The 55,108-nt window shown below is 72.4% G+C and carries 59 protein-coding genes and 1 pseudogene (1 of these 60 cut by a window edge); 16 read left to right on the forward strand and 44 right to left on the reverse strand.

What is annotated here, in order from left to right:
- Positions 1-66: 66 nt before the first annotated feature.
- Entirely contained in the window at positions 67-537 is a 471-nt protein-coding gene (locus AC507J_RS23095) for an SRPBCC family protein (RefSeq protein ID WP_496291269.1), read from the reverse strand.
- 273 nt (positions 538-810) lie between these two features.
- Here AC507J_RS23095 and AC507J_RS23100 point away from each other — a divergent pair, with 273 nt between their 5' ends.
- Positions 811-3,600 carry a M36 family metallopeptidase gene (locus AC507J_RS23100; RefSeq protein WP_496291270.1) on the forward strand — a complete coding sequence of 930 codons (2,790 nt, stop codon included), beginning with the start codon at positions 811-813 and terminating at the stop codon, positions 3,598-3,600.
- A 61-nt stretch (positions 3,601-3,661) separates the two neighbouring features.
- On the opposite strand, the gene AC507J_RS23105 is transcribed toward AC507J_RS23100, so the two are convergent.
- Genes AC507J_RS23105 through AC507J_RS23150 form a run of 10 tightly spaced genes read right to left on the reverse strand, consistent with a single transcriptional unit; the run spans position 3,662 to position 13,856 of the window.
- Entirely contained in the window at positions 3,662-4,648 is a 987-nt protein-coding gene (locus tag AC507J_RS23105) for an LLM class flavin-dependent oxidoreductase (RefSeq protein ID WP_496291271.1), read from the reverse strand.
- Positions 4,645-4,989: a TIGR04076 family protein gene (locus tag AC507J_RS23110; RefSeq protein ID WP_496291272.1), complete on the reverse strand. Its 345-nt coding sequence runs from the start codon at positions 4,987-4,989 to the stop codon at positions 4,645-4,647. The genes AC507J_RS23105 and AC507J_RS23110 overlap by 4 nt, the downstream gene beginning before the upstream one ends.
- Positions 4,986-5,360: a nuclear transport factor 2 family protein gene (locus AC507J_RS23115; protein ID WP_496291273.1), complete on the reverse strand. Its 375-nt coding sequence runs from the start codon at positions 5,358-5,360 to the stop codon at positions 4,986-4,988. The genes AC507J_RS23110 and AC507J_RS23115 overlap by 4 nt, the downstream gene beginning before the upstream one ends.
- Positions 5,361-5,367: 7 nt before the next feature.
- On the reverse strand, positions 5,368-7,041 hold the full coding sequence (locus tag AC507J_RS23120) for a DUF885 domain-containing protein (protein ID WP_496291274.1): 1,674 nt from the start codon (positions 7,039-7,041) through the stop codon (positions 5,368-5,370).
- Positions 7,038-8,276 carry an amidohydrolase family protein gene (locus AC507J_RS23125; RefSeq protein WP_496291275.1) on the reverse strand — a complete coding sequence of 413 codons (1,239 nt, stop codon included), beginning with the start codon at positions 8,274-8,276 and terminating at the stop codon, positions 7,038-7,040. Before AC507J_RS23125 ends, AC507J_RS23120 begins: the two co-directional genes overlap by 4 nt.
- Positions 8,277-8,286: 10 nt before the next feature.
- Positions 8,287-9,252, reverse strand: a complete 966-nt coding sequence (locus AC507J_RS23130) for an ABC transporter ATP-binding protein (protein WP_496291276.1) — start codon at positions 9,250-9,252, stop codon at positions 8,287-8,289.
- Entirely contained in the window at positions 9,249-10,229 is a 981-nt protein-coding gene (locus AC507J_RS23135) for an ABC transporter ATP-binding protein (protein ID WP_496291277.1), read from the reverse strand. The genes AC507J_RS23130 and AC507J_RS23135 overlap by 4 nt, the downstream gene beginning before the upstream one ends.
- Positions 10,229-11,146, reverse strand: coding sequence for an ABC transporter permease (locus tag AC507J_RS23140; RefSeq protein ID WP_496291278.1), 918 nt, complete (start codon positions 11,144-11,146; stop codon positions 10,229-10,231). The genes AC507J_RS23135 and AC507J_RS23140 overlap by 1 nt, the downstream gene beginning before the upstream one ends.
- The gene (locus AC507J_RS23145; RefSeq protein WP_496291279.1) at positions 11,143-12,234 is read right to left on the reverse strand and encodes an ABC transporter permease; all 1,092 of its coding nucleotides are present in this window, start codon (positions 12,232-12,234) and stop codon (positions 11,143-11,145) included. Before AC507J_RS23145 ends, AC507J_RS23140 begins: the two co-directional genes overlap by 4 nt.
- Before the next feature lie 11 nt (positions 12,235-12,245).
- The gene (locus tag AC507J_RS23150) at positions 12,246-13,856 is read right to left on the reverse strand and encodes an ABC transporter substrate-binding protein (RefSeq protein ID WP_496291280.1); all 1,611 of its coding nucleotides are present in this window, start codon (positions 13,854-13,856) and stop codon (positions 12,246-12,248) included.
- Between the two features lie 289 nt (positions 13,857-14,145).
- Here AC507J_RS23150 and AC507J_RS23155 point away from each other — a divergent pair, with 289 nt between their 5' ends.
- From AC507J_RS23155 to AC507J_RS23170, 4 genes are all read left to right on the forward strand, one after another.
- On the forward strand, positions 14,146-14,682 hold the full coding sequence (locus tag AC507J_RS23155) for a helix-turn-helix domain-containing protein (RefSeq protein WP_496291281.1): 537 nt from the start codon (positions 14,146-14,148) through the stop codon (positions 14,680-14,682).
- Between the two features lie 216 nt (positions 14,683-14,898).
- Entirely contained in the window at positions 14,899-15,456 is a 558-nt protein-coding gene (locus AC507J_RS23160; protein ID WP_496291282.1) for a hypothetical protein, read from the forward strand.
- Between the two features lie 111 nt (positions 15,457-15,567).
- Positions 15,568-16,488 (forward strand): NAD(+) diphosphatase, encoded by a 921-nt coding sequence (nudC, locus tag AC507J_RS23165; protein WP_496291283.1) that lies wholly within the window; start codon positions 15,568-15,570, stop codon positions 16,486-16,488.
- Positions 16,489-16,607: 119 nt separating this feature from the next.
- Positions 16,608-17,435 carry a hypothetical protein gene (locus AC507J_RS23170; RefSeq protein WP_496291284.1) on the forward strand — a complete coding sequence of 276 codons (828 nt, stop codon included), beginning with the start codon at positions 16,608-16,610 and terminating at the stop codon, positions 17,433-17,435.
- Between the two features lie 13 nt (positions 17,436-17,448).
- On the opposite strand, the gene AC507J_RS23175 is transcribed toward AC507J_RS23170, so the two are convergent.
- The 3 genes and pseudogenes from AC507J_RS23175 to AC507J_RS23185 all read right to left on the reverse strand — a co-directional run.
- A complete protein-coding gene (locus AC507J_RS23175; protein WP_496291285.1) occupies positions 17,449-18,072 on the reverse strand; it encodes a DUF998 domain-containing protein in 624 nt (207 codons plus the stop codon).
- 13 nt (positions 18,073-18,085) lie between these two features.
- The gene (locus tag AC507J_RS23180; protein WP_496291286.1) at positions 18,086-18,277 is read right to left on the reverse strand and encodes a DUF397 domain-containing protein; all 192 of its coding nucleotides are present in this window, start codon (positions 18,275-18,277) and stop codon (positions 18,086-18,088) included.
- Positions 18,268-18,513: pseudogene (locus AC507J_RS23185) on the reverse strand (Scr1 family TA system antitoxin-like transcriptional regulator); the annotation flags it as partial. The gene AC507J_RS23180 and the pseudogene AC507J_RS23185, both read right to left, overlap by 10 nt.
- 333 nt (positions 18,514-18,846) lie before the next feature.
- Here AC507J_RS23185 and AC507J_RS23190 point away from each other — a divergent pair.
- Positions 18,847-19,053 (forward strand): DUF6767 domain-containing protein, encoded by a 207-nt coding sequence (locus AC507J_RS23190; protein ID WP_496291287.1) that lies wholly within the window; start codon positions 18,847-18,849, stop codon positions 19,051-19,053.
- Here AC507J_RS23190 and AC507J_RS23195 read toward each other — a convergent pair.
- Positions 19,043-19,972 (reverse strand): alpha/beta hydrolase, encoded by a 930-nt coding sequence (locus AC507J_RS23195; RefSeq protein ID WP_496291288.1) that lies wholly within the window; start codon positions 19,970-19,972, stop codon positions 19,043-19,045. The two genes, AC507J_RS23190 and AC507J_RS23195, sit on opposite strands and share 11 nt — an antisense overlap.
- Before the next feature lie 82 nt (positions 19,973-20,054).
- Between AC507J_RS23195 and AC507J_RS23200 the strand changes: the two genes are divergently transcribed.
- Positions 20,055-20,690 (forward strand): TetR/AcrR family transcriptional regulator, encoded by a 636-nt coding sequence (locus tag AC507J_RS23200; protein WP_496291289.1) that lies wholly within the window; start codon positions 20,055-20,057, stop codon positions 20,688-20,690.
- Positions 20,691-20,703: 13 nt separating this feature from the next.
- Here AC507J_RS23200 and AC507J_RS23205 read toward each other — a convergent pair whose 3' ends face one another.
- Genes AC507J_RS23205 through AC507J_RS23235 form a run of 7 tightly spaced genes read right to left on the reverse strand, consistent with a single transcriptional unit; the run spans position 20,704 to position 26,835 of the window.
- Positions 20,704-21,663, reverse strand: a complete 960-nt coding sequence (locus tag AC507J_RS23205) for an amidohydrolase family protein (RefSeq protein WP_496291290.1) — start codon at positions 21,661-21,663, stop codon at positions 20,704-20,706.
- A complete protein-coding gene (locus tag AC507J_RS23210; RefSeq protein WP_496291291.1) occupies positions 21,663-22,598 on the reverse strand; it encodes an MBL fold metallo-hydrolase in 936 nt (311 codons plus the stop codon). The genes AC507J_RS23205 and AC507J_RS23210 overlap by 1 nt, the downstream gene beginning before the upstream one ends.
- A complete protein-coding gene (locus tag AC507J_RS23215) occupies positions 22,595-23,416 on the reverse strand; it encodes an ABC transporter ATP-binding protein (RefSeq protein ID WP_496291292.1) in 822 nt (273 codons plus the stop codon). Before AC507J_RS23215 ends, AC507J_RS23210 begins: the two co-directional genes overlap by 4 nt.
- A complete protein-coding gene (locus tag AC507J_RS23220; RefSeq protein WP_496291293.1) occupies positions 23,413-24,210 on the reverse strand; it encodes an ABC transporter permease in 798 nt (265 codons plus the stop codon). Before AC507J_RS23220 ends, AC507J_RS23215 begins: the two co-directional genes overlap by 4 nt.
- Positions 24,207-25,028: an ABC transporter permease gene (locus AC507J_RS23225; RefSeq protein ID WP_496291294.1), complete on the reverse strand. Its 822-nt coding sequence runs from the start codon at positions 25,026-25,028 to the stop codon at positions 24,207-24,209. Before AC507J_RS23225 ends, AC507J_RS23220 begins: the two co-directional genes overlap by 4 nt.
- Positions 25,025-26,044 carry an ABC transporter substrate-binding protein gene (locus AC507J_RS23230; protein ID WP_496291295.1) on the reverse strand — a complete coding sequence of 340 codons (1,020 nt, stop codon included), beginning with the start codon at positions 26,042-26,044 and terminating at the stop codon, positions 25,025-25,027. The genes AC507J_RS23225 and AC507J_RS23230 overlap by 4 nt, the downstream gene beginning before the upstream one ends.
- Positions 26,045-26,088: 44 nt before the next feature.
- Complete coding sequence (locus tag AC507J_RS23235) at positions 26,089-26,835, reverse strand: class II aldolase/adducin family protein (protein ID WP_496291296.1); 747 nt, start codon at positions 26,833-26,835, stop codon at positions 26,089-26,091.
- A 399-nt stretch (positions 26,836-27,234) separates the two neighbouring features.
- Between AC507J_RS23235 and AC507J_RS23240 the strand changes: the two genes are divergently transcribed.
- Entirely contained in the window at positions 27,235-28,026 is a 792-nt protein-coding gene (locus AC507J_RS23240; RefSeq protein ID WP_496291297.1) for a hypothetical protein, read from the forward strand.
- On the opposite strand, the gene AC507J_RS23245 is transcribed toward AC507J_RS23240, so the two are convergent.
- On the reverse strand, positions 28,017-28,496 hold the full coding sequence (locus tag AC507J_RS23245; RefSeq protein WP_496291298.1) for an SRPBCC family protein: 480 nt from the start codon (positions 28,494-28,496) through the stop codon (positions 28,017-28,019). The two genes, AC507J_RS23240 and AC507J_RS23245, sit on opposite strands and share 10 nt — an antisense overlap.
- Before the next feature lie 43 nt (positions 28,497-28,539).
- Here AC507J_RS23245 and AC507J_RS23250 point away from each other — a divergent pair, with 43 nt between their 5' ends.
- From AC507J_RS23250 to AC507J_RS23265, 4 genes are all read left to right on the forward strand, one after another.
- Positions 28,540-28,899 carry an ArsR/SmtB family transcription factor gene (locus tag AC507J_RS23250; RefSeq protein ID WP_496291299.1) on the forward strand — a complete coding sequence of 120 codons (360 nt, stop codon included), beginning with the start codon at positions 28,540-28,542 and terminating at the stop codon, positions 28,897-28,899.
- Positions 28,900-28,994: 95 nt separating this feature from the next.
- On the forward strand, positions 28,995-31,031 hold the full coding sequence (locus AC507J_RS23255) for a serine hydrolase domain-containing protein (protein ID WP_496291300.1): 2,037 nt from the start codon (positions 28,995-28,997) through the stop codon (positions 31,029-31,031).
- A 51-nt stretch (positions 31,032-31,082) separates the two neighbouring features.
- Positions 31,083-32,435: a sensor histidine kinase gene (locus AC507J_RS23260; RefSeq protein ID WP_496291301.1), complete on the forward strand. Its 1,353-nt coding sequence runs from the start codon at positions 31,083-31,085 to the stop codon at positions 32,433-32,435.
- Between the two features lie 8 nt (positions 32,436-32,443).
- Positions 32,444-33,091 (forward strand): response regulator, encoded by a 648-nt coding sequence (locus AC507J_RS23265; RefSeq protein ID WP_496291302.1) that lies wholly within the window; start codon positions 32,444-32,446, stop codon positions 33,089-33,091.
- 30 nt (positions 33,092-33,121) lie between these two features.
- Here AC507J_RS23265 and AC507J_RS23270 read toward each other — a convergent pair whose 3' ends face one another.
- The 20 genes from AC507J_RS23270 to AC507J_RS23365 all read right to left on the reverse strand — a co-directional run bounded on the left by AC507J_RS23270 (position 33,122) and on the right by AC507J_RS23365 (position 49,898).
- Positions 33,122-33,754, reverse strand: coding sequence for a hypothetical protein (locus AC507J_RS23270; RefSeq protein WP_496291303.1), 633 nt, complete (start codon positions 33,752-33,754; stop codon positions 33,122-33,124).
- Between the two features lie 245 nt (positions 33,755-33,999).
- A complete protein-coding gene (locus tag AC507J_RS23275; RefSeq protein WP_496291304.1) occupies positions 34,000-35,226 on the reverse strand; it encodes a cytochrome P450 in 1,227 nt (408 codons plus the stop codon).
- Entirely contained in the window at positions 35,223-36,776 is a 1,554-nt protein-coding gene (locus AC507J_RS23280) for an AMP-binding protein (protein ID WP_496291305.1), read from the reverse strand. Before AC507J_RS23280 ends, AC507J_RS23275 begins: the two co-directional genes overlap by 4 nt.
- A gap of 13 nt (positions 36,777-36,789) precedes the next feature.
- Positions 36,790-37,548 carry a class II aldolase/adducin family protein gene (locus tag AC507J_RS23285; protein ID WP_496291306.1) on the reverse strand — a complete coding sequence of 253 codons (759 nt, stop codon included), beginning with the start codon at positions 37,546-37,548 and terminating at the stop codon, positions 36,790-36,792.
- Positions 37,548-37,682 carry a hypothetical protein gene (locus AC507J_RS23290; protein ID WP_496291307.1) on the reverse strand — a complete coding sequence of 45 codons (135 nt, stop codon included), beginning with the start codon at positions 37,680-37,682 and terminating at the stop codon, positions 37,548-37,550. Before AC507J_RS23290 ends, AC507J_RS23285 begins: the two co-directional genes overlap by 1 nt.
- Entirely contained in the window at positions 37,679-38,332 is a 654-nt protein-coding gene (locus AC507J_RS23295; protein WP_496291308.1) for a 2-hydroxychromene-2-carboxylate isomerase, read from the reverse strand. Before AC507J_RS23295 ends, AC507J_RS23290 begins: the two co-directional genes overlap by 4 nt.
- Complete coding sequence (locus AC507J_RS23300) at positions 38,329-39,213, reverse strand: thioesterase family protein (protein ID WP_496291309.1); 885 nt, start codon at positions 39,211-39,213, stop codon at positions 38,329-38,331. Before AC507J_RS23300 ends, AC507J_RS23295 begins: the two co-directional genes overlap by 4 nt.
- A complete protein-coding gene (locus AC507J_RS23305) occupies positions 39,210-40,022 on the reverse strand; it encodes an alpha/beta fold hydrolase (RefSeq protein WP_496291310.1) in 813 nt (270 codons plus the stop codon). Before AC507J_RS23305 ends, AC507J_RS23300 begins: the two co-directional genes overlap by 4 nt.
- Positions 40,015-41,013: a beta-ketoacyl synthase N-terminal-like domain-containing protein gene (locus AC507J_RS23310; RefSeq protein WP_496291311.1), complete on the reverse strand. Its 999-nt coding sequence runs from the start codon at positions 41,011-41,013 to the stop codon at positions 40,015-40,017. The genes AC507J_RS23305 and AC507J_RS23310 overlap by 8 nt, the downstream gene beginning before the upstream one ends.
- On the reverse strand, positions 41,010-42,263 hold the full coding sequence (locus AC507J_RS23315) for a beta-ketoacyl synthase N-terminal-like domain-containing protein (RefSeq protein WP_496291312.1): 1,254 nt from the start codon (positions 42,261-42,263) through the stop codon (positions 41,010-41,012). The genes AC507J_RS23310 and AC507J_RS23315 overlap by 4 nt, the downstream gene beginning before the upstream one ends.
- A complete protein-coding gene (locus tag AC507J_RS23320) occupies positions 42,256-43,323 on the reverse strand; it encodes a beta-ketoacyl synthase N-terminal-like domain-containing protein (RefSeq protein ID WP_496291313.1) in 1,068 nt (355 codons plus the stop codon). Before AC507J_RS23320 ends, AC507J_RS23315 begins: the two co-directional genes overlap by 8 nt.
- On the reverse strand, positions 43,320-44,525 hold the full coding sequence (locus AC507J_RS23325; protein ID WP_496291346.1) for a beta-ketoacyl-[acyl-carrier-protein] synthase family protein: 1,206 nt from the start codon (positions 44,523-44,525) through the stop codon (positions 43,320-43,322). Before AC507J_RS23325 ends, AC507J_RS23320 begins: the two co-directional genes overlap by 4 nt.
- 2 nt (positions 44,526-44,527) lie before the next feature.
- Positions 44,528-44,758, reverse strand: a complete 231-nt coding sequence (locus AC507J_RS23330) for an acyl carrier protein (protein WP_496291347.1) — start codon at positions 44,756-44,758, stop codon at positions 44,528-44,530.
- A gap of 52 nt (positions 44,759-44,810) precedes the next feature.
- Positions 44,811-45,290, reverse strand: a complete 480-nt coding sequence (locus AC507J_RS23335; RefSeq protein ID WP_496291314.1) for a 3-hydroxyacyl-ACP dehydratase FabZ family protein — start codon at positions 45,288-45,290, stop codon at positions 44,811-44,813.
- Between the two features lies 1 nt (position 45,291).
- A complete protein-coding gene (locus AC507J_RS23340) occupies positions 45,292-45,729 on the reverse strand; it encodes a 3-hydroxyacyl-ACP dehydratase FabZ family protein (RefSeq protein WP_496291315.1) in 438 nt (145 codons plus the stop codon).
- An 11-nt stretch (positions 45,730-45,740) separates the two neighbouring features.
- Positions 45,741-46,481 carry a 3-oxoacyl-ACP reductase FabG gene (gene fabG / locus AC507J_RS23345; RefSeq protein WP_496291316.1) on the reverse strand — a complete coding sequence of 247 codons (741 nt, stop codon included), beginning with the start codon at positions 46,479-46,481 and terminating at the stop codon, positions 45,741-45,743.
- Between the two features lie 95 nt (positions 46,482-46,576).
- Positions 46,577-46,768, reverse strand: coding sequence for a ferredoxin (locus tag AC507J_RS23350; protein ID WP_496291317.1), 192 nt, complete (start codon positions 46,766-46,768; stop codon positions 46,577-46,579).
- Positions 46,769-46,824: 56 nt separating this feature from the next.
- The gene (locus tag AC507J_RS23355) at positions 46,825-48,045 is read right to left on the reverse strand and encodes a CaiB/BaiF CoA transferase family protein (protein WP_496291348.1); all 1,221 of its coding nucleotides are present in this window, start codon (positions 48,043-48,045) and stop codon (positions 46,825-46,827) included.
- A complete protein-coding gene (locus AC507J_RS23360) occupies positions 48,045-49,205 on the reverse strand; it encodes a steroid 3-ketoacyl-CoA thiolase (protein ID WP_496291318.1) in 1,161 nt (386 codons plus the stop codon). The genes AC507J_RS23355 and AC507J_RS23360 overlap by 1 nt, the downstream gene beginning before the upstream one ends.
- Positions 49,206-49,898: a PIG-L deacetylase family protein gene (locus AC507J_RS23365; protein ID WP_496291319.1), complete on the reverse strand. Its 693-nt coding sequence runs from the start codon at positions 49,896-49,898 to the stop codon at positions 49,206-49,208.
- A 100-nt stretch (positions 49,899-49,998) separates the two neighbouring features.
- Here AC507J_RS23365 and AC507J_RS23370 point away from each other — a divergent pair, with 100 nt between their 5' ends.
- Together AC507J_RS23370 and AC507J_RS23375 are read left to right on the forward strand one after the other, a co-directional pair.
- Positions 49,999-51,210, forward strand: coding sequence for a cytochrome P450 (locus AC507J_RS23370; RefSeq protein ID WP_496291320.1), 1,212 nt, complete (start codon positions 49,999-50,001; stop codon positions 51,208-51,210).
- Positions 51,210-52,490, forward strand: a complete 1,281-nt coding sequence (locus AC507J_RS23375; protein WP_496291321.1) for a cytochrome P450 — start codon at positions 51,210-51,212, stop codon at positions 52,488-52,490. Before AC507J_RS23370 ends, AC507J_RS23375 begins: the two co-directional genes overlap by 1 nt.
- On the opposite strand, the gene AC507J_RS23380 is transcribed toward AC507J_RS23375, so the two are convergent.
- Positions 52,426-53,724: a nucleotide disphospho-sugar-binding domain-containing protein gene (locus tag AC507J_RS23380; RefSeq protein ID WP_496291322.1), complete on the reverse strand. Its 1,299-nt coding sequence runs from the start codon at positions 53,722-53,724 to the stop codon at positions 52,426-52,428. The two genes, AC507J_RS23375 and AC507J_RS23380, sit on opposite strands and share 65 nt — an antisense overlap.
- Positions 53,725-53,795: 71 nt before the next feature.
- Here AC507J_RS23380 and AC507J_RS23385 point away from each other — a divergent pair, with 71 nt between their 5' ends.
- Entirely contained in the window at positions 53,796-54,995 is a 1,200-nt protein-coding gene (locus AC507J_RS23385) for a cytochrome P450 (protein ID WP_496291323.1), read from the forward strand.
- 109 nt (positions 54,996-55,104) lie between these two features.
- Positions 55,105-55,108 carry the start of a carbamoyltransferase family protein gene (locus AC507J_RS23390; RefSeq protein ID WP_496291324.1) on the forward strand. The gene runs 1,697 nt beyond the window's last position, so the window shows 4 of its 1,701 coding nt (coding positions 1-4); it begins with the start codon at positions 55,105-55,107; its stop codon lies beyond the right edge, outside the window.

A 55,108-nucleotide genomic window follows, 5' to 3' on the forward strand; every position in this document is an offset into this window, starting at 1 on the left:
TCGACTAGTGCCGCCAACCTCATGATCAACGGAGGGGTCGGGGGGTGGGGTGGGTGGGGTGGGGGGTCAGGGGGTGGTCATTCGGCGGGTGAGTTCGGTGGCTCGGTAGGCCGCGACCTGGCGGGCCTGGGCGGCGACGAAGCGCCGCAGTGGGGCGGGCGCGAACGCGGTGATCTGCTCCCGCACCTGCGTGCCGTCCGGCCCGGCGGTCAGGTCCACCACCGCCCGCAGCCGCACCCAGCCCGGGCTGCGTACGTCGCTGACCAGTCGGTCGGGCGGCTGCGGGGTCAGGCGTACCCGGATCGGGTTGTCCCAGCGCAACGGGCCGAACAACCGGAACCGTTCGACGGCGAGGTAGTCGACGATCTCCCGCCCCTGCGCGTCGTGACCGGGCCGCACGTCGCGTACCGCGACGATCAGCGGTGAGAGTCCGATGTAGCTGTACGGGTCGCTCAGGTGGCGGTGTACCACCTCCGGCGACGCCGCGACGACGCAGGTGGTCTCGAAGGCGATCGGCGCCTGGCGCTGCTCGGGCACGCCTCATCCTGCCACGGCGCGGACCAGGGCAAGTACGACCATCCGCAACGAAACATCGAAATGATTGACCGTTCAGCCAGCCGCGCCGTAGCTTCTACGTGATCCACATCGCCCGATGATCACAGATCGTGACGTTCGGGCGGTCGTCACGGACGCACCGTGACGGGCCGGCGCGGCGGTCGTGGGTCGGCGCTCCATGCTGTCCTTTCAACCCCCAAAGGAGCAGAAGTGCCCCGACAAGTCCATCGCTCCAGGCTCCATCGCAATGCCGCGGTGCTGCTGTCCACGACGCTCGTCGCGTCCCTCACCACGCTCACCGCCCAGCCCGCCGCCGCCACCGAGGAGCCCGCCCAGTCGAACCCCCTCTTCCTCACCGGCCCGAACACCGGCTCCCCGGAGGAGATCGCCACCAGCTATCTGCGGGCCAACCCGGACCGGTACGACGTGACCGCGCCCGACCTCGCCGACCTCGCCGTGCTCTCCAGCTACACCAGTCGGCACACCGGGGTCACCCACGTCAACCTGGCCCAGCGCCACAAGGATCTGGAGGTCTTCGGCGCCGTCGCCACCGTCAACGTCGCCCGGGACGGCAGCGTCGTCTTCGTCGGTGACACCCTGGTCGCCGGCCTCTCCGGCGCGACCTCCGGCAGCGCCGACCTCGACGCGATCGACGCGGTCGAGGCGGCGGCCGACGCGCTCGACCTGGCCGACGTGCGCAGCCCGCGGGTGATGAGCCGTGCCGCCGGAGCCGCCCAGTCCACGGTGGTCAGCGGCAGCGGCATCTCCGACCAGCCGATCCCGGCCAAGCTGGGCTGGCACTCCACCGACGAGGGGCTGCGCCTGGCCTGGCAGTTGGTAATCGACGACTCCTCCGACGTGCACCTGTGGAACGCCACGGTCGACGCGGAGACCGGCGCCCTGCTCGACGCCGACGACTGGACCACCCAGGAGAACGTGGACGAGCTCTCCACGACCCTGGGGCAGGTCTCCGGCCGGAGCCTGGCGCACCGCCACGACCACGGTCACGGCACGGAACTGGGCTCGCCCAACCCGGTCGCCGACGGCTCCAGCTACCAGGTCTACGGCTACCCGACGGAGAGCCCGAACGACGGCCCGCGCAGCCTGGTCACCAACCCGGCGGACGGGCTCGCCTCGCCGTACGGCTGGCATGACACCGACGGCGTCGCCGGCCCCGAGTTCACCACCACTCAGGGCAACAACGTGCACGCCTACCAGGACCAGGACAACAACAACGCGCCGGACTTCGGCAGCAGCCCGGACGGCGGCCCGTCGCTTACCTTCAACTTCCCGCTCGACCTGCGGGAGAACCCGCAGAACTACCGGGACGCCGCGACCGCCAACCTGTTCTACTGGAACAACATCATCCACGACGTCTCCTACCGGTACGGATTCGACGAGGCGTCGGGCAACTTCCAGGCCAACAACTACGGTCGGGGCGGCGTCGGCGGTGACTACGTCCGGGCCGAGGCGGCCGACGGCGGCGGCAACAACAACGCCAACTTCTCCACCCCCGCCGTCGACGGGGTGGGTACGCCCCGGATGCAGATGTACCTCTGGCCCGGTAATCAGTTCGGCGCCCAGAACCAGGTCGTGCTGGCGGGGATCGGCTCCTTCGACGCCAGCTGGGCGCGGTTCAGCCCGGCGGTCACCAGGGCCGGCCTCTCCGACCACCGGTTCGTGTACGGCGGCACCGGCTGCAACGCGGCCGCCTACCCGGGCACGCTGCCGACCGGCGGCTGGATCGCCGTGGTCGACGGTGGCACCGCGGCCTGCACGTACCTGCTGCGTACCCAGGTCGCCGAGTCGCTCGGCGCCGACGCCGTGGTGGTCGCGCACAACGCCGCCGGTGCCGCGCCGGTGCTGACCGGGGCCATGACCACCGCGCCGGTCACCATTCCGGCGGTGGCGGTCACCCAGGCCGACGGGGACGCCATCAAGGCCGCGATCGCGGCCGGCACCGTCACCGGCTCGCTGCGCAAGCACCCGGACCACCCGGGCATGCGCGACGGCGACCTCGACGCCGGAATCGTCATCCACGAGTACGGCCACGGCATCTCCAACCGGCTCACCGGTGGGCCGGGCATCAACTGCCTCAGCGGAAACGAGCAGATGGGTGAGGGCTGGAGCGACTTCTTCGCGATCACCACGCTGCTCGACCCGAAGCTGGACAGCGCCGAGGGTGCGCGCGGCCTGGTGCCGTACATCCTCTACCAGGACGACCGCAGCGGTGCCGGCCTGCGGCCGCGCCCGTACTCGCGGAACATGGAGATCCAGCCGTTCACCTACGACAGCATCAAGACCGGCGGCTGGCTGAACGGCACCTCCCTGGCCGCACCGCACGGCATCGGCCACGGCTGGGCCGCGGTGCTCTGGGACATGACCTGGGACCTGATCGACCGGCACGGCCTCAACCCGAACGTGTACGACGGCTGGAGCAGCGGCGGCAACAACCTCGCCATGCAGCTGGTGATGGACGGGTTGAAGTTGCAGGGTTGCGGCCCCGGTTTCGTGGTCGGCCGGGACGCCATCATCGCCGCCGACGCCGCGCTGACCGGTGGGGAGAACTCCTGCACGCTGTGGGGCTCGTTCGCCCGCCGTGGGCTCGGCTACAGCGCGGTGCAGGGCACCACCAACCGCGACGACAACACCGAGGCGTACGACACCCACCCGTCCTGCCGGGCCGACTTCGTCGGGCGTACCGCGCAGCCGGGTCTGAACACGGCGACGGCCGGTAGCGCCGTACCGATGAAGTTCCAGCTGCCGAAGTACCGAGGGCTGGACATCCTGGCCAGCGGTTCGCCCTACTCGCGGCTGGTGGACTGCGACACGCTGCTGACCGTCAACCCGGACGGCTCGGTCACGCCGCGACCGATCCCGGTCCCGGCGGAGAACCCCGGCAGGTCGCGGCTCTCCGGCGACAAGAAGGGCCAGTACAACTTCGTCTGGAAGACCGACGAGAGCTGGGCCGGTACCTGCCGGGAGTTCGTGCTGACCCTCGACAACGGATTCCAGCACCGCGCCTACTTCAAGTTCACCGGCTGATCCACCACACCGGTCTGCGGTAGTGCCTCGGGGGGAGCGTTGCGAAAAGCTCCCCCCGAGGTCATCCGCGCAGCAGCGGCAGCACCCGCCGGCCGATCAGGTCGATGCCCTGGTGCGGGGTGAGACCGTGCGGGGTGCCGAACTCCACCCGGCTGGCCCCCGCGTCGAAGACGGCGGCGGCCTGCGCGGCGACCTGCTCCGGCGTGCCGGAGAAGGCGAACAGGTCGAGCAGGTCGTCGCCGATCAGCGCGCCGGCCGCGTCGTCCTCCCGGCGGGCGACGTGTTCCTGGATCCGGGCGAGCAGTTCCGGGTCCAGCTCGACTGTGGGGTCGAGGGCGGCGACCACCGCGAGGTACATGGCCACCTCGGTGCGGGCCACCCGGCGGGCCAGCGCGCCGTCGGTGTCCACGACGGTGACCGCGCCGAGCACCACCCCCGTGTCGTGTCCGGCCGCCTCGTCCAGCCAGGCGCGCATCGTCTTGGCCATCGCGGGGTTCGCCGATCCGCCGACCTTCACCTCGTCGGCGTACGCGGCGGCGGAGCGTGCCGTCTGCTGCCCCCAGGTGCCCACCAGCACCGGCACGTCCGGGCGGACCGGGGTGTACCGCAGCGTGGTGCCGGGCTCGACGGTGAACTCGCGGCCCTGGAAGCCGCCGCCGTCACCGGCGAGCAGCCGCCGGACCACCTGCACCGTCTCGGCGATCCGCCGCAACGGCCGGGCCTGCGGCACGCCTACCTGTTGCAGCCAGGTGCCCCGGGCCAGCCCGAGGTACGCCCGGCCGTGCGAGGCCAGATCGAGGGCGGCCACCTGGCCGGCGACCTCGACCGGGTGCAGGGTGAACGGGTTGAGGCAGGCCGCGCCGAGGCGGATGCGGCGGGTGTGCCGGGCGGCCACCAGCAGCGGGAAGATCGGCGGCTGGTACATCAGGTCGCCGAAGACCGAGAGCACGTCGAAGCCGTGCCGCTCGGCCAGCTCGGCCAGCTCGGCGTACTCGTCGGCGGACTTGTCCGATTGCAGGCCGATGCCGACCAGCCGGTCGCCACTCACGTCAGCTCCTCGGTGGGAATCTGCCGGCGGCCGGTGCGTTCGATCCGCATGATCACCCGCTCGTCCGGGTCGGGGCAGGCCACGTGGCTGTCCCGGGCCATCCAGTCCCCCTCGGCCAGCGCCCGCTGCTTGGCCGGCAGCAGGGGCAGGCACGCGGCCAGCGCGTACACGCAGAAGTGCTGGCCGGCCGGGATGCTGAGCCGGCAGGACTCGGTCAGGTCGAGGTGGTCGCCCACCTTCATGCCGCACACCGAGCGGCCCTCGATGCGCTCCACCACCACCCGCAGGTCGTAGACGTCGGTGGTGGGCTGCTCGGCATTGAGTTCGCTGTGCTCGCTCATCGGACGGCCTCCGCGTGGTGGTGCACGATCCGCCAGCCGCGCTCGGTGCGGCGCAGCACGTCGGTGACCCGGAAGCAGACGTCCGGGCGGTCGTCGGCGTGCCGGGCGCGCAGCACGTACCGGACCAGGCCGGTGTCGCCCCAGGCGTCGGCGTGGAACTGTTCCGGGGCCACCTGCGCCGGGGCCGGGCCGCTCGTCCCCGCAGCCCGCCGGTCGCGCAGCTCGTCAAGCGCGGCCAGTCCGGTGAGCAGCTGGTCGGCGTCGGACTCCCAGATGGTCAGGTCGGGGTGCAAATGGGCGTCGAAGGCGGGCCGGTCGCCAAGCGATCGGTACATGCCGCTGATGGTGGCGGTGAGTTCGTCGATGCTCATCGGGAGGTCACTTCCGGTCGAGGGCACGGGTGGCGGGTCGGAACGTCTCGGCGAGGCGGGCGCGCAACGGGTCCAGGCCCATCGGCCCGAGCGCCAGCGCGGTGTGGTGGAACCGTTTGCGGTCGAAGGCGGCACCGGCGCGCCGTTCGGCGTCGCGGCGGGTCTGCTGCCACAGCCGCGCCCCGACCTTGAAGGCCAACGCCTGGGCCGGCCAGCCCAGGTACCGGTCGACCTCGAAGCGGGCGGTCGCCGCGTCCAGGCCGGCGACCCGGGTGAGCAGCTCCACGGCGACCTCGGGGGTCCAGCGGGCAGCGTCGGTGAACCCGTTGCCGGCCGGGATCGGCAGGTCGAGGTGCAGGCCGAGGTCGATGACGACACGGGCAGCCCGCCACATCTGGCCGTCGAGCATGCCGAGTCGTTCGGCGGGGCCGGCGTAGAGACCGAGTTCGTCGGCGAGCCGCTCGGCGTAGTGCGCCCAGCCCTCGGCGTACCCGTGCACCTGGCAGAGGGTGCGCTGCCAGGGATGCAGCTCGGCGAGGGTGAGGGTGATGGCGTGTTGCAGGTGGTGGCCGGGCAGTCCCTCGTGGCACAGCGTGCCGACGTGCCGCCAGACCGGCACGGTCGACTCGCCCGGCGGCACCGACCACCAGATCCCGCCGGGTCGGGTAAGCGCGGCGTCCGGCGGGGTGTAGTACATGACGCCGGAGGAAGCCGGGCTGATCCGACACTCGACGTGCCGGGTGGCCGCCGGGATGTCGAAGTGGGTGCCGTCGAGGGCGTCGGTGAGCAGCGCGGTGCGCCGACTCAGCCACTCCTGAAGCGCCGGGCCGACCGGCACCCGCCCGGCCGGATCCGCGTCCAGCGCCGTGCGCGCCGCCGACACGTCCGGGTGGCCGCACTCGGCCGCCACCGTACGCAGCTCGGCGGCGGTGCGGGCCAGCTCCGCCCAGCCGTACCCGTAAAGCTCGTCGAGGTCGACTGTGGCGCCGAGGAACGCGCGGGCGGTGACCTGGTACAGCTCCCGACCGACGCCGTCCACCTCGGACGCGACGGGCGCCAGTTCGGTACGCAGGAAGGCGGCGAAGCCGGCGGTGGCGGCGGTGGCCAGCCGGGCCCCCTCGGCCAGCCGGTCGGCGAGCGGCCCGCCCGGGTAGCCGGCGACGAGCCGGCCGTAGAAGTCGGTGTCGGCCCAGCTGGCGCACTGCTCGGCGACGACAAGCACCTGCCGGCGGGCGACCAGTTGCCCGCGCTGCGCGGAGCGGCGCAGGGTGACCGCGTACTGGTCGAGGGTGGTGGGCAGCCGGTGCAGGTGGGCGGCGACGTTCGCCCAGTCGTCGGCGCTGCGCCGGGGCAGGTTGTCGAAGACCTGTCGGGCCAGGTGGACCGGGGTGGCCAGCGGTGCCAGCAGGCGGGTGGTGAAACCGGCGTCGTAGAGCGCGACGTCGCTGGCCAGCCGGTCGGCCAGGGCACCGGCGAGCGCGCGTTCGACAGGCGTGTGCGCGGTGGCCGTGGCGACGGCGGTCGCGGTGCTGCGGGCCAGCTCGGCGCGGGCGTCGAAGCCCTCCGGTGACAGCTCCGTCAGCTGCGATTGCGGGGTACGCCCGGCCGCCTCGGCGGCCTGCGGGTCGAGTTCGGCGAGCGCGGCGAGGTAGTCGTCGGCGACCTGGGTGATCCCGGTCATCGGGATGCCCGGGCGCGACCGTGGTCGTCGCGGTAGACGACGCCGCCCTTCATCACCAGGTGCAGGGTGCGCAGCGCGGAGACCGACCGGGTCGGGTCGTCGCGCAGCACCAGCAGGTCGGCGTGCTTGCCGACCTCGACGCTGCCCAGCCGGTCGGACTGGTCGAGCCATTCGGCGGGCCGGATGGTGGCGGCCTTCAGCGCGTCCGCGACCGGCATTCCGGCGTCCACCATGAACTCCAGCTCGCGCACGGTGGCGGTGGTCTCGTCGTAGCCGGCGTGCGGCGGCATGTCGCTGCCCAACGCGATCGGTACGCCGTTGCGGATGGCGTGCTGGAGGCTCTCCCAGTGCCGGGGCCCGGCCGCCAGGGCGCGGTCCATCAGCCAGCCCGGTACGCCGGAGTCGCGGAAGAACTGCTCGCAGCGGCTGACCACGATGGTCGGCACGTACCAGACGCCCCGGGCGGCCATCAGCCGGGTGACCTCGTCGGTCAGCTCGTAGCCGTGCTCGACGCAGTCCAGGCCGAGTTCCACCGCCCGGCGTACGGTGTCGGCCGGGCCGGCGTGCGCGGTGACCTTGCGTCCCCAGTCGTGGGCGACCCGGATGACGGCGGCCATCTCGTCGTCGAGCAGCTGCGGGGTGTCGATCGCCTCGTACTGGCCGGCGATGCCGCCGGAGATGCAGACCTTGATCAGGTCGGCGCCGGCCCGGATCTGTGTCCGGGTGAGCCGGCGGAACCCGTCCGCGCCGTCGGCCTCCAGCGCGTCGGCCTCCCAGCCGTGGCCGCCGGTGCAGCAGAGCGCGTGCCCGGCGGTGAAGATCCGGGGTCCGTCCACCGCGCCGGCCTCGATGCCCTTGCGCAGCGCGAAGTCGGCGTAGCGGCCCTCGCCGACCAGCCGGGCGGTGGTGACGCCGGCGTGCAGGGTGCGCCGCGCGGAGTCGGCCATCAGCAGCACCAGTTCGGCCAGGTTGGAGCTGTGCACGGTGTCGGCGAGGTGGCCGGGCAGGCCGAGGGAGAGGTGCACGTGCATGTTGGTCAGGCCCGGCATGACCACGTCACCACCGAGGTCGACCACCCGGGCGTCGCCGGCCTCGGCGAGTACGTCGTCGACTGGGCCGACGGCGCGGATCAGCCCGTCGGCACCGACCCAGACGCCCCGGTCGGGCTGGAGGTGGTCGGCGACGCCGTCGTAGAGGGCGAGGTTGACCAGGACCTGTTCGGTGGCGTTGTGCATGGCGGCGTCCTCAGTGGGCGGGTACGGCGGCCGGGGCCACCGTGGGGTCGTTGAGCCAGCAGGCGGCGGTGCGTCCGCCGAGGTCGAGGGTGGGCGGCTGGTCGCCGCAGGGGGCGAAGGCGTGCGGGCAGCGCGGCCGGAACCGGCAGCCGGTGGGGGCGTTGGCCGGGTCGGGCACCTCCCCGGCGAGGGTGGCGGGCAGTTGCGGGGTGGGGCCGATCTGCGGCACCGCGTCGATAAGCGCCCGGGTGTACGGGTGGCGCGGGTCGCGCCACAGCTCGCGGGTGGGCGCGGTCTCGACGATGCGGCCCAGGTACATCACGGCGGTGTGGTCGGCGATCTCGTGCACCAGGGCGAGGTCGTGGGAGATGAACAGCATGCCCATGTCGAGGTCCCGGACCAGCCCGACCAGCAGGTTTACCACCTGGGCCTGGGAGGAGGCGTCCAGCGCGGTGACCGGCTCGTCCGCGATGATCATGCGGGGTTCCGGGGCGAGCGCCCGGGCGATGGCGAGCCGCTGCCGCTGGCCGCCGGAGAACTGGTGCGGGTACCGGTCGGCGGCGGCGGCCGGCATGCCGACCCGGTCGAGCAGTTCGCGTACCCGCGCCGAGCGGGCCGCCCCGGTCACCGTCGCCGGTACGCCGTCGAGCAGTTGCGCGCCGATGGTGCGCCGGGGATTGAGCGAGGCGTACGGGTTCTGGAAGACCATCTGGAGGCCGATCTCCGGGTCCGGCCGGCGACGCCAGCCCAGCGGGGTGACCGGTCGGCCGGCGTAGCGGACCTCACCGGCGCTCGGCGCGGTCAGCCCCACCGCGACCCGGGCCAGCGAGGACTTACCGCAGCCCGACTCGCCGACCAGGCCGACGATCTGGCCGGGCCCGACCGCCAGGCTGACCCCGGCGACCGCGCGCACCCGGCCGCGTCCCCGGGAGCGGTACTCGACCTCCACGTCCGAGATCCGCAGCAGCTCCGTCATCGGGTCGCCACCTCCAGGTGCGGGCGGACCACGCAGGCCACCGAACGGTCGGCACCGGCCGGGGCCAGCGGTGGCGGGGCGGTGCCGCAGGACTGTTCGGCGTACCCGCAGCGGGGTTGGAACGGGCAGCCCGGCGGCGCCTCCCCGGGCGCCGGTGGCCCGCCGGGGATGGGCCGCAGCGTGCCGATCGCCTGGGTGCCGTGCGGGCGGGCGCCGAGCAGCGCGGCCGTGTACGGGTGGGTGGGTGCGGTGAGCAGCGCCCCGGTCGGGCCGGTCTCCACCACCCGCCCGGCGTAGAAGACATAACCACGGGTGGTCAACGCGCTGAGCACGCCGAGGTCGTGGGTGATGAACGCGACGGCCAGCCCGGTCTCGGCGCGCAACCGGTCGAGCAGGGTGAGGATGCCGGCCTGCACGGTGACGTCGAGGGCGGTGGTGGGTTCGTCGGCGATCAGCAGCCGGGGCCGGGCGGCCAGCGCGATGGCGATGGCCGCCCGCTGGCGCATGCCGCCGGAGAACTGGTGCGGATAGGAACGCAGGGCCCGCTCCGGGTCGGGGATGCGGACCTGGTCGAGCAGTTCCACCGCCCGGCGGTTCGCGGCCCGGCGGTCCATCCGCAGGTGCACCCGCATGTGCTCGGTGAGCTGGCGGCCGACGGTGAGCATCGGGTGCAGGGCGGCGGTCGGGTCCTGGAAGACCATGGCGATGCCGGCACCCCGGATCCGCTGCCAGCCCCGGTTGTCCAGGCCGAGCAGGTCGGTGCCGGCGAACCGGGCCGATCCGGTGACCTCGGCGCCGGGCGGGAGCAGGCCGAGCAGGGTCTGCGCGGTGAGGCTCTTGCCGCAGCCGCTCTCCCCCGCGATGCCGACCAGTTCGCCCTCGTCCACGGTGAGCGAGACGTCGTGCAGGATCGGCAGCGGCCCGCGCGGGCCGGGCAGGGTGACGGCGAGGGAGTCGACATCGAGCAGCGGCGCCATCAGCGTCCCTTCGCGTAGCGGGGGTCGAGCCGGTCGCGCAGCGCGTCACCGAGCACGTTGAACGCCATCACGACGGTGAGGATGGCCAGGCCGGGGAAGACGCTCACCCACCACATCGACAGGTCCTGGGAGCCGAGGGCGACCATCGAACCCCATTCGGCGGCCGGTGGGCGGGGGCCCAGGCCGAGGAAGGAGAGCGCGGCGAGCAGCAGCACCGCGTTGCCGAGTTCCAGGGTGGCCAGCACGATCGCGGGGCCGATGCTGTTGGGCAGTACGTCGCGGCGCAGCGCGCGTACCGGCCCGACGCCGAGCAGCCGGGCGGCGCTTAGGTAGTCGTCGCCGCGCATGCTGAGCACCGCGCTGCGGATGACCCGCGCGTACACCGGCCAGGAGACGATTACCAGGGCGAGCACGGCGTTACGGGTGTTCGGGCCGAACGCGGCGGTCACCGCCATCGCCAGAATGATCTGCGGGAAGGCGAAGACCAGGTCGGTCAGGCGCATCAGCGCCTCGTCGACGAACCGGCCGAGGTAGCCGGCGATCAGCCCGAGCAGGCCGCCGACGAGCAGGGCCAGCGAGACGATGGCCAGGGCCAGCGGAATGGAGAGCCGGGCACCGTGGATCACCCGGCTGAGGATGTCCCGGCCGAGCGAGTCGGTGCCGAACCAGTGCGTCGCCGACGGCGGGGCGTACGCCTGCGGGCTCTGGGCGAGCGGGTCGTACGGGGCGATCAGCGGCGCGAAGAGCGCCACCAGCAGCCAGCCGCCGAGGATCACCAGCGCCGCCGCGGCGATCGGCTGACGCCAGATCGGTCGCCCGGTGGAGCCGCCGCGCAGCCGGCCGAGCCAGCGACGCCTGTTCAACGCCCGGTCCACCTTCGGATCCGGGGCCACCGGATCGGGTGCGGTCATCGTCATGACAGCCGGATCCTCGGGTCGATGAGCCCGTACAGCAGGTCGACGGTGAGGTTGACAAGCGTGTAGACCAGGGCCACGAAGAGGCTGACGCCGAGGATCGACGGCAGGTCCAGGGCGGTGGCGCTGCGGTAGGCGTACTGGCCGAGGCCGGGCCAGCCGAAGATGCTCTCCACCAGCACCGTGCCGGAGAGCAGCGAGGCGAAGGCCAGGCCGGAGACGGTGACCACCGGGACCAGGCCGGCGCGCAGCAGGTGCCGGCGCAGCACCACCCGGGTCGGCAGGCCCTTGGCGTACGCGGCGCGGATGTAGTCCTGCTGGAGCACCTCGAGCATGGCGGAGCGGACGAAGCGGACCAGCAGCGCCACGGTCAGCGAGGTCAGCACCAGCACCGGCAGGATCAGATGCTGGGCGGCGTCCCAGGCGACGTCCCACTGCCCGGCCAGCGCCGCGTCGACTGTGTACATGCCGGTGACGGTGGGCGGCGGGCTGAACGCCGTGGAGAGCCGCCCGCCGCTGGGGGCCAGCCCGAGCTGGTAGAAGAAGACGTAGAGCACGACGAGCGAGAGCCAGAACGGCGGCGTGGAGAGGCCGAGCAGGGAACCCACCCGGACCAGCTGGTCGGTGAACCGGCCGTTGCGGACCGCCGCGAGCATGCCGATGCCGGTGCCGATCAGCAGCGCCAGCAGCATGGTGGGAATGGCCAGCTCCATGGTCGCCGGGACGTACCGCACCAGGTCGTCCAGGACCGAACGGCCGGTCTGCTGGGAGATGCCCAGATCGCCGCGGACCAGGTTGCCGAGGTAGTGCAGGTACTGCTGCCAGAGCGGCTGGTCCAGGCCCCACTTCTCGCGGAAGGCGGCCACCGTGGCCGGGTCGTTGAGCGCCTGGTCGGAGAGGTTGGCCGTGACCGGGTCGCCGGGCACCACGTTTACCAGCCCGAACGTCACCACGGTGACGCCCAGCAGCAGCCCGGCGGTGATCGCCAGCCGCTTGGTCAGAAAGACCAGCAGCGGGGGCACGCGGCGCGGCCGGGGCCGGGGCGCGGTCGTGGCGACCGCCCCCGGCTCGCCGTTGTGCAGCGTCGTCATGTGCTGGCCGACTACTTCCGGCCGACCGCGGCGACGTCCACCTGCCAGCCCGCGGCGGTGTAGTCCGCGCCGGTCAGGTCGGCGGTCGCCACCACCGTGGAGGAGTTGCTGGCAAGCACCACGTACGGGGAGGACTGGTTCATCAGTCGCTGCCACTCCTGCATCGCGGTGGCCCGGGCGGCCAGGTCGAGGGTCTCGACGACCTTCTCACCGGCGGCCACGACCGCCGGCTCGGCCCGCTCGACGGTCCAACCCGAGCGCAGCGCGGTGGCCTGACCGGGCGCCATGTTGTTGATCAGCGAGTCGGCGACCGGGTAGTTCAGGCTCTGCGGGGTGAAGCCCAGCGGCATCTTTCCGCCGCGCATCTCGTCCAGGAAGGTGGTCAGCGGCTGCGGGTTCAGCTCCAGCGTGATGCCGGCCTCGGCGACGTCGCCCTGCACCTTGGTGGCCACGGTGCCCAGGTCCACGCCCTTGTACGTGATGGCCGGGTAGCTGAACTTCACCGTCGGGTTGCTCAGGTTCGCCTCGGCGAGCAGCGCCTTGGCCTTGGCCACGTCGCGGGTGGACGCCTCGTTCTCCGGCAGCGTGCCGGGGAAGGCCGGCGCGACCAGCCCGGCACCGGGCGCGGCGCCCTGGCCGTAGAGGCCGGCGATGCCCTGGTAGTCGATGGCGGCGCGCAGCGCCTGGTTGAACTTCGGGTTCGAGGTCACCGGCGACACGGCCGGGTCGGCGTTGAGGAAGAGGAAGTAGACGGTGTCCTGCACGCCGGAGGTCTGGAGGGTCTCCGGCAGGCCGTCGAGCAGCTTGCCGGAGATGTCCAGGGAAATCTCGGCGCTCTCGGCGCGCTGCATGGTCAGCTTCTGGGTCTGCACGTCCATGTTGCGCAGCACCACCCGCTCGAATTGCGGCTTGTCACCCCAGTAGTTCGGGTTGGCCTCCAGCACCACCTGGGACTCCGGCTCGTACGACTTCAGCACGTACGGGCCGCTGCCGATGGAGTTGGTGTCGAGGTACTGCTGGGCGTTGTCGCCCTGGGCGGCGTCCTCGCCCTCCTTGGCGCCGTTCTCCTGGGCCACCTTGGCGTTGAGTACGCCGGTGGAGGGCATCGAGAGCACCACCGGGACGTTCGGGTTGGGCGTTTCGGAGGTGACCACAACCGTGCTGTCGTCGGTTTTGCTGACGCTCAACTCGCTTACCGTGACCGCCGGGCTGCCCTTGATGTTCTTCAGCCGGTTCAGCGAGAAGACCACGTCATCGGCGGTGAGCGGGCTGCCGTCGGAGAAGGTGACACCCGAGCGCAGCTTGAAGGTGAAGGTCTTCGCGTCCGGGGACGCCTCGTACGACTCGGCGAGCGCGGGGACCGGGGTGCCGACGTCGGATCCCTCGAAGGTGAGCAGCGTGTCGTAGAGGGCGTGCACGGCGGTCAGGCCGGTCGCCTCGTAGACCCGGCCGGGGTCGAGGGTCTTGAGCACGAACGAGGTGTTGACGGTGAGGGTGGTGGCGCCGCCACCACCGTTCGCGTTCCCACCGCTGCCGCCCGCGGTGCAGGCGGTGGTGGAGATGATGGCCAGCGTCGCCAGAGCGAACGCTCCGGCGCGGAGCCGGCGGGGGGACACCGACATGCTGTTCCTACCTTCGTATGGCGCGGTTCCGCCAGGGGGATCCGCGAGGCATCGACGGCCCGGGACACTTGCCACCGGTCGGGCCCAGGTGACCGGTGACGGTCTTTCGGGTTTTCAGGGGAAGTCGTCTCAGGGTTGGATGTAGCCGGACTCGTTCGTCCGGTTCGTGCCTCGACGCGGCGTGTCTAGCAATACCAAACACTGCCGGCCTCTTGTTTGACCACCCTAAACAGGGCCGTGTAGCTTGGTCAAACATTTTTAGTCACACTGTTATCGGATCGAGGTCCACATGCTCGGTGACCGGCTCCGCGAACTGCGTCAGCAGCACTCCCTCACGCTGCGACAGCTCGCCACAGCCGCCGACGTGTCACCCGCCCTGCTCAGCCAGATCGAGAACGGCGCCACCGACCCGAGCCTGGCCACCCTGCGAAAGCTCGCCCAGGTCTTCGACACCTCGATCGCCGCGCTCTTCTCCGAACCGGAGGCCCCGGCGGTGCACATCAGCCGGGCCGGCGCCCGCAGCCTGCTCACCGCTCCCCCGGGCCAGATCACCTACGAGCGGCTCACCCCGGGCCGCGGCGACCTGGAGGTGCTCCAGGCCCACCTCGCCCCCGGCGACGCCAGCTCGGCCGAACCCTGGGCCCACCCGTCGACTGAGTGCGCCATCGTCTGTAGCGGCGAGGTCGTCGCCGAGATCGGCGGCGAGTCGTACCTGCTGGCGGCCGGCGAGGCGGTCACCTTCGACTCCCGCCTGGCCCACCTCTACCGCAACGCCAGCGACCAGCCGGCCCACCTGATCATCGCGGTCACCCCGCCCACCCCCTGAGCCACCGACCGGCAACCACTTCACCGCACAAAAGGTGAAAATGGTGAAAGCTGCTCAACGTTCCTGATTGGTCGGTTTTGATTTAGCGTGGCTGATGGGCGAAGTGTTGCCGCACCAGTGTTGACCTGCGACAACGTTGATTTCCCTCAGCAAGCGAGGGCGGCGGCTCTGTCCAGCCGCCGCCCTCCCACCTCACCGACCTGTTAGGAGGACAGCGTGAGGATCTTCCGTAGAATAGCCCTGGTAGTGGGCTTGTCGTCTCTCGTCCTGTTGACCGGGGCGGCCGGCGTCCAGGCCGCCCCCACACCGGAGTTCGCCAAGCAGGCAAGCGCCGCCGGCCTGAACACCGCCGAGGCCAAGGCGCTCCAGAAGCGCGTCGACGCGGCCCTGGCCGAAGTGGGCGGCACCCAGGTCGCCGCAAACAAGATCGACCTGAAGGGCGGCACGCTCACCCTGGCGCTCCCCGGCGAGAAGTACGCCCGGGATCTCAACGCTTCAAGCCGGTCGGGCACCGCCGCGATCCCCTGTCCCTTCCAGTACTTCTGCGCCTACAGCGACCCGAATCGGCAGGGTGACATCCTGTCCCTCTGGTACTGCAACCGCATCTACAGCGTGCCGGCGTACTTCACGACGACCGGCTCGTGGTCCAACAACCAGACCGCTGGCACCCAGGCGAGGTTGTCCACCAAGAACAGCACCTACACCACGCCGGGCGCTCCCTCCTCCAACAACAGCTGGAACTGGGGCCCCTACGTCAACATCCGCGCCTGCTAGCAAGGAAGGGCCCCCTATTAACGCCTGGTGTATAGGAAGGGCCCCCTCCTAACATCGCGCTCGCGGGGCACCGCCGCCGCCCGTGATTCGCACGTGCTGCACGATCAGGGCATGACGTTCGACGGGTTGGCGTACACCGGCACACCGCACGACCGGGCAGCGAGCCTGCGCACCGATCCGGACTGGGTCGGTGCGCAGCTCTGCCACGACGACACCCGCGTAGTGCCGATGTGGCGCGACCGCACCCTGCTGACGGCGGCCGGGCAACCGGTCGTACTCACCGCCGGTGCGGTTGGTGCCGTGCTGGCCGCCGCCGGCCAGACCGCCCTGCTCGGCCTCGACGGCGCCACCGCGACCTTCGCCGCCGACCTGAGCGAGGTCGAGGAGGCCGAGGCACTGCGGCTCGCCGCCGCCGACACCAGCACCGATCTGCGCGCCCTCGCCGCGACCCTGCCCGCACCGCTGGCCGCGACATTGGCGTACGCACGGGGAGTGCTCTACTGGAACCGACACGCCCGATACTGCGGCTCGTGCGGTACGCCCACCAGCAGCGCCCACGCTGGCCACCTGCGCATCTGCGGTGGCCAGGACTGCGGTCGGCAGCACTTTCCCCGCCTGGAGCCCGCCGTCATCGTGCTGGTGGAGAGCCCCGACCCGGAGCCACGCTGCCTGCTGGCCCGCCACCACGGCGCCGGGCCGGACCGTTTCTCGTTGCTGGCCGGCTTCGTCGAGATCGGCGAGAGCCTGGAGGGCACGGTCCGGCGCGAGGTCGCCGAGGAGGCCGGTGTCACCGTGGACCGGGTGACCTACCGAGGCTCACAGGGGTGGCCGTTCCCCGCCGGCCTGATGGTCGGCTTCCATGCCCGTGCCGTGGACGCGACGATCGCGGTGGACGGCGCGGAGTTGCAGGAGGCCCGCTGGTTCACCCGCGCCGAGGTCATCGACCACATCGTCGACGGCCCCGGATCCGGCCCGGTCGATTCCATCGGTGGACGGCTGCTGCGCTCCTGGGCCGGCCTGGACCGTGGCTGACGCCCGAAAACGGGTCAGTTTTGTCGGCCGCTGATTGCTACGCTCCTGGACCGCACCTGACCGCCGCCGGGACGTCCCGGCCGCTTCGGGCTGCGATCTTATCGATTCCAAGGAGCACAATGCGATTGATCCGGGCCGCCGCGCTGAGCGCGGTAGTGACCCTGTCTCTGCTGGCCAGTGGTTGTGGCAGCACCGACGAGCCCGCCCCGACCGGCCAGGGCAGCCCCTCCGCACCGGCCGCCGACAGCACTTCCGCCGCGCCGGCCGCGCCGGGGCCGAAGGTGGTCGCCTCGACCAGCTGGGTCGGTGCGCTCGCCAAGGCCGCCGGGGCCAGCGAGGTCACCCTCGTCGCTCCCGCCGACGTCGAACACCCGCCGGACTACCAGCCGAAGGCCCGCGACCTGAAGGCCGACGCCGACGCCGAATACGTCCTGTACGCCGAGAGTGATGGCTTCGCGCCCCGGCTGATCAGGGCGGCCGGCGACGACAGCGAACTCGTCACGGTGCTTCCCGCCGAGGCCACTCCCGGGAAGATCACCACGGAGGTGACCCGGCTGGCCAACATGTTCGGCACCTCCGACGCGGCAAAGGCGTGGCTGAGCACCTTCAACGCCGAGTACAGCCGGTTGTCCCGCGAGACGAAGGCCGCCCTGCCCAATCCGGCACCCACGGCGGTGTCGGAGTTGTTCGTCGGCTACTGGAGTTCCTTCGCTGGCATCGAGGTGACGGACGTGTACGGGCCGCAGCCGCTCACCGCGAAGGAACGGGCGGACCTGGCCGCCAAGCAGCCCAAGCTGGTCTTCATCAACGCCCACCTGCCGAAGGTGGACCCGAAGATCCCCGGTGCCACCCGGGTAACGCTCGTCAACTACCCCGGCAAGGATCTGGATCTGCTCGCTATGTTCCGGACCAACGCCGAACGGCTCACCACCGCGCTCACCTCCTGAGCGTCCCGGTCCGTCAAGGCAGGTGCGGGACAGTGACAGGCCGGTGCGGGACGGTGGCGTCCTGCACCGGCCGCGCCCGCCACGCGAGCACGGCCAACCAACTCCATCCGATCAGGATCGAGCCGCGTTGCAGCAATCCCGCGCCTCCGTCGACCGGGTCGACACCGCTGGCCGCGATGATGAGGACGCCGACCGCGACGCCCGTGAACCGGCAGTACCAGCGCCAGAGCGGGGTTGGTCGCCACCGGGCGGCGGTGAAGCAGGCGGCGATCAGCGCCACAAAGACGACGAGTGAGACGAGGTCGTGCGCGATACCGTGCCCGCTCGCCAGGTCGGATGGCACCGGGTCCGAGACGAAGACGCCAGCCCCGACCAGGCTCACCGCGAAGATTCCCGTCAACCAGGCCGTCCATCGGGAGACAGTTCGGCGCAGCCCGAAAGAGAAGGCCGTCAGCAGGCCGCCGCTCACCACGAAGTTCGCGATCTGGAGCCAACCGCCACTACCGATCGCACCCTCGCTGACAAAGTCGTTGATCGGATCATAGTCGGGTTTGATCACCCCGTTGACCGCGATCACCACGAGGAACAGCAGCGCGCCGACGATGCCGCAGGCAAGAAGCTTCCTCGTCCCCGGCACGGCAGAGTCAGGCTCAGGCACGGTCGGCGATTCGGGTGACGAAAGCCCGCCAGGCGGCCGGGCCGAAGGTCAACACCGGACCGGCCGGATCCTTCGAATCACGCACCCCGACCACATCGGACAGATTGTCGGCCACCTCAACGCAGTCGCCTTGATTGTTGCCACTCTTGCTGCTCTTACGCCAACGCGCCCCGGTCAGGTCCATGCTCGTGCCGCTTCCCTGAGGAATTCCAGGGAACGCCCTCGGGGAAGAGCCTCGCCTCGGATGCGTTCCCACCGTCGATCAAGCGTAACAAGCTCGCTCGGTTGGTCGATGATCTGCGCCGCAGCCTGGCTGTCGACATAGGCCGCTCGCGCCCCGTCGGCGAGTTCCGCGATAGTGAACGCTCCACCGAGCCCCGGGAACATGCCAACCTCAGATGGCACGAGGCGGGTGACCACCGGCGCGAACTGACGGTCCGCCGCCGCGAGCCAGGCCAGCATCGTTCGGAGCGTGAGTGCCGGCGGCAACGGTGTGGTGCTCTTCGGCACCAGCCCGACGTTCCGGCTACACCCGAAGGGACTCCAGCCGCAGCTGGGCCGGGCCCTGCTGTGGGCCGCGCGACCGTGAGCTGACCCACCATCGTGGTGAGGGCCCGCAGCGTCACCGCTGCGGGCCCTCACCCGTGCCGGGATCGCGTGCCCGAACAGGGGCCGAAAGACCTGGTTGTCGCCCGTGCCGGAGGGACACGCTGGAGTCATGAACGGTTCCTCGGCACGGCGCGGTGGTGGCTGATGGCCGGCACGGGCGGCCGTAGACCGGACGCGAAGTGCCCGCTCCGCCCCGAGGAGCCGTGCACCCTGTGCCAGCTGGACGTGACCGGCCCGCAGGACTGCCCGCTGGTCTACCTGGTGATGACCGACGACGAACTGCGCGCCGGTACGCACCGCAGCCGGTTGGACTTCGCGAACCGGCGGCCGGCAGAGCCGCTCAGCCGATGAACTCGGCGACGGCCCGACCCAACTGGCTCAGCCCGGGTTCCTCGACGGGCAGGTGTCCGGCCCGCTCCAGCAGCACGAGCCGCCGGTCGGCGGCGACGCGGTCGAAGAACGCCCGGCTGAGCGCGACCGGTGTCCAGCGGTCGGCCGCCGGATGGGTCATCAGCACCGGACAGGCGGTGAAGGCCTCCGGCTCCACCGGCGGGACGGCGGAGAGCAAGGTGCGTAGGAAGCGGACCGTGACCCGGTTGCCGCCGCCGGACGGATCCCCACTTACGAGGGTGTTCAGGGCCGGGTCGTTGCTCATCGCGCCCATGTTCGCGATCCAACGCATGGGCACGCGCAGCGCGTCAAGCGGTCGGATCGGGCCGAGCAGCGCCGGTGCGATGCGGCCCATGACCGGCCACCGGGTCATCCGCATCCGCGCGGAGACGTCGCGCGGGTCCAGCAGGCAGGTCACGATCAGCCCGGCGACGTCGCCGCCCGCCGCGACCGCGTACGCCAGCATGCCGCCCATGCTCGCGCCGACGAGGAAGACGGGACGGCCGTCACGGGCCCGCTCCGCCGCGACGAGGTCGGCGACGCAGTCAATCCACTCCGGATAGCCGACCGGCCGGTCACCGCCGGGGGTCAGCCCGTAGCCGGGCAGGTCCGGCGCGAGCACCTCGACCGGCGTCTCGTGGGCCAGCAGGCGCGCGTACGGGGCCAGCATCCGGCCGTACCCGCCGGCGCCATGCAGCAGGATGAGCTTCACCGGGGCATCCGGTGCGGCGAGCCGGTCCAGGTGGACGTCGATGCCGCGCCACCGCCACCACTCCTCGGCCGGGGCGTTGCCGAGGTCGCTGCGTAGCCAGGCGGGGAAGAAGGGCTGGTAGTCGAGCCACCGGGTGACTTCCTGGTACGTACGCCCTCGCGTGTCCACGGTTCCCTTCCTTTATTTTGGCTGCTTGCACCTACTATATGAGGGATTCCTCGCTTTCTGGTACTCGCGTTTGGAGCCCACCGTGCCGCCCCGGCCCGCACCCCATCAGCCCAGGAAGACGCCCCAGCAGCAGCGCGCCTGGCAGACCCGCCGACGCATTCTCGACGCGGCGGCTCGCGTTTTCGCCGACCACGGCCACGCCGCCGGTACGACCGACCGCATCGCGGCGGCGGCCCGGCTCTCCGTGGGGTCGCTGTACCAGTACTTCCCCAACAAGGACTCGATCCTGCTGACCCTGGCGCTGGAACACGTCGACGAGACCGCCCAGGCCGTCCGGTCCAGCCTGGCCAGCCTCGCCGACCGGCCCGCCACGCTGGAGCAATGGCTGCCAGCGGTGGTCCGCGCCTGCGCCGAACTGCACACCCGCGACCCGCGCCTGCACCAGGTGCTCTTCGAGGAGTCGCCGCGCCCGCCCGAGTTGCTGGCCCGCTTCCATGAGGTCGAACGCGACGCGGTCGACGCCGTCGACCTGCTCCTGCGCCAGGACCCCGGCCTGGATCTGACCGACCCGGCCCGCAGCGCCCGCGTCGTGGTCGCCGTCATCGAGTCGCTGGTGCACCGGTTCGTCAGCCAGCAGCCCGACCCGATCAGCGAGCCGGAGCTGACCGGGGAGATCGTCGCCGTGGTGACCGGCTACCTGCGTACCCCACGCAGGTAGCCGGTCGCGGCTTTCACCCGCCAACGGCCGCCGGGGCGCCGAGCAGCCGCAGCGCGTTGGCCCCGGCGACCAGGTGGCTCTCCGCCTCGTTCAGCCCGGCCCGCGCCAGTGTCGTCTCGACCCGCTCGCGGCTGGTCTCGCGTACGGCGATCGGCCAGTCTCCGCCGACGAGCACGTGGTCGGCACCGAGCAGGTCGGTGGCGAAGCTGATCGCGGCCGGCGTGAAGCTCATCGTGTCGAGGTAGACGTGGGCCCGCTGTCCCGCCGGAGCCGAGGCCGTGATGATCTCCCCCTGGTCGGTCGCGGCGGCCAACGCCAGACCGGCCACCCCGAGCATCGGGAACACGACGTGCAGGTCCGGCAGCTCGGCCAGGACGCCGTCGGCAAGCAGCGACAGCAGCGCGGCGGCGTTGACGGTGCCCCGGGCCAGCGAGGTGCCGTACCGGCCGAGACCGGCGAAGGACCGGGTCAACAGGTCGGGGCTGACCGGGTGCGCGAAGACCGGTACGCCGAGTTCCGCCGCCACGGTCAGGGTGGGGCGGGCGGCCTTCGCGCCCAGCAGTTGCCCCTCCGTCGCGCAGTCCACGACCAGCCCGGACAACCCCAGCTCCCGGACCGCGCGTACCGCCTCGTCGGCGGCCTCGTCACCGGCGAAGGCGTCGATGGTGGCCAGGCCCCGCAGCCGGTCCGGCGTGCCGGCGACCGCCTCGGCGAGGTGGTCGTTGAGCCGCCGCAGGTCGGCCGGTCGGGTGCGCTCGCCGTGCGGGGTCACCAGGGCCGGCGGCGCGCTGAGCACCCGCAGGTCGATGCCGTGCCGGCCGGTCTCGGCGAGCAGACCGTCCAGGTCGGCGATCCGGCGGGCCAGCCCGCGCCACCGTTCCGCCAGCTCGGGTGCGGTGTTGCGCGGCGCCAGCGCCGGGTAGGCCGGACAGGCGTAGTGGGTGTGGAAGTCGGCGATGTAGAGCGGCGGCATCAGACCTCGATGAAGGTGTACGTGAAGCCGCGCTCGGCCCGCCGCACGTAGCCGGCGGCCGGGAACGGGAAGTGGGCCGGCACCAGCAGGTCACCGGAGTCGGCGGCCCGTTCCAGCAGGCGACGCCGCTGGTCGGCCGAGTCGCCGGGCAGCACGCAGTAGCGGATGCTCCACTCCGGCCGTTCCAACTGCACTCCGTGGTGCAGCATGTCCCCGGCGAAGGGCGCGCGCTGGCCGGCCGACTCGACCACCAGGTAGACGTTGCCGGGAGTGTGCCCGAACGCCGGCACCAGGTGGATCTCCGGTGCGAGCACGTGGTCGGCGGCAACCAGGTCGAGTACGCCGGCATCGCGCAGCGGCAGGATGCTGTCCGCGATGTAGTCCCCGGTACGCCGCAGCGCCACCGCCCCCTCGGGGCCGGTCCACCAGTCGAACTCCTCCCGGACCACCAGGTAGCGGGCGTTGGGGAAGGTCGGCACCCAGCCGCCGGCCCCGTCCGAGCTGGTGGCGAAGCCGACGTGGTCGACGTGCAGGTGGGTGAAGACCACCGTGTCGATGTCGTCGAGCGCGACCCCGGCCCGCGCGAACTGTTCCAGGAAGGGCCGGTCGGCGCGGTCGAACACTCCACCATTGCGCGGCTTGCCGTTGCCGCCACCGGCGTCGACCAGGATCAGCCGGTCCTTCGTCTTCAGCAGGTGGGCCTCCTGGTTGAGCACGATCCGACCGTCGCGGGTGAACGGTTCGGTCGTGTAGAACGCGCCCTCGGTCCAGGACTCGGTCTCCAGTTGCGGGAAGAAGTCGGTCGGTACCGGGAAGTAGTCGACCTCGCGGATCGGGAAGACCTCTACCTCGCCGACGTGGAAGGACCAGAGCGGACCTTCGCCGCCACCGGTGTCCTGCCAGCGTGGGGCGCTGTCCTGCGGATGCTGGCTCACGAGTTCACCTCTTGCAGTTGCGGGGCGGTGGGTTCGGGGGTGCGGCGGACCTGCGCGTAGACCTGGGCGCGCAGCTCGCCGAAGCGGGCCGAGGAGCGGGTGCCGAGCTGGTCGCGCTCGGCCGGCAGGTCGATCGGGAACTGGGCGACGACCCCGGTCGGTGCCGCGCCGAGGACGACGACCCGCTGGCCGAGGTAGACCGCCTCGTCGATGTCGTGGGTGACGAACAGGACGGTCATCGCGTACCGCTGCCAGAGGGTGGCCAGCAGATCCTCCAGGTCACCACGGGTCTGGGCGTCGACCGCCGAGAACGGTTCGTCCATCAACAGCAGCCTCGGCCGGTACGCGATGGCCCGGGCGATGGCGACCCGTTGCTGCATGCCGCCGGAGAGCTGCCACGGGTACGCGTCGGCCGCCTGCGCCAGGCCGACGGCATCGAGTGCCTCCGCGACCAGTTCCCGACGTTCGGCGCGCCCGGTGCGGCCGTGCCGCAGCGGCAGCTCGACGTTCTGCCGGACCGTCTTCCAGGCGTAGAGGCTGCGGCCGTACTCCTGGAAGACCACGCCGAGGTCGGCCGGTGGCTCGGTCACCCGTCGCCCGGCCAGGAACACCTCCCCGGTCGAGGCGGGCAGCAGCCCGGCCACGATCTTCAGCAGCGTGGTCTTGCCGCAGCCGGACGGGCCGACGACCGCGACGAACTCGCCGTCGCGGACCGCCAGGCTGATCCCGGCCAGCGCGTCCACGGTGCGTTCCCGGGACCGGTACGACTTCCCCAGGTCGACGATCCGCAGCAGGGCGTCGTCGGGCTCGGCTGTCACCATGTCTCCTCTCGTCCGGTGGCTCCTCGATGCCACCTCAGGGCGCGCCGCTCGATGAGTTCGAAGAGTTTCGCGAGACCGAAGCCGAGCAGGCCGAGCAGCAGCACGCCGCTCCACATCTGCGGGATCGCGAAGGTCCGCTGGAACCGGATGACGGTGAAGCCCAGCCCGTCGGTGCTCATCAGCATCTCGCTGACCACCATGACGATGAGCGAGATGCCAAGCGCCTGACGGGCACCGGCGAAGACCTGCGGCGTCGCCGCGCGCAGGATCAGGCCGTGCCGGATCCAGCCCGGCAGCCGGTACGCGGCAGCGGTCTCCAGTTGGACGTCGTCCACGCCGCGTACGCCGTCGGCGGTGTTGAGCAGGATGGGCCAGACCGCACCCAACGCGATGACGATCAGCTTGGTGGCGTCGCCGATGCCGACCGCGACCAGCAGCACCGGGATCATCACCGGTGCCGGCAGCACCCGGAAGAAGGCGAGGATCGGGCTGGTCAGGGCGCGTACCACCGCCCAGCGGCCGATCACGTACCCGACGCCGACCCCGACCACCAGCGCCGCCGCGTAGCCTGTGGCGAGTCGCCGCAGGCTGGGCAGGACGTCGCGGACGAAGACGTCGGAGAGCCACACCTGACCGAACGCCTCGACGATGCGCCGCAGCGGCGGCAGGAAGATGCTTGTGCTGTCCGCGCTGACCACCCACCAGAGGGCGAAGAGCGCCACCGGCAGGCCCAGGGCGAGGCCGACCGCTGAGCTGCTGCGGAGCAGGCCGGCGACGACTGTTGCCTTCATCCGGCCGTCACCTCCCGCCGGGTCGCCACGTGCCAGTGCAGCAGCCGCCGCTCGGCCAGCCGGGCGGCCAGGTCGAGGGCGATCCCCACGCCACCGGTCAGCAGCACCAGGGCGTACATGCCTGTGGACTCGCCGGACTCCTGGCTGGTCCAGATCAGCTCGCCGAGGCCGGCGGCCCCCATGACCAGACCACCGGTGATGGCCAGGGCCAGCGCCACGGAGACGATCAGCCGCAGCGCGGTGCCGAGGTAGGGCAGCACGGTCGGCCAGGTGACGTGCACGATCCGGGCCAGGCGGCCGAGCCGGATGCTGCGGGCGGTGTCCACCGCGACCTGGTCCACGTCGCGCAGCCCGTAGAGCACCTGGAACAGCACGATCCAGAAGCAGGAGACGGCGACGAGCAGGACGGTGATCTGCCCGACGTCCAGCACCAGGACCAGCACCGGGATCAGCACGATCGACGGGACCGGACGCAGGAAGTCCAGGGTGGACGAGGTCACCCGCAACAGCCACGGCACGGAGCCGATGGCGAAGCCGACGACGATTCCCGCGACCACCGCGAGCACCAGGCCGACCGCCGCGGCCAGCAGGGTCCGGCCGGTCGCGGCCCAGAACCGGGCCTCGGTGAGCAGGTGCAGGGCTTCCGGCACGATGGCGGAGAGCGGTGGTACGTGCAGCGGCGAGAAGAACGCCCGGGTCACCCCCTCGTACGCCACCGCCGTGACCAGCAGCCCGACCACACCGAGGAGCCGGCGGTTCGCGATCGGGCCGCCGGCCAGCCCCCGGGCGGGGGCTGGCGTGCGGCTGCCGGAGGTCACGGCAGGATCAGCTCGTCGAGGTTCGGCGCCGTGTCGATCAGGCCGTCCCGTTGCGCGTACCCGGCCAGCTTCTCGGCGGCCTGCCGACTCACCTCGTCCCGCCAACCGGTGATGGTGATCTTGTTGGCCACCTCCGGGGTGATCTGGGTGAAGGTGGGGATCTTGGCCCGGACCTCGGCCTCGTGCTCGCGGGCGTAGGCGAACGCCTCCCGGATCGCGTCCCGGAAGGCCGTCACCACCTCCGGCTTCTGCTCGACGAGCGCACCGGAGGTGTACCAGGCGGAGACGGTGAGGTCCGCGGCGAGGTCGGTGAAGCCCCAGCCGATCGGCACCGCGCCCTGCGCCTTCGCCGCCGACAGGAACGGTTCGACCACCCAGGCGCCGTCGACTCGCCCCTCGCTGATGGCGGCCGGCACCTGCGGGAAGGGGATCTCCACGAGCTTCACCGAATCCGAGTTCCCGCCGTCGGCGCGTACCGCCTCGCGGGCGGCGGCCGCGGCGATGTTGGTGAGGATGTTGACCGCGACGGTCCTGCCTTCGAGTTGCTTCGGGCTGGTGATCCCGGAGTCGCCGGCCACCACCAGCGCGCCGTAGTCCTCGCCGGCCTTGCCTGTCGAGGCGGACGCCGGAACCACCGCCTTCACGTCCAGCCCCTGGGCGCGGGCCACGATCAGCGTGGTGAGGTCACCGGTGGCGAAGTCCACCTTGCGCGCCAGCACCGACGGTACCGAGGTCAGGTCTGAGGTCTCGGTGTCCACCTCGACCTCCAGGCCGTGCTTGGCGAAGATGCCGTTGTCCTGGGCGAGGTAGATCGGGGCGAGGTGGCCGAGTGGTGACGAGGCCAGCGTGATCTTGGTCAGCCCGTCGTCCGAGCCGGCCGCCTCGGCGGAGTCGTCCGCGCTGTTGCAGGCGGCGAGGGTCGTGCTCAGCAGCGCGGCGGCGAGCAGGCCGGCCGCGCCGCGACGGAACGCGGGTGTGCCGGGGACGTGCCGGATGGTCGGGGTCGAGCGGAACATTATCGATCTCGATTCTGGTGTCGTGGAAAGGGGGTTCGGTTCGGTCAGAAGCGCAGGCGCAGGTCGAGGTCTTTGACGTGCTCGGGGAAGGGCACCGGGCCGCCCAGGGCGAGCGCGCCGATGCTCGACGCCGCCGCCTCCTCGATCGCCACGACCAGGCTCGCGGCGTGCTTGGCGTCGTCCCCGGCCACGAGCAGGCCGTGGTTGCCGAGCAGGACGCCGTACGTCTGCGGGTGTGCCCGGTAGGTCTCGGCGATGGCGCGGACTGCCTCGGCCGTGCCGCGCGGTGCCCATGGGGCGACCGGGATGTCGACCGCCTGGCCGTGCACAAGCAGCGCCTCGTAGCGGGCCGGCAGGCTTACCGAGGCGAGGGCGTAGCTGGTGGCGTAGGGCGAGTGGGTGTGGATTACCGCGTTGACGTCCGGGCGGGTGCGGTAGACGCCGACGTGCATCTTCAGGATGGCGGCCACCGACGGGCTCGGCTCGCCGAAGCGCACCTCGCCGTCGAGGTCGACCACGACCACCTCGTCGTTGACGGTACGCAGCGCCGGTACGCCGACGCGGAGGTCCCCGGCCGGCCACGGGCGCAGCAGGTCGCCCGCGTTTATGGCGAGCAGGTTGTCGTGTCCGGGCAGCCGGACGCTGATGTTCCCGTGTCCGCTGGCGGACATCGCCGAGGCGGCGAAGATGCGGTTGATGCCGGAGGTGAGATCGCTCCGCGCGGCGGCCAGTTCGTCGGCACCGAATGGCGCGCCACGCAGCGCGGAGGGTGCGGGGATGTGCTGGGTCATGGCGTCGCAGCCTTGTCTTCGTGGATGGGCGTGCCGGTACGACGGTGGTCCGCGTACCGGGTTCGAGAACGCGGACCACCGCGTGGTGAACGGCGGATGACCGGGGACCGGCGCGGCGGGTGGGTGCGCCGGATCGCGCCGGGAGATGACGGCCGTCAGGGGGCCGGAGTGAACGCGACGGTCCGAATGAGGTGCCGCGTCGAGCAGCCGGCTGCGGCGGGCAGCCGGGTCAGCGGCTGGGACAGAGCGCGCTGCCCGTGCGGCAGTAGTCGACCGCGCGGCGGGCGGTCAGCAGCGTTGGCATAACCCTAGTATGCCCCTAGGATTTAGAGGCGATCAAGACCGCAGGTCGTGTGACCTGCGCCCCAGCCGCCGACGGACCGTGACAGGACCAGATTCGTGCCGAAAATAAACGTCTACCTGCCCGACGCCCTTGCCGATCGGGTACGCGAAGCGAGGCTGCCGGTCTCGCGGATCTGCCAGACCGCGCTGACCCAGGCGCTCGAAGGGGCGGACCGGGCCGCCCACGATGCGGTCGCCGAACTGGCTCTACCCGAGCCCGTCGAGCTGGCACCGCCACCCAACCACCACGTCGCGGCGATCCTGCGCCAGTCCTACGAGGTCGCCGCGGCGCGTCGCGCGGCGACCGTCGAGCCGATCGACATCCTCCAGGCGTTCCTCGACGAGGGCGAGAGCCTGGTGCTCAACGCCGTCGAACTGCTCGGCTTCCCGGCCGCGTCGATCCAGGCCGCGATCGACGCGACGGTCGGCCGCCGACCGAGCCGGGCCCGGGTCTCGCGGCAGCCTTCCGGTGCCCCGACGCCGACGTTGAGCGGCGACGCCCGCGCGACGCTCAACGTCGCCGCCACCCAGGCCGCCGAGCACGGCGCCGCCGCGATCACCGGCAGCCACCTGCTGCTCGGACTGCTCGCCGACGAGGGCAGCGTCGGCGGGGTGCTGCGGGCCGTGGGCGTCACCGACGTGGTCACCCCCGCCGTGCTCTCCGCGCTCTACTACGGGGCCACCTTCGGCCGGCTGACCCCGGACCGGAACGCGGACACCGCCGCACTGCGGATCATGATGTTCGACGTGCTCGACCGACTGGACCGGTTGCAGCACATCGTCACGCCACGCTCCCGGGTCGACGCCGCTCCGGCCGACGCCCCGGCCCGCCGCCGCGCTCAGACGTAGAAGCCGGTGCGCAGCGTGATGCCGTGTTCCAGCCATGCCTTCATGCAGCAGAGCATGTTGGTCCAACCTTCGCAGTTGCCGTAGGAGGCGCGCTGGCCCTCGGGGGTCGGACGCCAGCCCTCCTCGGCGATGGTGACCAGGGTGCGGTCGCCCTCCAGCGACTCGAACTCCAAGGTGACGGTGGTGAAGTAGGCCGAGCCGGCGACCGGCTCGTCGGTGGTCGACTGCGGACCGTCGGCGGCCTCCCAGCGCAGCACGATCCGTCGGTCCTGCTCGACCTCGACCACCTCGACCGGAAACGCCCCGGGGAAGTCGGCGAAGTCCCAGGTGACGGTGGCGCCGGTGGCGAGCCGACCCTTGGCCCCGCCGGTGGTGAAGTACTTCGAGAGCTGGTCCGGGTCGACGACCGCCTCGAACACCTCGTTTACCGGCCGGCTGATCCGTCCGGCGACCTTGAACCGCAGGTCCATGTTGATCTCCTCCCGTGGCGCTGACGTGTTATATGGTTATAACATGTCAGCCCGACATAACCGCCCCGCAAACGCCGAGCCGATCGACGAGGACGGCGTGTTCAAGGCGCTGGCCTCACCCACCCGACGGCGGATCCTCGACCTGTTGAAGGACCAGCCCCGCACCACCGGCGACCTGTGCGACCGCTTCCCGGAACTGGACCGCTGCACGGTGATGCAGCACCTACGGGTGCTCGACGCGGCCGGGCTGGTCATCGCCCAGCGCAAGGGCCGGGAGCGGTGGAATCACCTCGACCCGCTGCCGATCAAACACATCCACGACCGCTGGATCGGCGAGTACGCCGACCGGGCCGTCGGCATGCTCGCCGCCCTCAAGGCCGACCTCGAACCACCCAGCTCCTGAGCACCTCCGGGCCCGGGAGATTGCGACTCAGGTCGTAAGTCGAATGCGGTCTCGGGGCAGATGGCGTGGGGCGGCGATTTCCGCAGGCTTGGCTCATGTCTTCCCACCATGCATCCCGACCGATCGCGCCCCGGTCCGGGTCACGCCGCGTCCGGCTTGGCGCGGCCCTGACCACGGCGATCGCCATCGTCTTCGCCGTCGCCGGCTGCGGCATGTCGGCGCAGCCGCGCCCGGCACCGATCGTCGCCAATCCACCCGCACCGGGTACGCCGACCGACCCGGCGGCCCTGAACGCCGCCGACGTCAACGCCTGGCTCGACGGGCTGCTGCCGGCCGCGCTGCAACGCACCGGCATCGCCGGAGCCACGGTCGCTGTCGTGGACGACGGTGAGATTCTCACCGCCCGGGGGTACGGCCACGCCGACACCGGTGACGGTGGCACCGGCGCGGTGCCGGTCGACCCCGATCGACACCTGTTCCGGGTGGGTTCGGTCGCCAAGCTCTTCACCGCCACCGCCGTGATGCAGCTCGTCCAGCGCGGCGACCTCGACCTCGACCGGAACATCGAGGATTACCTGGACTTCACCCTGCCCCGCCGCTACGAGCAGCCGATCACCCTGCGTCACCTGCTGACGCACACCCCCGGCTTCGAGGAGCGGATCGCCGGCCTGATCGCTGCCGAAGGCAACCGCGTCGACCTGCGCAAGGCCCTGATGACCGACCCGCCGGAGCAGATCTACCAGCCGGGGACGGTGCCCGCGTACTCGAACTACGGCTACGCGCTGGCGGGCTATCTCGTGGAGCACGTCAGCGGCGTCCGCTTCGAGGAGTACGTCGCCGCCAACGTCCTGGCCCGCGCCGGCATGACCTCGTCGAGCTTCGAACAGCCGCTGCCCGCGCCACTGGCCGACCGAATGTCGAACGGGTACGACAACGCCGCCTCGCCGGCCGGTCCCTTCGAGATCGTCGGCACTCCCCCGGCCGGCGCGCTGAGTGCCCCGGCCACCGACATGGCCCGGTTCATGCTCGCCCAGTTGGGCGAACCGGTGGGTGCCGAACCGCTGCTCGATCCGGCCACCCGCGAGCTGATGCAGCGCCCGGCGCTCGACGCCACCTCGCTCGGCACGCTCGCCGACGGCCCCCGGATGGCGCTCGGCTTCTTCGACGAGAGCCGCAACGGCCGGCGCATCGTCGGACACGGCGGCGACACCCTCTACTTCCACTCCCATCTACAGATCTACCCCGACGAGCGGGCCGGCATCTTCATCTCGCTGAACAGCAACGGCAACGGTGGGCTGGACAGCATCAAGCTGCGCCAGGCGGTGCTCGACGGTTTCGCCGACCGCTACTACCCCGCCCGCAGCGCCCCCACCGCCAGCACCGTCGACCCGGCAACCACCGCCGAGCACGCCGCGCTGGCCGCCGGCACGTACGAGAGTTCCCGGGGCATGCACAGCAACTTCCTGACCGTGATCGGCCTGGTCGGCCGGACCGAGATCAGCGTTGCCGACGGGAACCGGTTGCTGTTCCAGCCCGCGCCGCTCTCCGACAGCCCGGCCCTTTACGAGGAGGTCGCGCCGTGGGTGTGGCGCGAGGTCGGCGGGCAGCGCACGGTGGCGATGCGGGTGACCGACGACAGCGTCGACGCGATCGCTCTCGACCCCGTGATCACGCTGCTGCCGGTCGAGCCCGCGCGCAGCTCGGCGGTTGCCGTCCCGGTGATTGCCGGATCGACTCTCGTGCTCCTGCTCACCATCCTGGTGTGGCCGGTCGCCGCGATCGTCCGCCGTCGCCTCGGTCACCCCGGGCGGGACCGGGCCGGTCGTACCGCCCGGATCCTCAGTCGCGTCGCCGTCGGCGCCACCGTGCTGGCACTGCTCGGCTGGGTGCTGAGCATCATCACCATCATGAGTCTGACCGACGTACCGGGTGGCGTCCTGCGTACCGTGCAGGTGCTGCAACTGATCGGGCTGCTCGGCGTGCTGCCCGCCGCCGTCCGGCTGGTCGACGACGTACGCCGTCGGGTCGGCTGGTCCCGGGTCGTCGGCAGCGGCCTGGTCCTGCTCGCACTCGTCGGGGCCGGCTGGTTCGCCGTCGAGTTCCGGCTGCTGGCCCCGAGCATCTCCTACTGACCGGGCCGACCCGCCTGACCCGGAACGATCCGGAGCAAGGAAGCTGATGACATGAGGGACGACACCGGCGCCACGGCCGAACCCGATGTGCCCCGGTCGACGTGGTGGCTCGACGAACGGCTCAGCCGACTCGGGATCACCGGACGGTTCGCCCGCGACTGCCTGCTCGCGACGGTCCTCACCGTCCTCACCTTCCTTCTGTTGGCACTGCTGTTCTGGGGCTTGGCCTCGGCGGAGGGGCTCTACTTCGAGCCGGTGCGGGCCTGGCTGGTCATCGCCGTCGCCTGCGTACAGGCGATGCTGCTCTGCCTGCGTCGGGTCCGTCCGCTGCTCTGCCTCGCGCTCGTCGTCGGCGTCCAGCTGGTCGTCATCGCCGGCTCCCTGCCGGACGTGACGATCCGTGGCGTCGCGCCCTTCGTCGCGGCCTACAGCGTCGGGTCGCTGCTGCCGCTCCGGCCGGCGCTGCTGGCCGCCGGGGCGGCGGTGGCGGTGGAGACGTCGGGGGCGCTGGTCGTCACCGGCGTGGCAGGTACCCCCGCCGCGCTGGTCGCCACCGGCCCGGCCGGTGCCGAACTGCTCTTCACGACCGTCGGCCACTCCACCGCCGCGGTCCTGGTCTACGTCGGCGCCACCTTCATCGGCAATTACGTCGCCACCCGGCGGCGGAACCTGGAGCTGATGCGGCAGCGCGCCGAGGAGGCGATCGCGGCGCAGCAGGCCAAGGTGCAGGCCGCGATCGGGGCCGAGCGGTCCCGGATGGCCCGGGAGCTGCACGACGTGGCCGCCCACCACCTCTCCGGGATGATCGTGCAGGCCTCGGCGGTGCAACGGCTGATCGACCGTGATCCGTCAGCCGCGCAGGCCGGGGTGGCCTGGATCCGGGCGCAGGGCAAGGAGACCCTCGACAACCTGCGACTGGTAGTGGGCGTGCTGCGCGGCCGGCCCGGGGACGGCGGCGACGGTACGGTGCCGGTGCCCGGGCTGGCCATGCTCGACGAGTTGGTACGGACCGCGCACGGGCTCGCCGGCCCGGTCGAGCTGATCCGGGACGGGGAGCAGCGCGAGGTCCCGCCGATCGCCGACGTCGCGCTCTACCGGATGGTGCAGGAGTCGCTCTCCAACGCCCGCCAGCACGCACCGGGCACACCGGTGCGGGTGGAACTCCGCTTCCTGCCCCGCGAGATCCTGCTTGAGGTGGTCAACGGCCCGGCGCCGGGACGCCCGGGGCCGCCGGCCGGCGGCAGCGGGGTGGGGCTGGTGGGCATGCGGGAGCGGGCCCAGCTGATCGGCGCGCGGTTCACCGCCGGCCCGACGCCAGAGGGCGGCTGGTCGGTGAGCGTACGGCTGCCGACCCGGGACGACAATCGAGTCGCGACGGCGGCCAAGGAGGAGAGCGGCGGATGATCAGGGTGATGCTCGTTGACGATCAGGCGGTGGTACGGGCCGGCTTCCGCGTCATCCTGGAGCAGGCGGGCGACATCGAGGTCGTGGCAGAGGCGTCCAGCGGCACCGCGGCGGTCGACCTGGCCCGCCGGTTGCGGCCGGAGGTGATCTGCATGGACGTCCGGATGCCCGGTGGCGACGGCCTGACCGCGACCCGCCGGATCGTCGCGGAGGCGGCCGAGTCGCCACCGGCGGTCCTGGTGGTGACGACCTTCGACCTCGACGAGTACGTCTTCGGCGCGCTCGAATCCGGTGCCAGCGGCTTCATCCTCAAGGACTGCGAACCCGAGGAGCTGATCGACGCGGTGCGGCGACTCGCCAGTGGCGAGGGCCTGGTCGACCAGGCCGTGACCCGACGGGTGATCTCGGAGTTCGCGCGGCGCAGACCCGCACCACGGACCGACGCCGCGGCGGCGCACCAGTTGACCGCGCGGGAAGTCGAGATCATCGGCCTGCTCGCCCGAGGGCTCTCCAACGTCGAGATCGGCACCGAACTCTTCATCGAGACCAGCACGGTCAAGTCGCACCTGGGGCGCGCGATGGCGAAGATCGGCGCACGCGACCGGTTGCAGACGGTGGTCTGGGCCTACCAGAACGGCGTCGCGCGTCCACACTAGGCGTCGGCATGCGGGACGCCTGCTGCCGGATCAGCTCTGCTCGGGTGCCGGTCCGTTGTCGTTGAAGCGGAAGCTGCTCATCGGATCGGAGTCGCCCAACTCCTCCAGGATCAGACCGGAGTTCGAGGAGTTGAAGAGGTACGCCGAGCTGTTGCTGATCACGAACGCCTCTTCGGCGCCCTCGACCGGTGCGATGGTGAACCGCTGGCGCGCCTCGTTCTCGTCGCAGTCAGCGCCCTGCACGACCAACGGCTGGCTGTTGCCCGGGTTCTGCACCTGCCAGCAGACCGCCTCACCCGTGCCCGGTCCGCCACCGGCACCCCGGTACGACTTGACCAGGAACTCCTGCCCGCCCAGCGGCGTCGGCACGAAGAGTTGCCGGCCCTCGTCGCCGTCCACCAGGCCCAGTCGTCCCTCGTCGGTAAGCGACAGGCCGCCCTCGAAGCCGTCGACCAGGGTGATGGTCACCTGCCGGTCGCCGGAGAGCACCGGCGAGTTCGCCGTCGGGGTGGCCGGGGCGGACTCGGTGGGTGCGGCGGAGGTCGCTGCGCTGGTCGGCGTGCCGGTCAGGTCGGAGGCCACGTCCTCCGAGGAGGTGCCGCCGCAGGCACCCGTCGAAACGGCCAACGCCACCAGGCCGGCTCCGGCGATCCAGTTACGCATCGACATCATCGTGCTCCTTCCGCAAGGGTGGCCGACCGGCCGTCCGGCCGGTGCACCTCAACCACCGCTGTCGCTTGGGGAACGATGTACCCATACGGGACAACTGCACACACCTGGCACTGGCCGGCACGTATGCATACTGGGTATGCTCCCCCCTCGTGCGTGCTGAACCTGATCATCGGTGGGTGGCTCTCGTCGCGGTGCTGGGCGGCTTCCCCTGACCAGTCGGGTGGCGGCGGTGTGGCTCAGATCCGGCAGGGCATCGACTTGGCACCGTTGACGAAGGCGGACTCCAGCCGCACCACCGGCCCGGTCTGCGCCAGCGTGGCCAGGTGCGGCCCGAGCGCCTCCAGCAGCAGGGTCAGCTCCAACCGGGCCAGGTGCGCGCCGAGGCAGAAGTGCGAGCCGATGCCGAAGCCGAGGTGCGGGTTGGGCGTACGGGCCAGGTCCAACCGATCGGGGTGCTCGAAGACCGTCTCGTCCCGATTCGCCGAGACGTAGTAGAGCACCACCTTGTCGCCGGCCCGGATGGACGCCCCGGCCAGCTCGACGTCACGGGTGGCGGTACGCCGAAACTGCATCACCGGCGAGACATAGCGGACCAGTTCGTCGACGGCGGTACCGATCAGGCGCGGCTCGGCGATCAGCCGGTCGCGTTGCGCCGGATGTTCGACAAGCGCCCGGAGACTGCCGCCGATCAGGTGCCGGGTGGTTTCGTTACCGGCCACGATGAGCAGCAGCCAGAACTGGCAGAACTGCCGGTCGGTGAGGCCGCCATCGCCCGCCAGCCGGCTCGCCAGATCGTCGCGTGGCTGGTTGCGCCGGTCGTCGGCGATGCGCAGCGCGTACTGGAACGCCTCGAAGAACGTCCGGCGGTACGCGTCGACGTCGGCGCCGCCGTACTCGGGATCGTCGAAGCCGACCAGGTTGTTGCTCCACCTGTGGAACAGGTGCCGGTCGGCGCGCGGCACGCCGAGCAGGTCGGCGAGGACCAGCAGCGGCAGCTCCGCGGCCAGGTCGGTGACGGCGTCGAAGCTGCCCCTGGCCCGCACGTCGGCGACGACAGTGGCGGCGTGGGCGGCGATGCTGTCGCGCAGCCGGGCCACCGCCCGCGGGGTGAACACCGAGGACACGACCCGGCGGATCCGGGTGTGCTGCGGTGCGTCCATGTTGATCAGCAGTTGCCGGGTGAACTCCAGATCGGCCCTGGTCCGCGGGTCGACCAGGAACGCGCCGCGCTCGCCGGACGAGAAGATCCCGGGTTCCCGGGACACCGTGTTCACCGCCGCGTGCGTGGTCACCGCCCAGTAGCCAGGGCCCCGCTCGCGGACCAGCCCGGCCGAGCTGTACCGCAGCCGCTCGGGCTCCTCGACCCAGCTGACCGGCGCCTCCCGGCGCAGCCGGGCGAACTCCGCGTACGGCACCGCGCGCCCGTACGTCGACGGGTCCGCCAACGCCACCTGACCGGTCATCGGCTTCCCCAGCGTCGCCGCAGCTCGGCCTTGCGCAGCTTGCCGCTGGCGTCCCGGGGCAGGGCGGTCACCACCCGGTACGCACGCGGCACCTTGAACCCGGCGAGGTGCCGCCGGCAGTGCGCCTCAAGCACGGTCGCCAGGTCGTCGCCCGCCCCGGCGGTCGGATGCGGCTCCACGAGCGCCAGTGGACGTTCGGCGAACTCCGGGTCGGGCACCCCGATCACCGCCGCGTCCAGCACCCACGGGTGCCGCAGCAGCACCGCCTCGATCTCGGCCGGATAGATGTTGACGCCACCGGAGACGATCCGGTCCTTCGCCCGCCCGACCAGGTAGAGATAGCCGTCCTCGTCGAGGTGGCCCAGCTCGCCGTAGGTGAAGGTGCCCGGGTCGAGGTGGGCGCGGGCGGTGGCCTCCGGTGCCCGGTGGTACTCGAAGCCGCGACCGGCCGCCCGGCGCAGGAACACCCGGCCGGTCACCCCGGCCGGCACGGGACGGCCGTCGTCGTCGACCACCAGCAGCTCGGTGTAGGGCGCGGCCCGGCCCACGCTGCCCGGCCGGGCAAGCCATTCGGTGCTGTCGATAAGCGAGGCCACCCCGCCCTCGGTGGCGCCGTAGTACTCCAGCAGGATCGGCCCCCACCAGTCAATCATCGCCCGCTTGACCTGCGGCGGGCAGGGCCCACCGCCGTGCCACACCACGTTGAGCCGGTCGGCCCGGAAGGCGTCGCGGACCTCCGGTGGCAGCCCGAGCAGCCGGATCAGCTGCGTCGGCACCAGGTGGCAGGCCACCACCCGCTCGGCGGCGAGGGTGGCGAGCACCGCCGCCGCGTCGAAGCGCTCGTGCAGCAGCAGCCGGCAGCCGCGCAGCAGCGGCATCAGCGCGAAGTACAGCTGCGAGGAGTGGTACCAGGGACCGACCTGGAGCACCGACGCACCGTCGCCCGGCACCCGCAGGACGCTTGCCGCGTAGTCCAGCAGCCGGGCCAGGCGGCGCGGCGAGGCACCCTCGACGAAGAGGTTGTTGCGTACGCCGCGCGGCTGGCCGGTGCTGCCCGACGTGTACATCATGATCGAGCCGGAGAGCTGGTCGTCCGGCTCGGAGTCACCGGTCTCGGCCAGCAGCGGCTCCACCGCCCGCAGCCCCGACCGGTCACGCTCGCCGGTGACCAGCCGGACCCGTACCCCGGCGGGTTCGGGCAGGGCCGCCACGCAGGCCGCCGCCAACTCCGCCGTGGCCGGCTCGGCGAGCACCGCCGCGCACCCGGCGTCCGCGACGATCGCCGCCGCCTCGGCCGGGGTCAGGTGCCAGTTCACCGGTACGATCACCAGCCCGGCGTGCAGGCAGGCCAGGATCGCCTCGAACGTCTCCACCCGGTTGCCGATGAGCATCGCCACCGGGTCGCCCCGACCCAGCCCGAGCCCGCGCAGCAGGTGCACCCAGCGGTTCACCCGCCCATCCAGGCACCGCCAGGTCCGCGTACCGCCCAGGCCCACCAGCGCCTCGCCGTCCGGCCGGGCGGCCACGATCGAGGTCAGGTACTGCGCCATCGCCCGCCCCCGCTCAATCCAGCAGGTCGGGTTGCCGGTGCACGATCTCGTCGTACATCGGTCGGAAGTTGATCCGGCCCAGGCCCGGCGTACCGATGGTGGCGTGGGTGCCCAGCGCCTCGGTGTGGCCGATGAGGACCGGCGGCCCGACCGCCTCGGCCAGCAACTGCACCTGGCAGCAGCGTTCCATGCTGATGAACCACCACGCCGCCTCGCCGACCGAGGCGCCCACCGTGAGCAGCCCGTGGTTGCGCAGGATGACCGCGCGCCGGGTGCCGAGCGCCGCTGCGATCCGTTTGCCCTCCTCCGCGTCGGCCACGCCACCGTACGCGTCGTAGAGCGCATGGTCCTGGTAGAACGCGCAGGCGTCCTGGGTGATCGGGTCGAGCAGCCGGCCCGTGGTCGACCAGGCGCGACCGTGGATCGAGTGGGTGTGCGCGGCGGCCACCACGTCCGGGCGGGCCGAGTGGATGTGCGAGTGGATCGCGTACCCGGCCGGGTTGACCGTGCGGTGCCGCGACCGACCCGCCTCCACCACCGCGCCGGCCGCGTCCACGAGCAGCAGGTCACTGGCGCTGACCAGGCCGAAGTGCAACCCGAACGGGTTGATCCAGAAATGGTCGGGCTGCTCCGGGTCGCGGGCGGTGACGTGCCCGCCCGCGCCCTCGTCGAAGCCGAGCCGCGCGAAGATGCGCAGCGTGGCGGCGAGTTGCCGCTTGCGGTGCAGGCGCTCGTCGGCGGGGCCGCGCCGGGCCCGGGTGCCCTCGGTCATCAGCCACATCCGCCGGCGGTGTCGGTGTCGTAGCCGAACTCGGGGTCGTCCCAGAGCTCGAGCGGGGCCGGCGGTTCCTCGGCGGCGGGCTCCGGGGTGACCGCCACGGCGGCGGCGTACGGGTCGTCACTCATCGGATCTCCTTGCCCTCTCGTGCCGGGTCGGCCCGGCCGGTGCTCTCCTGCCACACCCGCAGGAACGCGTCCAGCCGGTCGTATCCCCAGAACCGGTGCGGCCCCAGCTTCAGGTAGGGCACACCGAAGATGTCGTCCTCGTAGGCGGTGACCAGACCGGCCACCCCCTCCGCGCGGATCTCGGGGTCGTCCGGCGCGTGCGCGGCGAGTTCCGGGTCGACGCCGGCCCGGGCCGCCGCGGCCCGGACCACCTCCGGGTCACAGATGTTCTCGCCCCGCCCCCAGCGGGCCGCGGTCAACTCGTCGTAGAACGGGTCGGCCCGACCCAGCCGCCGGGCCAGCAGCCAGGCCAGGTGCGGCAGGTCCCACCACGGATCCCGGTCGATCGGCCAGGCCATCGGGATGCCGAGGTCGCCGGCGAGGCGTTTGGTGTCCATCAGGATGTAGCGGTGCTTGGCCCGGCTCATCTGCACGTAGTGGAAGGCGGCGTCCCGGTCGTCGAGCAGGGCGGAGGTGGTGTGGTCCGGATCGAAGTACGGGATCCATTCGAGTTCGGCGCAGAGCTGCGGCGCGTCCGCGCGGAGCCGGTGCACGGTCAGCCAGCTGTACGGGCTGCGGAACGAGAAGTAGATCCGGGGCCGGCGTTTCACGACCCGCTCCGGCCGGTGAGCACGTCGGCGATCTCGCCGAGGTTGGCCAGCGACCCCGCCTGCGGGCCGGCGCTTATCGCGTAGCCGTGCAGGATCGTGGCGGTGGCGGTGTGCACCGGCTGCCCGTCGCGCAGCACGTAACAGTCCATCCGGGCCTCGAACATGGTGTCCCGCAGCACGTCACCGACGGTAAGCGTGGTGTGCAGCGTCTCCTCCATGTGCACCGGCGCGAGCTGGCGTACCCGGGCCCGGGACACCACCGGGATCCAGGACCGCTCGACCAGCAACCGGCCGACGGAGATGTCCCGGTCGGCGAGGAACCGGTCCACCACCTCCTCAAGCGCCCGGACGTAGCCGGAGTGCTGCAACCGGTCGGTGAAGTGGCAGTAGAAGTACGGCACCCGCCAGCTCCACCGGAAGTCCTCCGGCCCGGGCTCCGGTGCCGGGGTGACCGCCTCGGCGAAGGAGTCCACCCGCAGCCCCCGGTACGCCTCCGGCACCGGTGCCGTGGCCACCCCGATCGCCTCGGGGACCAGCGCCACGGTGAGCTTGCCGCGCAGCACGGTCACGGTGCCGCCGTCGCGTTCGGTGGTGAGTACGACCGAGAACCTGCGCCCGCCGAGCCGGGTCACCTCGGCCCGGACCTCGTCGTCGACCTCCAGCACAGCGGGCAGTTGCACGGACGAGTCGATCACTTCCCAGCCGAGCCCGTGCTCGTGCAGCAGCCGGTGCGGCCCCAGGTCCCGATCGCGGAACCACTGCAACACCGCCGCCTCGGCCAGGTACATGAAGTGCTTGAAACCGACCCAGGTCCGGATGTTCGCGCCCTCGTACCCGGGCCGCATCGACAGGCTGGTGCGCTCCGGCATGGTCGTGGTCATGGCCTCCCCCTCCCCGCCCCGGTCCGGGCCGGTGGCAGCACCGCGAAATCGGTCACGAACCGGCCGATCTCGCCGGCCACCGCGTCGGCCCGCCGGACGTGACAGAAATGGTCGTAGCTCTCGTCGACCAGCACCCGGGCGCCGGGCATCCGCTCGGCCAGCACCTGCGGCGTCTGGCGGACCAGCGTCGGATCCGCGCCCCCGATCAGGAAGAGCGCCGGTGCCGCGATGGCCGGCAGGTCCAGATAGGAGCTGGCAACGAACTGGTCCAGCGCGGCCAGGAAACCTGCGGGGCCGATCCGGTCGGCCACCACGTCGATCATCGCGTCGAGCAGTTCCGGCTCCAGCCGGTCGGCACGCGGCCCGATCGACACCCGTACGGCCGCCCGCAGGTGTCGGTCGAAGCTGACCCGGGACCGCTCCACCACCGCCCAGTCCACCGGATCGGTGACCGGCCGGAACAGCGGGCAGAGCAGCACCAGCCCACCGGTGACCAGTTCGCCCCGGGCCGCCAGGTCCAGCGCGGCGGTCGCGCCGTAGGAGTGCGCGATCACCAGGTCGGGGGCGCGGTCGAGGTGGTCCAGGTGCTGGCGTAACCACCGGGCGGAGAGCGCCTCGTGCCGCCACCGGTAGTCGTTGCCGGCCCGCCAGGGCAGGTCGAGCGCGACCAGCCGCCAGGCGGGATCGAGCCGGCGAGCCAGCGGTCGCCAGTTGCGCCAGCCGTCCTCCAGGCCGTGCGCGAGCACGACAAGCGCACCACCCGGCGCGCCCTCGTTGAGCACCTGCGGCGCGCGGCGCTTGTCAGCCACGGCCGCCGCCATCGCTCGCCGGGCGGACCAGCGCCCGCCGCACCGGCCCGGCGGCCGGGCCGCAGGCGACCCCGATCCCGGCCGGCTGGGTCGGCCCCGCGCCGGCCAGCAGTTCGACGGCGAGCGCCACCGAGATCACGCCCTGCCCGCCGTGACCGTCACCCCAGTGGACGGCCGGGTCCCAGCCGTCGGGACCGATGACCAGCTCCGGTGCCCGTGGCCAGTCGGCACCGGTGGCCAGCACGTCGAGCCGCACCCCACGCTGGTCGCGGGCCGGGTCAAGCGGGTCGGGTCGGCCAGGCGGATCGGGTTGGCTGGGTTGACCGGGTTGGTCGGCTTGGCCAGGCTGTTCGGACTGGCTGGGCTGGTCGGGTTCGAGGATGAGGCAGGCCGCGCCGGCCCGCAGCGGATGGCCGTAGTCGCCGGCGGCGTGGATCGCGCCGGCCACCTCGTCCTCCGGTTCCGCGCCGACGACCACCACCCGCCGGGCCCGGCCGCCGCGCAGCAGCAGCGCCGCCATCGCCAGCCCGTCGAGGCCGGCGGTGGCCCCGGTGCAGATCATCAGGTTCGGTCCACCGAAGCCGAACCAGAGCGCGACCGTGCTGGCCACGACGTTGCTGGAGGCGTTCGGCGCGGCCAGCGGGCTTACCGCCCGGCCGCCCTCGGCGGCGACCGTGCGGGTCACCTCCGCGACCGTCGCCAGGTTGCCGAGGTTGCCGCAGGCGACGACGGCAACGCCCGGGTCGACCTCGACCGTCGGCCGGTGCCCGGGCGGCAGCCCGAGGGCCCGGTGCACGGCGCAGAGCGCCAGCAGCGTCGCCGGTTCCTTGTAGAGCAGCCCCTTGCGGCCCAGCAGGTCACGCGCCCGCTCCGGCGGGACCGCGCCACCCAGCCCGAGCGCAGGGCCGTCGACGAGCGTACGGCCTTCGGCGAGCCCGGTCACCGGACGCTCGCCGGGCAGATGCAGACTCCACGCGACGATCCGGCTCATCCGCACCCCGCGATGATCGACACGGCGTTCACGCCGCCGAAGCCGAAGGCGTGCACCTGGGCCAGCCGGGGCCGGGCCACCCGCGCCGAGGTGACGAAGCGCAGCTCCTTCCCGGCGGCGAGCGGGACGTCCAGGCCGACGATAGGCGGCACCGTACCGGTGCTCAGCGCGCGCAGCGCCACGTCCACGTTGACCAGACCGGCCGTCCCGGAGGTGTGGCCGAGCGCGCCCTTCACGGCGGTGACCAGCGGATCTCCCCCGGCGGCGAGGTTGACCCGGCGCAGCGCCTCGCACTCGGCCGGGTCGTTGAGCGCGGTGCCGGTGCCGTGCGCCACCACCAGGTCCACGTCGGCCGGGTCGACGCCGGCCCGGGCCTGGCCGTCGCGGATCGCCCGGCTGATGCCCGCCACGTCCGGCGCGGTCTCGTGCCGGGCGTCGCAGGACAGGCCGGTGGCGAGCAGTCGCCCCAACGGCACCGGCCCGGTCTCCCGCACACCCGAACCGGTGCCGGCGGGACCCCCCGGACCAGCGATCCGCTGACCCGAGCCGGTGGCGGCGGCCGGCACATCCGAGCCGGTGGCCGCCCGCGCACCCGAACCGGTGGCGGGGTCGGGCAGCAGTACCAGGGCCGCCGCGCCCTCGCCGAGCAGCACCCCACGGCGGTGCTCGTCGAAAGGGCGGACCCGGTCGGTGGGTTCGTCAACGACCCGGCCGATCATCGCCAGCATCGACTGGGTCATCCCGTCCACGGCGGCCACCACGACGGCGTCCGCGTCACCGGCGGCCAGCAGGTCCTGCCCCAACGCGAGCGCGTGCAGGCCGGCGCTGCACGCGTTGACAAGCGTGATCACCTCGGCGATGCCCGGTACCACGGCCCGCAGCACCGGGCCGAAGTGCAGCCGCTCCGCCGACACCGGCTGCCCGGTCAGCGCGAACTCCTCTACGGCGGCCAGCTCCCGCAGGCCGGTGCCGACCACGGCGACGACGCGCTGCCGGGTGGGGTCGAGCCGGGCCGCGCGTACCGCCCGGCTGACGCAGCCGGCGAGCCAGTCGCTCGCGGCGAACCGGCGCACCGGTTCGCCGGGCAGGTGGTAGCCGTGGGCCACGTTCACCTTCGCCGGGTCGGCCGACCGCAGCGGGGCTCGGCCGTCGGCGCCGGCCAGCAGCGCGGTGAACGTCGCCGCGCCGTCGCCGAGGCAGGTACGCACGACACTCGCCACGATCAGGCTTGGCGCGGCCCGGTCAGGCACCGTCGGCACCACGCGCCCACCCCCGCACCAGGGTCGCCCCGGCCGCGCCGTCCGGACTCGTCGCGGTGAGCAGTCCCAGCGCGCCGTCCGGCAGGACGCCGGCGCGTACCTGGGCGAGGAAGACGGCCAACCCGAGCGCGCCCGCCGCCGCGTCGCACTCGCCCCACCAGTGCCCGGCCCAGATCCGTTCCGGATGGTGGCCGAGCAGCGCGGCGGTGGTGGCGTCGGCGGTCGCGTCGACGTCGCCGAGAATGACCGCCGTCACCTCGGCCGGGGACCGGGCCGCCTGGCCGAGCACCCGCCGTACGCAGCCGGCCAGCGCGTCGGCCGGATCGGGCGCGAAGCCGGTGGCGAGCCCGAGGATCTCGGCGTCGCGGTCCAGACCGGGCGCGTCGGCGCGCACCGCGAACACCGCCGCGCCCTCGCCGGTCGGGCCGCCGTGGCGCCGGTGCACCCACCAGGCCCGGTGCGCGCTGAACTCCTCCACCGCCCCGGCGAGCAGGACGTCGGCGGCGCCCCGCACGATTGTGGTGTGCGCGTACCGCAGCGCCGACACCATCGCCAGCGGGCCGGTCGCCACTGTGGAGTTGACCCCGCGCAGCCGGTAGCGGATGGCGACCTGGCCGGCCGCGCAGTTCATCACCGTGTTCGGAAACAACACCGGGTTGACCAGGTAGGGCTTCTCCTGGACCAGGGTCTCCCGGCTGTAGTCGCTTGTGGACCGGAAGCTGCCGAGCGTGGTGCCGAGCACCACGCCGGTGCGCCCGTCGCCGTCGGGCCCGGTGGCGATCCCGGCCGAGCGCAGCGCCTCGCCGCAGGCCACCACCGCCATCGCGGTGGCCCGGTCGTAGAAGCTGGTGCCCTTGCGGCCGAGCAGCTCGCGTACGTCGAAGTCGGCCGCGAACCGGTGCACGGCGGGCGGCAGCGGCTCACCGGCGAAGCTCGCCACCGGCGCACCGGTGAGGTCGTCGCCGGCCGGCTCGGCCGTGGTCGGCAGCAGCGCCGCGCCGACCCCGTCCGGGTGCACGGCGCCGGTGCCGACGATCGCGAGCGGGGTCATGCCGCCGTGCCGAAGACGACGATCGCGTTGTTGCCGCCGAACGCGAAGCCGTTGTTCTGGGCCACCCTGATCTTCGCCGGGCGGGCCTCGTTCGCCACGAAGTCGACGTCGCCGAGGCTCTGGTCGGGCTGGGCGAGGTTGATCGTCGGCGGCAGGAAGCCCTGTTCGATGGCGAGCACGCTGGCGATCGCGCCGAACCCGCTGGCGGCACCCATGGTGTGCCCGATCATCGACTTGACCGAACTGACCGGTGGCGGCCGGCCGTCGAAGACGTCCCGCAGGGCGGCGATCTCCACGGCGTCGTTGGCCTGCGTGCCGGTCCCGTGCGCGCAGACGTAGTCGACCTCGTCCGCGCTGACCGCCGCGTTGCGGTGCGCGGTGCGGATGCACTCGGCGATGCTCGACCGCTCGGGCGCGACCGGGTGGGCGGCGTCGCAGTTGTGCCCGTAGCCGCGTACCTCCGCGTAGCCGCGCGCCCCGCGCGCCGCGGCGTGCTCGGCGCTCTCCAGCAGCAGCACCGCCCCGCCCTCGCCGGTCAGGATGCCGCTGCGGTCCCGGTCGAAGGGGCGGCACTCCCGCTCGGCGAGCGCGCCGAGCCGGTAGAAGCCGGCGTGCGCCCACCGGCACACCGAGTCGGCACCGCCGGCCAGCATGACGTCCGCCTCGCCGGTGGCGATCAGGTCGTAGGCGTACCCGATCGCGTAGTTGCTCGCCGAGCAGGCGGTGGCGATGGTGACGGACTCGCCGCGCAGGCCGAGTTCGGCGCTTACCGCGTGGGCCAGCCGGCCCGCCGGCAGCTGGCGCAGCGCGGTGGCGTCCATGGCGGCGAACCCGCCGGTCACCCGCTGCGCGGTCAGCTGCTCCATCGCCACCGACTCGCCGCTTGTGGTGCCGATGGCCGCGCCGGCCCGGTCCGCGTCGATCGCCGCCGGGTCCAGGTCGGCGTCGGTGACGGCGAGCCGCGCCGCAGCCGCCGCGAAGAGGCTCGACCGTCCCCACTGGCCGACATCGAGGGTACGCAGCAGCGCGCCGGGGTCGAAGTCGGGCACCTCACCGGCGTGCCGGTGCGGAAAGCCGTCGGCGTCGAAGCTGCCGATCGGGGAGATCCCGGACCGGCCGGCGCGCAGCCCGGCGGCGAACGGCCGCGCGCCGATGCCGATGCTGGAGACCGGGCCGAGGCCGGTCACCAGCACCCGACGCAGGGTCATGACCCTTGGCCGTGCCGCAGCAGCGCGTCCCGGACCAGGGTCAGGTTCCGCAACTTGGGCAGCTCGGACTGGGGGATCTCCACCTTGTACCGCTTCTCCAGCCGGGCGAGGATCTCGATCGCCCGCAGCGAGTCCGCGTCGTACTCGTCCATGAAGTCGCCGGTGTCGGTCAGCTCCTCCGGCTCCAGCTCCAGCACCTCGGCGACGAGTTCACGCAGGTCGTCCATTGGATAGGCAAGGTCGGTCACGGCAGCTCCTCCAGGGGCGGACAGTTGTCGGTCATGGCACGGGTTCGGACGGCAGCAGCGCACGGGGACGGACCGCCGCGACGAGCGAGGCCGCGGTGGCGATCCGGCGATCGCCGACCCACGTCTGACCGGCCGCGAAGACGGTGTCGGCGACCACGTGGTCGAGCACGACCTCGTGCCGCAGCACGTCGCCGGGGTACGCCCGGCCCTGGACGCGGTAGTCGCGGATGCCGCCCAGCACGAACATCTCGTCCGCCGCCAGCACCCGGTCGGCCGCCGCCATGAAGAGCAGCGCCGCGGCCTGCCCGATCGACTCGACCGCCAGCGAGACCGGGTACGCGTACGCCTGCGGCGGCGCCTCGTCGGCGATCGCCGCGTAGCAGGTCTCGGCCAGGCTGATCGCCTTGACCGCGGTGATCCGTCGCCCCGGTTCCAACTCCAGCACCCGGTCGATCAGCAGCAGCGGATGACGCTGGGGCAGGATCCGGCGGATCGCGGGCAGGTCGAGCATGTCAGCCGTCCCGCTCGGCGAAGTCGGCGCGCAGCCGGGCGCAGGGCGCCTCGCCGAGCGTCAACTCGGCCCGGGCCCGCCAGCCGGCGGCGATCCGACGCAGCTCGACGTCGAAGACGATCTCGTCGCCGGGACGGGCCGGGCGCAGGAACCGGGCCGAGGTGACGGCGCACAGGTCGACGTCGGGCCGGCCGGCGTGGGCGAGCGCGGCGCGTACGGTCTGCTCCAGCCCTTCCACCATGAGCACCCCGGGCCAGACCGGCAGGCCGGGAAAGTGCCCCCGCAGCAGCGGCTCCCCGGGCGGAACAGTGAACACCCCACGGATCGAGAGCACCGGTGAGGACGCACCCGCCGGGGCCGGCGGGTCGACGCTGATCCGGTCGACCGCCCGGGCCGGGGCGGCATGCCCCGGTGCGGGCACCGGAACCCAGGTGGCCACGCTTCCCACGGTCACAGTGAGATGCCCCCGTCGACCTGGAAGACCTGACCTGTGACGTAGGCCGAGGCGTCGGAGAGCAGGAACTCCACCATCGCCGCCACCTCGTCGGGTCGACCGAAGCGCCGCAGCGTGATCTGCCCGAGCGCCCGGCTGCGCAGCGACTCGTCGAGGGCGTCGGTCATGTCGGTCTCGATGAATCCCGGCGCGACCACGTTGACCCGGATGCCGTGCCCGCCGACCTCCTTGGCGAGTGACCGGCTCAGCCCGATGATGCCGGCCTTGGCGGCCGCGTACGCCGTCTGGCCGACGTTGCCGTGGATCCCGGCGACCGACGAGATGGTCACGATGGAACCGGCCCGGCGCTTCATGAACCGGAACCCGACGGACCGGCACACGTTCCAGGTGCCGGTCAGGTTGGTGGCCTGCACCAGGTGCCAGTCCTCGGGTGCGGTCAGCACCAGCGGCGCGTCCCGGGTCAGGCCGGCGTTGCTGACCAGGCCGGTGAGCGGGCCGAGTTTCTGTTCCGCCGCCCGGACGAACTCGTCGACGGCGACGGTGTCGGCCACGTCGCAGGGCGCGAAGTAGGTCGGCACGCCCAGCGCCCGCACGGCCGCGTCGGTCTGCTCGGCCGCCTCCGACCAGGCGCTGAAGCAGCCGGCGACGGCGTGGCCGGAGGCCGCGAGCCGGAGCGCGACGGCCCGGCCGATCCCGCGGGACACCCCCGTGACGAGAACGATGGGCGAGTCTGTCACATCGTCCCCCCAGGATCAGCCCCGCGACCAAGATTCACAGATGTGCATATCTTGATTGATGCGGCCCGGGCAGGCAAGGGCGAGGTGGCCGTTTCTCAATCGATGAGCGAGATCGCCGCCTTCGGACAGGACCGGGCCGCCGCCTCCGCCGCAGCCCACTGGGACGGCTCCGGTCGGGGCACGAGAATCCGCAACTGGTCCTCGTCGTCCAGGTCGAACAGCGTCGGCGCGAGCGCAGCGCAGACCCCGTTGCTCTCGCAGCGGTCGACATCGACACGTACCCACATCGGCGCCGCCACCCCCCTTCCGCCTCGCCGCGCCGCCCAGGGGCCGGACGGCGCGTTCAGATCACCCCGTCGGCCCGCAGCTTCGCCCGCGCATCGTCGTCGTAGCCGACCGCCGCGAGAAGCTCGTCGGTGTGCTCACCACGGACGGCCGCACCATGCCGCACCCCGGTCGGCGTCCGGCCGAACTTGGCCACCGGGCCGGTCAACTCCGCCACGTTGCCGTCGGAAAGCTCCGTGGCGGCCAGCATCCCGCGCGCCCGGACCTGCTCGTCCGTGGCAACCTCGGCGAGCGACCGCACCCGCCCCGCGGCGATGCCGATCCGGTCCAGGTCGGCCAGCACCTGCGCGGTGTCCCGGGTGGCACACCACTGCGCGAGCAGCGCGTTCACCGGCTCCCGCCGGGCCCGGCGCTCGCGGTTGGTGGCGAACCCCGGCGCGCGGGCAAGCTCCGGACGCCCGATCAACTCGGCAAGCGCCCGCCACTGCCGGTCGAACGCCACCACCAGGTAGACCGCCCCGTCCCGGCAGGCGTACGAGTTGCTCGGCACCAGGAACTCGGTCTCGTCGCCGCGCCGCACCGGTGGCGCGCCCGCCGCCGCGAGCGTCAGGTAACCGTTGCTCTGGAACAGCAGCGCGTCGGTCATCGCCACGTCGACGTGCTGGCCCTCCCCGGTCGCGTCCCGGTGCCGCAACGCCGCCAGCGCGCCGATCGCGCCGTGCAGCCCGGCAAGGTCGTCGGCGAGGAAGGTGGGTGCCTTCACCGGCGGCCCGTCGGCGGAACCGTTCAGCGCCATCCAGCCGCTCTCGGCCTGCACGATCGGGTCGTACCCGCGCCGCCGGGCACCCGGGCCGAAGCCGCCCCAACCGGAGATCGAGACCAGGATCAGGCCCGGGTGGTCACGGTGCAGCCGGTCGAATCCGATCCCCCAGCGCGCCATCGTGCCGGGCTGGAAATTCTCCACCACGATGTCCGCCGTACCGGCCAGCGCGCGGAAGACCTCCTGACCCGCCGGAGTACGCAGGTCCAGGCTGACGCTGCGCTTGTTGCGGTTCACCGTCTGGTCGAACCAGGACAGGCCGGTGCCCGGGATGAGCGGTTCGAGCTGACCGGCCCGGTTGCTGGGCAACTCCACCCGGATCACGTCGGCGCCGAGATCAGCCAGCACGCAGGAGGCCATCGGGCCGGACCAGACCGTCGTCACGTCCAGCACCCGGACACCATCGAGCGGCCCGGCCAGATCGGCCCGCGCGTCGCGGTAGAAGTCCGCCGCCTCCATCAGCACCGCTCCAGGATGGACGCCGTGCCGAGCGCGCCGCCGCAGCACATCGCGACCAGGGCCAACGTGCCGTCGGTGCGCTCCAACTCGTGCAACGCGGTCACCAGCAGCCGGGCCCCGCTGGCGCCCAGCGGGTGGCCGAGCGAGATCGCGCCACCGGAGACGTTCAGCCGGTCCAGGTCGGCATCGTAGGCGTTGCGCCAGGCCAGCACGACCGCGGCGAACGCCTCGTTGATCTCGTACCGGTCGATGTCGCCGATCTTCAGACCGGCTCGGTCGAGCACCGTACGGGTCGCCTCGATCGGCCCGTCGAGCAGGAAGTAGGGGTCGGCACCGACCACCGCCTGGTGGCGCAGGACCGCCCGGGGACGCAGCCCGAGCGCCAACGCCCGGTCACGGGACATCCACAGCACCGCCGCCGCCCCGTCGGAGACCTGCGAGATGGTGCCGGCGGTGTGCAGCCCGTCCGGGATGGCCGGGGCGATCGCGGCCAGCCCCTCCGGCGTGCTCTCGCGTACGCCCTGGTCCCGGTCGACCATGGCAGGCGCTCCCTCGACCGGGTCGCCACCACGCACGTCGACCGGTACCACCTCGGCGGCGAAGCGCCCCTCCGCCCATGCCCGGGCGGCCCGCCGCTGCGACAACAGGCCGTAGCCGTCCAGGTCTGCCCGGCTCAACCTCTCCCGGCGGGCGATCCGCTCGGCCCCACCGAACTGGCTTTTCGGCGGGTCGTCCCACGGATAGTCGCGGGTCTTGTAGTGGCCGGGCCCCTGGTAGAGGTTCACCCCGATCGGCACCCGGCTCATCGACTCGACGCCGCAGGCGATCCCGACGTCGATCACGTCCGCCGCGATCAACGCGGAGATCAGGTGATTGGCCTGCTGGGCGCTGCCGCAGGAGGTGTCCACCGTGGAGGCCGGCACGGACCAGGGCAGCCCGGTGCTCAGCCACGCGTTGCGGGTGACGTTCAGGCTCTGCTCGCCGGCCTGGGTGACGCAACCGCCGATAATCTGACCGATCTCCGACGGCTCGATGCCGGCCCGCCGGATCACCTCGACCTGCACCAGGCGCAACAGCTCGACCGCCTTCAGACCGGAGAGCCAGCCGCCCCGGCGGCCGATCGGGGTGCGGACCGCCTCGACGATCACCGGCGTGGCCACTCAGCGCACCTCCGCCGGGCTGGTGGCCTGATCCGTGGTCAGCCGCCACAACCGCTCCTCGGCCAGGCAGGACAGCGGCGCCACGAAGCGCAGTTGACTGGCGTACGCCAGCATCGCGATCGCCTTGCGGCCCTCGTGCCGGGCGTCCTCCAGCGGGTCGGCGTACCCCGGCTCGGCGTTGGCCCGGTGCCTGGCGGCGAAGCGCTCGACCGCGGCGGCGGCCCGGCGCGGTCGGTGGTTGCGGTAGGGCAGGTCCTCGTACGCGATCAGGTGCCGCACGCCGGCACCGGCGACCGCCGCCGGCCAGACCCGGCCGACCTGCTCATGGTCGGGGTGGAAGAGACCCACCGGCCCGTACACCGTCTCCGGCCGGATCTCGTCGACCGCGCGGCACACCACGTCGGCCACCTCGTCGTCGGTGGAGGGCATCGAGTACTGGTGGTCCAACAGGTCGGCGTGCAGCGGACGGGCGTTGAGCAGGTCCAGCGCGGCCCGGTCCTCCTCGCGTCGGCGGTGCACGGCCGAGCGGGACTCGATGAACCCGCTGGCGAGGTCGTACTTGGTGGTGGTGAAGCGGGGCGGGCGACCCGCGAAGACAGTGAGCACCACCGCTCCCGGACGTGCGGACAACATCTTGCCGATGGAGAGCACCGCGTCATCAAGGTGGGTCGAGATCACCAATGTCTCCGCCATGCCTCGCCTTCCCGACCGCGCCGGGGACCGCAGGCCGATCATGCTCGCGCCCGCCCGGCCAGTCTTGCCGGATTACCAACGACACGCAATAGTGACCAACATGGATGTCGCCCCGGTCGGCGTACCGCCCCGCTTCGACGTCTTCGATCCGCTCACCCTGACCGACCCCTACCAGTCGTACCGGCGGGCCCGCGAGGCGGCGCCGATCTGCCGTGGCGGCCCCGGCCAGTGGGTGGTGCTGCGGCACGCCGACATCAGCCGCCTGCTCCGCGACGATCGTCTCGGCACCGAGTTCCCACCCGAATACCAGGATCTCGCCTGCGGCGACAGCCAGATCGCAACGCTGCGCTCACACATAGTAATGACCCGTGACGGGACCGTCCACAACCGCCTCGCCCGGCTGATGGGCCAGGCGTTCAGCCCGACCCGGGACCGCTCGCTGATCGCCGGGATCGATCGCGAGGTACGCGCGGCCGTCGACCGGGTGCTCTCCCTGGGCCACTTCGACGCGCTAAATGACCTGGCGTTCCCGCTGGTCGTGGAGATCCTCTGCCGGGCGCTCGGGGTGGCGCCGAGCGACGCCGTGCCGTGGCGGGCCCGCGTGCTCGACCTCGGCCGGGCCTTCGTCCCGGTCATCCCGGCCGAGGAGCGCGCCGGCATCGACGCCACCATCGAGGCGCTGCGCGAGGTGGTCCGTCCGGTCGTCGCGGCGCGGCGCACCGATCCGCGTGACGACCTCGTCTCGCGGCTGGTCGCCGCGCAGGCGACCGAGGACTGGCTCAGCACCGACATGCTCGTCGACAACGTGGTCTTCCTCTGGTTCGCCGGCTTCGAGACCACTGTCAACCTGGTCGCCAACGGCTGCGCCATCCTCGCCGAACGGGACCCGCTGCTGGCCCGGCTACGTGCCGAACCCGCGCTGGTGCCGGGCGCGGTCGAGGAGTTCGCCCGCTTCGAGGCGCCGATCCAGGTCACCAGCCGGTACGTGCGGGCCCCCGTCGAGGTCGGCGGCCGGACCGTACGCCGGGGCCGGATCGTGCACCTCGTGCTCGGCTCCGGCAACCGGGACCCCGACCAGTTCACCGATCCGGACACGGTCGACCCGACCCGCAGCCCGAACCAGCACCTCGGGTTCGGCGGCGGGCCGCACTACTGCCTGGGCGCCCCGCTGGCCCGGCTCATCTGCCGTACGCTCTTCGCCGAGCTGACCGCGCGTACCACCGGGCTGACGCCGGCCGCGCCCGCGGAACGGGCCCAGCGGGTGATCTTCCGCGGCTACCGGCGGGTCCCGCTGGCAGCCGAGGCCGCCTGATGGTCCGCGCCGAGCCGGTCGGCACGCAACCGGTCCACAGCTCGTCAGGCGGGCCGATCGCCCGGCTGGTGGCCGGTGCTGACTACCACCGCGACCCGTACCCGCACCTCGCCGCGGTGCGCGAGGAGCACCGGCTGTGGCCGGTCGGCCCCGACACGTACGCGCTGACCCGCTACGACGACGTGGCCCGGATCCTCGGCGACCGGCGGGTGGGCAACGGGCCGCCCGCGACCCGACCGGGCGCGGCCGGGACCGTCTCCGGCCTGCGGGCCGCCGCCGCGTCGGCGGCCCGGCCGATAAGCGTGCTCGACCCGCCCGAGCACGACCGGGTCCGGCAGGCCCTGTCGGCGGCCTTCCCGCGCAGTCTCGTCGCCGCGCTGCGTCCGCGCGTCCACGCCCTCGTCGACGAGCTGATGACGAAGCTGGCCGCCCGCGCACCGGGGCCGGTCGACGCGGTCACCGAGTTGGCCCTGCCGGTGCCCCTGGCGGTGATCAGCGAGCTGCTCGGCGTGCCGGAACGCGACCGGGCGGCGATCGCCGCGCTCGGGCCGGCGTTGGCCGCCAACGGAGACCCCGAGGAACTTGTCGATCCGGGCCGGTCGGCCGCCGCCCGGGCGGCCGAACGGGAGTTCCTCGCCATCATCGGCCGGCTGGTGGTCCGGCAACGCCGGACGCCTACCGGGCGGATGCTGCCGGCCCTGCTCGGCACTCAGGTCGACGGCGCCCGGTTGGCCTTCGACGAACTGGTCGCCAACATCGCCTTCCTCTTCGTAAACGGGTACCACAACACCGTCAACCAGCTCGCGATGGCGTTGCGTGCCCTGCTCGACCGGCCCGAGCAGCTCGCCCGCCTGCGGGGTGACCCCGGCCTGGTGACCCGCGCCGTGCCGGAGCTGATGCGCTTCGACAGCCCGATCCAGTCGATCGCCCGGGTCGTCCACCAGCCCATCGAGATCGGCGGCGTCCGGCTGCCGGAGGGCACCCAACTGATGGCGCTGATCGGTGCCGCGCACCGGGACCCGCGCGCCTTCGAGGAGCCGGACCGGCTCGACATCGCCCGGGTCACCGCCCGGCGGCCGTTGGCCTTCGGCGGTGGTGCGCACTACTGCATCGGTGCCGCGCTCGCCCGGATCGAGGTCGAGACGCTGCTCGCCGCCCTGGTCAGCCGGTTCCCCCGGCTCGCGCCGGCCGGTCCGGCACGCTGGTCCAGCACCTTCATCCTGCGCGGTCTCGACCACCTGCCGCTGGAACTGGGCGCGCCGGAGGCCGCCGGGCGCTGACCGGCAGGTCGGCGTCGGCCGCCGTGGCCAGGATCGTCGCGGCGGCCACCCGCAGCCCCCGCTCGGCACGCAGCCGGGTGCCGAGTTCGTCGGCGGGCGCGGCCAGCCGCAGCGCCGCGCGTACCGCCTGGGTGAGCCGGTCCGGGTTCACCCGGTGCCAGTCCAGGCGCACCCCGGCGTTCAGCGCCGCCAGCACCGACGCCGTCTCGAACTGGTCCACGATGGAGGGCATCACCACCGCCGGCCGACCGGCGTGGGCGAACGCCGCCGCGGTGCCGATGCCGCCGTAGTGCACGCCGACCGCAGCCCGCGCGGCGACAAGCGACAGCGGCACGTACCTGTCGACGTAGAGCGGGCCGTCCACGCCGGTCTCGGTGGCCGCGAAGTCGATGTAGACGCCTCGCCGGCCGAGCCGCTCGCAGACCTCCCTGGCGACCTGCCGGAACCCCTGCGCCGGCAGGTGCGGCGGGGCACGGAAGACGATCGGCGCCTCGCCCGCGTCCAGGTACCGGTCGAGCGGGGCACGGCTGCGCCACACCCGGGTCTGGTCCCAACCGGCCAGGCCGACGACGGAGACCGACGGCGGCAGCGTACGTCCGTCGAAGAACAACGGCGAGGTCAGCACCAGGGTCCGCGTCGGAGACCGGCACAGGCCGAGGAACGAGGCGGCCGGCAGGTCGGTGCCGAGCGCGTCGGCCACCTCGCGGACCCGGGGCAGGAACCGCCGGTCCAGGGTGCGGCCGAAGGCCCGCCACGCGGCCCGGTTGGCGACCCGGCCCAGCGAAGGCCGGGGCAGGTACAACGGCATCCGTTCGGAGTTCGGAAAGAGCCAGGTCGCCGGGCTGACAGTCAGCCACGGCAGCCGGCGGGCGGCGGCGACGAGCGCGCCGGCGATCTGGATCGGGTGGGCCACGATCACGTCGCCCGGGCGGACGATCCCGTCCAGTTCGGCGGTGGTCGCCGCCAGCGGCGCCACCACCCAGCGTTCGGTCAGCTCCAGGAAGCCGCGCCGACCCCGGCTCGGCCGGACCTCCTCGGTGGCCGCCGTGGTGGCCGCCACCCCGAGCGGCGCGAACGGCACCCGCTCGCCGAGGGCCAGCGCCGCCACCTCCGGGCTGGCCGCGAGCAGCACCTCGCCGCCGAGCGCCCGGATGGTCATGGCCAGCCCCAGGTACGGCAGGATGTCGCCCATCGAGCCACCGGTCACCAGCACGAACCTGGGTGATGCGGGCATCGCCTCACCTCCGCCGGCCGTCGAGAATCCCGGCCCTTGCCATATCGACTGGCGCCGATCATAGTCGCTCTATGGCGACGCCGCTCACGCCGCTACCGCCCCGCTTCGACGGCACCGATCCGGAGGTGATCCGCGACCCCTACCCGAGCTATGCGCGGCTGCGCGCGGCCGGGCCGGTCTGTCGCTTCGGCGCCCAGCAGTACGGGGTGACCCGGTACTCGGACGTCAGCGCGCTGCTGCGCGACTCCCGACTGCGCAAGTACGCGATCTCCGAGGACTATTACCGGCTGGCCGCACGCGGCGGCACGGCGAGCGCCTTCTTCGCCCGGATGGACATCGCCCGGGGCAGCGCCGAGCTGCGGCGCACCCTCACCCAGGCGGTCAGCCGGGGCACCGTCGCCAACCTCGCCCCCACCGTCGACCGGCTCATCGACGAGTTGCTCGAACCGCTGTTGGACGGTGGCGGAGACGCCGTCGACGACCTCGCCCGGCCGCTGGCGCACGCCGTGCTGTGCGCGCTGGTCGGAGTGCCGGCGGCGGACCGGGTGGCGGTCCGCGAGCGGGTCTCGGTGCTGTCGGTCTTCGGTGACGCGGTGATGCTCGGCCGCGCCGACCACGCCCCGGCCGACGCCGCGTTGGCCTGGCTGCGGGAGCACGTCGCGGGCCTGCTCGCCGAGCGCGCCCGGCGTCCCGCCGACGACCTGCTCACCCGGCTCGCCGCCCTGTCCACCACGGAGGAGCTCCGCGACCAGGCCGTGGACCAGGTGCTGACCCTGCTGTACGCGGGCAGCGACACCACCGCCAACCTGATCGCCACCGGCATCGCCGCGCTGACCGAGCGGCCGGACGAGTTCGCCCGGCTGCGGGCGGCACCGGCGCTCGCCACGCCCGCGGTCGAGGAGTTCCTGCGCTTCGACGCGCCGATCCAGGTGACCACCCGGGTCGCGGACCACCCGGTGACCATCGGCGACCGGAGCATCCGCGCCGGCCGGATCCTGGTGCTCATGCTCGGCAGCGCCAACCGCGATCCGGAGCGGTTCGCCGAGCCGGACCGGATAGACATCGGGCGTACGCCGAACCCGCACGTGAGCTTCGGCGGCGGCGGCTTCTACTGCTTCGGTGCCCCGCTGGCCCGGGCCCAGGCGATCGCCGTGTTCGGCGCGCTGGCCCGGCGCTGCGCGGCCCTGCAAGCGCCGGCACCGGCGCAACGGGCGGCCCAGTTCAACTTCCGCGCCTTCCGGGCGGTCCCGGTCGCCTGCGTCCCCGCGTGAATCCGGACCGGGCAGAACCGGCCTTCAAAAATCTGATCGCTGTCTATATCGTACTGAGCATCGGTAGCGACAAAATTCGATCAATAACCGTTCGAGGGGTGCGTTGACGGTGC

It is taken from the genome of Micromonospora sp. PRAS1 (assembly GCF_059553435.1).

Bases quoted from the DNA above. Each gene is read 5' to 3' on its own strand.
- AC507J_RS23110 (WP_496291272.1), bottom strand. From the start codon at position 4,989: ATGAGCGAGCACAGCGAACTCAATGCCGAGCAGCCCACCACCGACGTC.
- AC507J_RS23115 (WP_496291273.1), bottom strand. From the start codon at position 5,360: ATGAGCATCGACGAACTCACCGCCACCATCAGCGGCATGTACCGATCG.
- AC507J_RS23120 (WP_496291274.1), bottom strand. From the start codon at position 7,041: ATGACCGGGATCACCCAGGTCGCCGACGACTACCTCGCCGCGCTCGCC.
- AC507J_RS23125 (WP_496291275.1), bottom strand. From the start codon at position 8,276: ATGCACAACGCCACCGAACAGGTCCTGGTCAACCTCGCCCTCTACGAC.
- AC507J_RS23130 (WP_496291276.1), bottom strand. From the start codon at position 9,252: ATGACGGAGCTGCTGCGGATCTCGGACGTGGAGGTCGAGTACCGCTCC.
- AC507J_RS23135 (WP_496291277.1), bottom strand. From the start codon at position 10,229: ATGGCGCCGCTGCTCGATGTCGACTCCCTCGCCGTCACCCTGCCCGGC.
- AC507J_RS23140 (WP_496291278.1), bottom strand. From the start codon at position 11,146: ATGACGATGACCGCACCCGATCCGGTGGCCCCGGATCCGAAGGTGGAC.
- AC507J_RS23145 (WP_496291279.1), bottom strand. From the start codon at position 12,234: ATGACGACGCTGCACAACGGCGAGCCGGGGGCGGTCGCCACGACCGCG.
- AC507J_RS23150 (WP_496291280.1), bottom strand. From the start codon at position 13,856: ATGTCGGTGTCCCCCCGCCGGCTCCGCGCCGGAGCGTTCGCTCTGGCG.
- AC507J_RS23155 (WP_496291281.1), top strand. From the start codon at position 14,146: ATGCTCGGTGACCGGCTCCGCGAACTGCGTCAGCAGCACTCCCTCACG.
- nudC (WP_496291283.1), top strand. From the start codon at position 15,568: ATGACGTTCGACGGGTTGGCGTACACCGGCACACCGCACGACCGGGCA.
- AC507J_RS23170 (WP_496291284.1), top strand. From the start codon at position 16,608: ATGCGATTGATCCGGGCCGCCGCGCTGAGCGCGGTAGTGACCCTGTCT.
- AC507J_RS23180 (WP_496291286.1), bottom strand. From the start codon at position 18,277: ATGGACCTGACCGGGGCGCGTTGGCGTAAGAGCAGCAAGAGTGGCAAC.
- AC507J_RS23190 (WP_496291287.1), top strand. From the start codon at position 18,847: ATGGCCGGCACGGGCGGCCGTAGACCGGACGCGAAGTGCCCGCTCCGC.
- AC507J_RS23205 (WP_496291290.1), bottom strand. From the start codon at position 21,663: ATGCCGCCGCTCTACATCGCCGACTTCCACACCCACTACGCCTGTCCG.
- AC507J_RS23220 (WP_496291293.1), bottom strand. From the start codon at position 24,210: ATGAAGGCAACAGTCGTCGCCGGCCTGCTCCGCAGCAGCTCAGCGGTC.
- AC507J_RS23230 (WP_496291295.1), bottom strand. From the start codon at position 26,044: ATGTTCCGCTCGACCCCGACCATCCGGCACGTCCCCGGCACACCCGCG.
- AC507J_RS23235 (WP_496291296.1), bottom strand. From the start codon at position 26,835: ATGACCCAGCACATCCCCGCACCCTCCGCGCTGCGTGGCGCGCCATTC.
- AC507J_RS23245 (WP_496291298.1), bottom strand. From the start codon at position 28,496: ATGGACCTGCGGTTCAAGGTCGCCGGACGGATCAGCCGGCCGGTAAAC.
- AC507J_RS23250 (WP_496291299.1), top strand. From the start codon at position 28,540: ATGTCAGCCCGACATAACCGCCCCGCAAACGCCGAGCCGATCGACGAG.
- AC507J_RS23255 (WP_496291300.1), top strand. From the start codon at position 28,995: ATGTCTTCCCACCATGCATCCCGACCGATCGCGCCCCGGTCCGGGTCA.
- AC507J_RS23260 (WP_496291301.1), top strand. From the start codon at position 31,083: ATGAGGGACGACACCGGCGCCACGGCCGAACCCGATGTGCCCCGGTCG.
- AC507J_RS23265 (WP_496291302.1), top strand. From the start codon at position 32,444: ATGCTCGTTGACGATCAGGCGGTGGTACGGGCCGGCTTCCGCGTCATC.
- AC507J_RS23270 (WP_496291303.1), bottom strand. From the start codon at position 33,754: ATGCGTAACTGGATCGCCGGAGCCGGCCTGGTGGCGTTGGCCGTTTCG.
- AC507J_RS23275 (WP_496291304.1), bottom strand. From the start codon at position 35,226: ATGACCGGTCAGGTGGCGTTGGCGGACCCGTCGACGTACGGGCGCGCG.
- AC507J_RS23280 (WP_496291305.1), bottom strand. From the start codon at position 36,776: ATGGCGCAGTACCTGACCTCGATCGTGGCCGCCCGGCCGGACGGCGAG.
- AC507J_RS23285 (WP_496291306.1), bottom strand. From the start codon at position 37,548: ATGACCGAGGGCACCCGGGCCCGGCGCGGCCCCGCCGACGAGCGCCTG.
- AC507J_RS23290 (WP_496291307.1), bottom strand. From the start codon at position 37,682: ATGAGTGACGACCCGTACGCCGCCGCCGTGGCGGTCACCCCGGAGCCC.
- AC507J_RS23300 (WP_496291309.1), bottom strand. From the start codon at position 39,213: ATGACCACGACCATGCCGGAGCGCACCAGCCTGTCGATGCGGCCCGGG.
- AC507J_RS23310 (WP_496291311.1), bottom strand. From the start codon at position 41,013: ATGAGCCGGATCGTCGCGTGGAGTCTGCATCTGCCCGGCGAGCGTCCG.
- AC507J_RS23320 (WP_496291313.1), bottom strand. From the start codon at position 43,323: ATGACCCCGCTCGCGATCGTCGGCACCGGCGCCGTGCACCCGGACGGG.
- AC507J_RS23330 (WP_496291347.1), bottom strand. From the start codon at position 44,758: ATGGACGACCTGCGTGAACTCGTCGCCGAGGTGCTGGAGCTGGAGCCG.
- AC507J_RS23335 (WP_496291314.1), bottom strand. From the start codon at position 45,290: ATGCTCGACCTGCCCGCGATCCGCCGGATCCTGCCCCAGCGTCATCCG.
- AC507J_RS23350 (WP_496291317.1), bottom strand. From the start codon at position 46,768: ATGTGGGTACGTGTCGATGTCGACCGCTGCGAGAGCAACGGGGTCTGC.
- AC507J_RS23355 (WP_496291348.1), bottom strand. From the start codon at position 48,045: ATGGAGGCGGCGGACTTCTACCGCGACGCGCGGGCCGATCTGGCCGGG.
- AC507J_RS23365 (WP_496291319.1), bottom strand. From the start codon at position 49,898: ATGGCGGAGACATTGGTGATCTCGACCCACCTTGATGACGCGGTGCTC.
- AC507J_RS23370 (WP_496291320.1), top strand. From the start codon at position 49,999: ATGGATGTCGCCCCGGTCGGCGTACCGCCCCGCTTCGACGTCTTCGAT.
- AC507J_RS23375 (WP_496291321.1), top strand. From the start codon at position 51,210: ATGGTCCGCGCCGAGCCGGTCGGCACGCAACCGGTCCACAGCTCGTCA.
- AC507J_RS23380 (WP_496291322.1), bottom strand. From the start codon at position 53,724: ATGCCCGCATCACCCAGGTTCGTGCTGGTGACCGGTGGCTCGATGGGC.
- AC507J_RS23385 (WP_496291323.1), top strand. From the start codon at position 53,796: ATGGCGACGCCGCTCACGCCGCTACCGCCCCGCTTCGACGGCACCGAT.